The sequence below is a fragment of the Micromonospora wenchangensis genome (genome assembly GCF_002210435.1).
GTDB lineage: Bacteria > Actinomycetota > Actinomycetes > Mycobacteriales > Micromonosporaceae > Micromonospora > Micromonospora wenchangensis.
Window position 1 is genome coordinate 1 of the sequence record NZ_MZMV01000024.1, and the last position, 56,384, is coordinate 56,384.

The 56,384-nt window shown below is 74.2% G+C and carries 52 protein-coding genes (1 of these 52 running past the window's edge); 21 read left to right on the forward strand and 31 right to left on the reverse strand.

All coding sequences use genetic code 11. From position 1 onward, the window contains the following. Positions 1-575: collagen-like triple helix repeat-containing protein (locus B5D80_RS15700; protein ID WP_245854621.1), on the reverse strand; the 575-nt coding region annotated here is incomplete at its 3' end. Between the two features lie 35 nt (positions 576-610). Between B5D80_RS15700 and mptB (B5D80_RS15705) the strand changes: the two genes are divergently transcribed. From mptB (B5D80_RS15705) to B5D80_RS15715, 3 genes are all read left to right on the forward strand, one after another. Next, positions 611-2,053, forward strand: coding sequence for a polyprenol phosphomannose-dependent alpha 1,6 mannosyltransferase MptB (gene mptB / locus B5D80_RS15705; protein ID WP_088644625.1), 1,443 nt, complete (start codon positions 611-613; stop codon positions 2,051-2,053). Continuing rightward, the gene (gene mptB, locus B5D80_RS15710; RefSeq protein WP_169733067.1) at positions 2,037-3,542 is read left to right on the forward strand and encodes a polyprenol phosphomannose-dependent alpha 1,6 mannosyltransferase MptB; all 1,506 of its coding nucleotides are present in this window, start codon (positions 2,037-2,039) and stop codon (positions 3,540-3,542) included. The genes mptB (B5D80_RS15705) and mptB (B5D80_RS15710) overlap by 17 nt, the downstream gene beginning before the upstream one ends. Before the next feature lie 152 nt (positions 3,543-3,694). Further along, positions 3,695-4,165, forward strand: a complete 471-nt coding sequence (locus B5D80_RS15715) for a hemerythrin domain-containing protein (protein WP_088644627.1) — start codon at positions 3,695-3,697, stop codon at positions 4,163-4,165. 93 nt (positions 4,166-4,258) lie between these two features. Here B5D80_RS15715 and glnA read toward each other — a convergent pair whose 3' ends face one another. Further along, the gene (gene glnA, locus B5D80_RS15720) at positions 4,259-5,683 is read right to left on the reverse strand and encodes a type I glutamate--ammonia ligase (protein ID WP_088644628.1); all 1,425 of its coding nucleotides are present in this window, start codon (positions 5,681-5,683) and stop codon (positions 4,259-4,261) included. A gap of 320 nt (positions 5,684-6,003) precedes the next feature. Between glnA and B5D80_RS15725 the strand changes: the two genes are divergently transcribed. Continuing rightward, the gene (locus B5D80_RS15725; protein ID WP_088644629.1) at positions 6,004-6,414 is read left to right on the forward strand and encodes an RDD family protein; all 411 of its coding nucleotides are present in this window, start codon (positions 6,004-6,006) and stop codon (positions 6,412-6,414) included. Between the two features lie 103 nt (positions 6,415-6,517). Here the strand turns inward: B5D80_RS15725 and B5D80_RS15730 are convergent, their stop codons facing one another. From B5D80_RS15730 to lipA, 3 genes are all read right to left on the reverse strand, one after another. Continuing rightward, positions 6,518-7,207 (reverse strand): DUF4191 domain-containing protein, encoded by a 690-nt coding sequence (locus B5D80_RS15730; RefSeq protein WP_088644630.1) that lies wholly within the window; start codon positions 7,205-7,207, stop codon positions 6,518-6,520. 77 nt (positions 7,208-7,284) lie between these two features. Beyond that, complete coding sequence (locus tag B5D80_RS15735; RefSeq protein WP_088644631.1) at positions 7,285-8,805, reverse strand: NAD(P)/FAD-dependent oxidoreductase; 1,521 nt, start codon at positions 8,803-8,805, stop codon at positions 7,285-7,287. 214 nt (positions 8,806-9,019) lie between these two features. Further along, on the reverse strand, positions 9,020-10,069 hold the full coding sequence (lipA, locus tag B5D80_RS15740; protein ID WP_088644632.1) for a lipoyl synthase: 1,050 nt from the start codon (positions 10,067-10,069) through the stop codon (positions 9,020-9,022). A 358-nt stretch (positions 10,070-10,427) separates the two neighbouring features. Between lipA and aspS the strand changes: the two genes are divergently transcribed. Beyond that, a complete protein-coding gene (aspS, locus tag B5D80_RS15745) occupies positions 10,428-11,714 on the forward strand; it encodes an aspartate--tRNA(Asn) ligase (RefSeq protein ID WP_088644633.1) in 1,287 nt (428 codons plus the stop codon). A gap of 600 nt (positions 11,715-12,314) precedes the next feature. Here the strand turns inward: aspS and B5D80_RS15750 are convergent. The 5 genes from B5D80_RS15750 to B5D80_RS15770 all read right to left on the reverse strand — a co-directional run bounded on the left by B5D80_RS15750 (position 12,315) and on the right by B5D80_RS15770 (position 17,414). Further along, positions 12,315-12,707 (reverse strand): VOC family protein, encoded by a 393-nt coding sequence (locus B5D80_RS15750; protein ID WP_088644634.1) that lies wholly within the window; start codon positions 12,705-12,707, stop codon positions 12,315-12,317. Between the two features lie 4 nt (positions 12,708-12,711). Further along, on the reverse strand, positions 12,712-13,350 hold the full coding sequence (lipB, locus tag B5D80_RS15755) for a lipoyl(octanoyl) transferase LipB (protein ID WP_088644635.1): 639 nt from the start codon (positions 13,348-13,350) through the stop codon (positions 12,712-12,714). Positions 13,351-13,437: 87 nt separating this feature from the next. Beyond that, positions 13,438-15,261: a DUF6311 domain-containing protein gene (locus tag B5D80_RS15760; RefSeq protein WP_088644636.1), complete on the reverse strand. Its 1,824-nt coding sequence runs from the start codon at positions 15,259-15,261 to the stop codon at positions 13,438-13,440. 64 nt (positions 15,262-15,325) lie between these two features. Next, on the reverse strand, positions 15,326-16,225 hold the full coding sequence (locus B5D80_RS15765; RefSeq protein WP_088644637.1) for a TIGR01777 family oxidoreductase: 900 nt from the start codon (positions 16,223-16,225) through the stop codon (positions 15,326-15,328). A gap of 175 nt (positions 16,226-16,400) precedes the next feature. Further along, a complete protein-coding gene (locus B5D80_RS15770; RefSeq protein WP_088644638.1) occupies positions 16,401-17,414 on the reverse strand; it encodes an aldo/keto reductase in 1,014 nt (337 codons plus the stop codon). 55 nt (positions 17,415-17,469) lie between these two features. Between B5D80_RS15770 and B5D80_RS15775 the strand changes: the two genes are divergently transcribed. Beyond that, a complete protein-coding gene (locus B5D80_RS15775) occupies positions 17,470-17,841 on the forward strand; it encodes a MerR family transcriptional regulator (RefSeq protein ID WP_088644639.1) in 372 nt (123 codons plus the stop codon). A gap of 17 nt (positions 17,842-17,858) precedes the next feature. Here the strand turns inward: B5D80_RS15775 and B5D80_RS15780 are convergent, their stop codons facing one another. From B5D80_RS15780 to B5D80_RS33910, 3 genes are all read right to left on the reverse strand, one after another. Further along, positions 17,859-18,815 (reverse strand): LLM class flavin-dependent oxidoreductase, encoded by a 957-nt coding sequence (locus tag B5D80_RS15780; protein WP_088644705.1) that lies wholly within the window; start codon positions 18,813-18,815, stop codon positions 17,859-17,861. Positions 18,816-18,923: 108 nt separating this feature from the next. Beyond that, the gene (locus B5D80_RS15785; protein ID WP_088644640.1) at positions 18,924-20,264 is read right to left on the reverse strand and encodes a low temperature requirement protein A; all 1,341 of its coding nucleotides are present in this window, start codon (positions 20,262-20,264) and stop codon (positions 18,924-18,926) included. Positions 20,265-20,326: 62 nt separating this feature from the next. After that, complete coding sequence (locus B5D80_RS33910) at positions 20,327-21,031, reverse strand: TetR/AcrR family transcriptional regulator (RefSeq protein ID WP_245854623.1); 705 nt, start codon at positions 21,029-21,031, stop codon at positions 20,327-20,329. Positions 21,032-21,259: 228 nt separating this feature from the next. Between B5D80_RS33910 and B5D80_RS15795 the strand changes: the two genes are divergently transcribed. Then, positions 21,260-22,204 (forward strand): SDR family NAD(P)-dependent oxidoreductase, encoded by a 945-nt coding sequence (locus tag B5D80_RS15795; protein WP_088644642.1) that lies wholly within the window; start codon positions 21,260-21,262, stop codon positions 22,202-22,204. A 96-nt stretch (positions 22,205-22,300) separates the two neighbouring features. Here B5D80_RS15795 and sucB read toward each other — a convergent pair whose 3' ends face one another. Beyond that, entirely contained in the window at positions 22,301-24,118 is a 1,818-nt protein-coding gene (sucB, locus tag B5D80_RS15800; protein ID WP_088644643.1) for a 2-oxoglutarate dehydrogenase, E2 component, dihydrolipoamide succinyltransferase, read from the reverse strand. A 71-nt stretch (positions 24,119-24,189) separates the two neighbouring features. Next, positions 24,190-25,617, reverse strand: a complete 1,428-nt coding sequence (gene lpdA / locus B5D80_RS15805) for a dihydrolipoyl dehydrogenase (protein ID WP_211291521.1) — start codon at positions 25,615-25,617, stop codon at positions 24,190-24,192. 143 nt (positions 25,618-25,760) lie between these two features. On the opposite strand from lpdA, the gene B5D80_RS15810 reads away from it, so the two are divergent. Further along, positions 25,761-26,090, forward strand: a complete 330-nt coding sequence (locus B5D80_RS15810; protein ID WP_088644706.1) for a hypothetical protein — start codon at positions 25,761-25,763, stop codon at positions 26,088-26,090. A 73-nt stretch (positions 26,091-26,163) separates the two neighbouring features. On the opposite strand, the gene B5D80_RS15815 is transcribed toward B5D80_RS15810, so the two are convergent. After that, the gene (locus tag B5D80_RS15815) at positions 26,164-27,735 is read right to left on the reverse strand and encodes a leucyl aminopeptidase (protein WP_088644645.1); all 1,572 of its coding nucleotides are present in this window, start codon (positions 27,733-27,735) and stop codon (positions 26,164-26,166) included. 161 nt (positions 27,736-27,896) lie between these two features. Here B5D80_RS15815 and gcvT point away from each other — a divergent pair, with 161 nt between their 5' ends. Further along, positions 27,897-29,027: a glycine cleavage system aminomethyltransferase GcvT gene (gene gcvT / locus B5D80_RS15820; RefSeq protein WP_088644646.1), complete on the forward strand. Its 1,131-nt coding sequence runs from the start codon at positions 27,897-27,899 to the stop codon at positions 29,025-29,027. Positions 29,028-29,301: 274 nt separating this feature from the next. On the opposite strand, the gene B5D80_RS15825 is transcribed toward gcvT, so the two are convergent. The 3 genes from B5D80_RS15825 to B5D80_RS15835 form a co-directional block, all read right to left on the reverse strand. Further along, positions 29,302-30,597, reverse strand: a complete 1,296-nt coding sequence (locus B5D80_RS15825) for a DUF2314 domain-containing protein (RefSeq protein ID WP_088644647.1) — start codon at positions 30,595-30,597, stop codon at positions 29,302-29,304. Between the two features lie 65 nt (positions 30,598-30,662). Continuing rightward, positions 30,663-31,436 carry an adenosylcobinamide-GDP ribazoletransferase gene (gene cobS, locus B5D80_RS15830; protein WP_088644648.1) on the reverse strand — a complete coding sequence of 258 codons (774 nt, stop codon included), beginning with the start codon at positions 31,434-31,436 and terminating at the stop codon, positions 30,663-30,665. After that, positions 31,426-33,387 (reverse strand): bifunctional adenosylcobinamide kinase/adenosylcobinamide-phosphate guanylyltransferase, encoded by a 1,962-nt coding sequence (locus B5D80_RS15835; protein ID WP_088644649.1) that lies wholly within the window; start codon positions 33,385-33,387, stop codon positions 31,426-31,428. The genes cobS and B5D80_RS15835 overlap by 11 nt, the downstream gene beginning before the upstream one ends. 168 nt (positions 33,388-33,555) lie before the next feature. Here B5D80_RS15835 and B5D80_RS15840 point away from each other — a divergent pair, with 168 nt between their 5' ends. Both B5D80_RS15840 and B5D80_RS15845 read left to right on the forward strand, forming a co-directional pair. After that, positions 33,556-33,756, forward strand: a complete 201-nt coding sequence (locus B5D80_RS15840; protein ID WP_088644650.1) for a hypothetical protein — start codon at positions 33,556-33,558, stop codon at positions 33,754-33,756. Further along, the gene (locus B5D80_RS15845) at positions 33,756-34,553 is read left to right on the forward strand and encodes a site-2 protease family protein (RefSeq protein ID WP_088644707.1); all 798 of its coding nucleotides are present in this window, start codon (positions 33,756-33,758) and stop codon (positions 34,551-34,553) included. The genes B5D80_RS15840 and B5D80_RS15845 overlap by 1 nt, the downstream gene beginning before the upstream one ends. 49 nt (positions 34,554-34,602) lie before the next feature. Here B5D80_RS15845 and B5D80_RS15850 read toward each other — a convergent pair whose 3' ends face one another. Further along, complete coding sequence (locus tag B5D80_RS15850) at positions 34,603-35,601, reverse strand: aldo/keto reductase family protein (RefSeq protein ID WP_088644651.1); 999 nt, start codon at positions 35,599-35,601, stop codon at positions 34,603-34,605. A gap of 51 nt (positions 35,602-35,652) precedes the next feature. Next, entirely contained in the window at positions 35,653-40,458 is a 4,806-nt protein-coding gene (locus B5D80_RS34345; protein WP_245854625.1) for a WG repeat-containing protein, read from the reverse strand. Positions 40,459-40,619: 161 nt separating this feature from the next. Here B5D80_RS34345 and B5D80_RS15860 point away from each other — a divergent pair, with 161 nt between their 5' ends. From B5D80_RS15860 to B5D80_RS15870, 3 genes are read left to right on the forward strand one after another with little or no spacing between them, the layout of a single operon-like run. After that, entirely contained in the window at positions 40,620-41,468 is an 849-nt protein-coding gene (locus B5D80_RS15860) for an ABC transporter permease (protein WP_088644652.1), read from the forward strand. Then, positions 41,461-42,312 (forward strand): ABC transporter permease, encoded by an 852-nt coding sequence (locus B5D80_RS15865; protein WP_425437212.1) that lies wholly within the window; start codon positions 41,461-41,463, stop codon positions 42,310-42,312. The genes B5D80_RS15860 and B5D80_RS15865 overlap by 8 nt, the downstream gene beginning before the upstream one ends. Continuing rightward, positions 42,309-43,289 (forward strand): ABC transporter ATP-binding protein, encoded by a 981-nt coding sequence (locus tag B5D80_RS15870; protein WP_088644653.1) that lies wholly within the window; start codon positions 42,309-42,311, stop codon positions 43,287-43,289. The genes B5D80_RS15865 and B5D80_RS15870 overlap by 4 nt, the downstream gene beginning before the upstream one ends. A 7-nt stretch (positions 43,290-43,296) precedes the next feature. On the opposite strand, the gene B5D80_RS15875 is transcribed toward B5D80_RS15870, so the two are convergent. From B5D80_RS15875 to nadA, 3 genes are all read right to left on the reverse strand, one after another. Beyond that, entirely contained in the window at positions 43,297-43,902 is a 606-nt protein-coding gene (locus tag B5D80_RS15875) for a DUF3043 domain-containing protein (RefSeq protein ID WP_245854632.1), read from the reverse strand. A gap of 119 nt (positions 43,903-44,021) precedes the next feature. Beyond that, positions 44,022-45,377: a UDP-N-acetylglucosamine 1-carboxyvinyltransferase gene (murA, locus tag B5D80_RS15880; RefSeq protein ID WP_088644655.1), complete on the reverse strand. Its 1,356-nt coding sequence runs from the start codon at positions 45,375-45,377 to the stop codon at positions 44,022-44,024. Between the two features lie 238 nt (positions 45,378-45,615). Continuing rightward, positions 45,616-46,815, reverse strand: coding sequence for a quinolinate synthase NadA (gene nadA / locus B5D80_RS15885; protein ID WP_088644656.1), 1,200 nt, complete (start codon positions 46,813-46,815; stop codon positions 45,616-45,618). Positions 46,816-46,909: 94 nt separating this feature from the next. On the opposite strand from nadA, the gene B5D80_RS15890 reads away from it, so the two are divergent. From B5D80_RS15890 to B5D80_RS15905, 4 genes are all read left to right on the forward strand, one after another. Next, entirely contained in the window at positions 46,910-48,046 is a 1,137-nt protein-coding gene (locus B5D80_RS15890) for a glycerate kinase family protein (protein ID WP_088644657.1), read from the forward strand. 190 nt (positions 48,047-48,236) lie between these two features. Continuing rightward, positions 48,237-48,605 (forward strand): iron-sulfur cluster insertion protein ErpA, encoded by a 369-nt coding sequence (gene erpA / locus B5D80_RS15895; protein WP_088644658.1) that lies wholly within the window; start codon positions 48,237-48,239, stop codon positions 48,603-48,605. Between the two features lie 108 nt (positions 48,606-48,713). After that, complete coding sequence (locus B5D80_RS15900; RefSeq protein WP_088644659.1) at positions 48,714-49,691, forward strand: carbohydrate kinase family protein; 978 nt, start codon at positions 48,714-48,716, stop codon at positions 49,689-49,691. Further along, the gene (locus tag B5D80_RS15905) at positions 49,688-50,188 is read left to right on the forward strand and encodes a P-loop nucleotide/nucleoside kinase family protein (RefSeq protein ID WP_088644660.1); all 501 of its coding nucleotides are present in this window, start codon (positions 49,688-49,690) and stop codon (positions 50,186-50,188) included. Before B5D80_RS15900 ends, B5D80_RS15905 begins: the two co-directional genes overlap by 4 nt. A gap of 128 nt (positions 50,189-50,316) precedes the next feature. On the opposite strand, the gene B5D80_RS15910 is transcribed toward B5D80_RS15905, so the two are convergent. Further along, positions 50,317-50,526, reverse strand: coding sequence for a DUF397 domain-containing protein (locus B5D80_RS15910; protein ID WP_088644661.1), 210 nt, complete (start codon positions 50,524-50,526; stop codon positions 50,317-50,319). An 18-nt stretch (positions 50,527-50,544) separates the two neighbouring features. Continuing rightward, positions 50,545-51,393 carry a helix-turn-helix domain-containing protein gene (locus B5D80_RS15915; RefSeq protein ID WP_088644662.1) on the reverse strand — a complete coding sequence of 283 codons (849 nt, stop codon included), beginning with the start codon at positions 51,391-51,393 and terminating at the stop codon, positions 50,545-50,547. Positions 51,394-51,496: 103 nt separating this feature from the next. On the opposite strand from B5D80_RS15915, the gene B5D80_RS15920 reads away from it, so the two are divergent. After that, positions 51,497-51,826, forward strand: a complete 330-nt coding sequence (locus B5D80_RS15920) for a hypothetical protein (protein WP_211291522.1) — start codon at positions 51,497-51,499, stop codon at positions 51,824-51,826. Positions 51,827-51,890: 64 nt separating this feature from the next. On the opposite strand, the gene B5D80_RS15925 is transcribed toward B5D80_RS15920, so the two are convergent. Both B5D80_RS15925 and B5D80_RS15930 read right to left on the reverse strand, forming a co-directional pair. Beyond that, positions 51,891-52,106 carry a sulfurtransferase TusA family protein gene (locus tag B5D80_RS15925; RefSeq protein ID WP_088644710.1) on the reverse strand — a complete coding sequence of 72 codons (216 nt, stop codon included), beginning with the start codon at positions 52,104-52,106 and terminating at the stop codon, positions 51,891-51,893. A gap of 122 nt (positions 52,107-52,228) precedes the next feature. Beyond that, on the reverse strand, positions 52,229-53,380 hold the full coding sequence (locus B5D80_RS15930; protein WP_088644663.1) for a cysteine desulfurase family protein: 1,152 nt from the start codon (positions 53,378-53,380) through the stop codon (positions 52,229-52,231). 171 nt (positions 53,381-53,551) lie between these two features. Between B5D80_RS15930 and ctaC the strand changes: the two genes are divergently transcribed. Together ctaC and B5D80_RS15940 are read left to right on the forward strand one after the other, a co-directional pair. Further along, positions 53,552-54,523 carry an aa3-type cytochrome oxidase subunit II gene (gene ctaC / locus B5D80_RS15935; protein WP_088644664.1) on the forward strand — a complete coding sequence of 324 codons (972 nt, stop codon included), beginning with the start codon at positions 53,552-53,554 and terminating at the stop codon, positions 54,521-54,523. Positions 54,524-54,533: 10 nt separating this feature from the next. Further along, positions 54,534-54,962, forward strand: a complete 429-nt coding sequence (locus B5D80_RS15940; protein ID WP_088644665.1) for a cytochrome c oxidase subunit 4 — start codon at positions 54,534-54,536, stop codon at positions 54,960-54,962. A 116-nt stretch (positions 54,963-55,078) separates the two neighbouring features. Here the strand turns inward: B5D80_RS15940 and B5D80_RS15945 are convergent, their stop codons facing one another. From B5D80_RS15945 to trpD, 3 genes are all read right to left on the reverse strand, one after another. After that, positions 55,079-55,492 carry a VOC family protein gene (locus B5D80_RS15945; RefSeq protein WP_088644666.1) on the reverse strand — a complete coding sequence of 138 codons (414 nt, stop codon included), beginning with the start codon at positions 55,490-55,492 and terminating at the stop codon, positions 55,079-55,081. Positions 55,493-55,623: 131 nt separating this feature from the next. Next, on the reverse strand, positions 55,624-55,827 hold the full coding sequence (locus B5D80_RS15950) for a hypothetical protein (protein ID WP_088644667.1): 204 nt from the start codon (positions 55,825-55,827) through the stop codon (positions 55,624-55,626). Positions 55,828-56,058: 231 nt separating this feature from the next. Beyond that, positions 56,059-56,384, reverse strand: partial view of an anthranilate phosphoribosyltransferase gene (gene trpD, locus B5D80_RS15955; RefSeq protein ID WP_088644668.1) — the final stretch only. 721 nt of this gene lie beyond the right edge of the window; 326 of the gene's 1,047 nt are visible here — the last part of the coding sequence; its start codon lies off the right edge, out of view — the gene reads right to left on this strand; it ends in the stop codon at positions 56,059-56,061.

A 56,384-nucleotide genomic window follows, 5' to 3' on the forward strand; every position in this document is an offset into this window, starting at 1 on the left:
CGGCTGCCCGGCTCGCCCCGGCTGCCCGGCTCGCCCCGGCTGCCCGGCTCGGCTCGGCTGCCCGGCTCGCCCCGGCGGGCCGGCTCGGCTCGGCCGCCCGGCCTGTCCCGGCTGCCCGGCTCGTCCTCTCGTGCCGGGCCGCGCCGGCCGGCCGGCAGGGTCAGGGCGAGCAGGGCGGCCAGCCCGAACGCCACCCCGAGGGCGTAGGTGACCCGGCCGGAGACCAGGTTGCCGGTGATCGTCAACACCCCCACCAGGCTGCCGAGCAGCGGCCGGGGCACCCGGGTACGCACCAGCAGGGCGGCGAACGCGGCGGCCGAGCCGACCAGCGCCAACGCCCCGGTCGGGCGCACCCCGAGGGTCGCCATCAGCGGCGGCGAGACCAGGCTGTAGCCGAGCGGCTGGATGCCTGCGTACCAGCGCAGGTCGACCAGGGCCCAGCCGTGCCCGGCGAAGAAGTCGGCGCGGGCCACCTGGGCCGACAGGTCCGACCCGAGCGGGGGCAACGCCAGCCACACCCCGGCGAGCACGACGGCGACCACGGTGGCCGACCCCACCACCCTGCTGCCCCGCATGCCCACCTCCGGTCCGCGCCCACGCTACTGGCAGCATGACGGACGTGCCTCACCACCTGTCCCGCTGGCTCGGTCTGTCCGGTTCGGTGCTGCTCGCCATCGCCGCGTACCTCGGGGGCGCGCTGCCGGGGTCGGAGCTGCGACCCACCCCGGTCAGCATCTGGCAGAGCCGGCACGGGCCGCTGATCATCGTCCTCTGGCTGGTCGGCACCGGGCTGCTGGCCTGGGCGTGGTGGACGCTGTGCGACCGGGTGCCGTCGGCCCGCTGGGCCCTGGTCACCGCCGGGCTGTGGGTGCTGCCGCTGCTCGTCGCGCCGCCGCTGGCCAGCCGCGACGTGTACGCGTACTCCTGCCAGGGCGCGAGTTACGCGGCCGGGATCAACCCGTACGAGCAGGGGGTGTCGGCCCTGCCCTGCCCGTGGATCGACACCATCTCCTACATCTGGCGGGACACCCCCGCCCCGTACGGACCGTTGTTCGTGATGATCGCCGGGGCGGTGGTACGGCTCACCGGTGGCCTCGATCCGGACACCGCGCTGACCGTCAACATCGCCCTGTTCCGGCTGCTCGCCGTCGCCGGGGTGGCGCTGACCGCGGCCTGCCTGCCGGCGCTGGCGCGGCGCTGCGGCGTACCGGTGCCCCGGGCGCTGTGGCTGGCGCTGGCCTCGCCGCTGGTCGGCGTGCACCTCGTCTCGGGGGCGCACAACGACGCGCTGATGATCGGCCTGCTGGTCGCCGGACTGGCGGTGGTGGCAACCAATCCGGGCCGGCGCTGGCCGCTGCTGGCCGGCGGGGTGCTGCTCGGGCTGGCCGGCGCGGTGAAGGTGACCGCGCTGGTGGTGGTGCCGTTCGCGGTGCTGGCCGCGCTGGTCGGGCCGTACCGGATCAGGGCGCTGCTGCGCGACGGCCTGCCGGTCGCCGGCGGCGCGCTGGTCGCGGTGGCCGGCGCGACCCTGGCGGCGGGCCTGGACTTCGGGTGGATCGCCGGCCTGGAACAGGGCGGCCTGGTGATCGCCTGGACGTCGCCGCCGACCGCCGTCGGGCAGACCGCCGGCTACGTCGCGGCCCTGTTCGGCGCGGACGTCGACGCGCTGCCGGTGGCCCGGACGATCGGCATGCTGGTGCTGGCGGTGCTGCTGGTCTGGCTGTGGTGGCGGGCCCGCACCCGCGACCCGCTGTGGCACGCCGGCCTGGCGCTGGCCGCGACGGTGGCCCTCGCGCCGCTGTTCCACCCCTGGTACTGGCTGTGGCCGATGGCCGTGCTCGCCGCGACGACCCACCGGTCGACCCGGTGGTTCGCGCTGGTGGCGCTGGTCTCGTCGTTCCTGGTGCTGCCGGACGGCACCGGGCTGCCCCGGTTCACCAAGATGCCCGGCGCCCCGCTGATGACGCTGTTGGTGATCGTGGTGGCCGTCCGGTTGGTACGGTCGGCTCGGGCGGGAAGGCGACCCGCCACCGTGGATGCGCCCGCCGACTGAGGAGAGGTGGCCGGTGACCGAGGCCGGCGCACCGACCGGGCGGGCCCGCGCGGCCCGTCACCTCGGGCTGACCGGAGCGGTGCTGCTCGCCGTGGCCGGTTGGCTGGGCGGGGCGCTGCCCGAGGTGCCGCCGACCGGCCCGTGGCGCGCGCCGCACGGTCCGGCCGCGGTGAGCTGCTGGCTGGTGGGTACGGCGCTGATGGTGGGGGCCTGGTGGGCGTTGCGCGCCGGTGCCCCGTCGACCGGGTGGGCGTACCGCACCGCCGGGCTGTGGTCCCTGCCGCTGCTGCTCACCCCGCCCCTGGCCAGCCGGGACGTCTACTCGTACGCCTGCCAGGGCTGGTCGTACGCGGCCGGGCACGACCCGTACCGGGTGGGGGTGGCGGCGGCCGGCTGTCCGTGGGTGGACGCGGTCGCGCCGATCTGGCGGGACACCCCGGCCCCGTACGGCCCGGCCTTCGTGCTGCTGGCCGGGCTGGCCGCCGTCCTCGGTGGCACCCTGGCCGGCACCCTGGTGGTGCTGCGGCTGTACGCGGTGGCCGGGGTGCTGCTGGCGGCGCTCTGCCTGCCCGGCCTGGCCCGTGCCGCCGGGGTGCCCACCCGCCGGGCGGCCTGGCTGGGGCTGGCCTCGCCGCTGGTCGGGGTGCACCTGGTGGCCGGCGCGCACAACGACGCGGTGATGCTGGGCCTGCTCCTGCCGGGACTGCTGGTGCTGGTGCGGTCGCCCGGCCGGACCCGGGGGCTGCTCGTCGCCGGGGTGCTGCTCGGGCTGGCGGTGGCGGTGAAGGCGACCGCGCTGGTGGTGCTGCCGTTCGCGGCGTTGACGGCGGTGCACGGCCGCTACACCCTGCGGGCCCTGCTCCGCGACGGCGGCCGGCTCGCCGGGGCGGTCCTGGCCACCCTGGCGGTGGTGTCGGCGCTGTCCGGCCTCGGGTTGGGCTGGGTCGCCGGGCTGGCCCGCAGCGGGGACTCGCAGCAGTGGACGTCGCCGCCGACGGCGGTCGGCTTCGTCGTCGACTACGTCGGCGAGTTGGCCGGTCGGCGGCCGGACGCGGTGCCGGTGACCCGGGCGGTGGGCCTGCTGGCGCTGGTGGCGCTGCTCGCGGTGCTGTGGTGGCGGGCGTGGACGGCGCTGCGCCGGCTCAACGACGTCCGGCAGCGGGTGCACCGGCTGGCGGCGGCCCGACCCCGGGTCACGCTGGGTGCGGCGGGTGCGGCGCTGGCCGCGACGGTGCTGCTCGCCCCGGTCCTGCACCCGTGGTACGTGACCTGGCCGCTGCTGCTGCTCGCGGTGTCGGCGACCCGGACGACCTGGTTCGTGGCGCCCGCGGCGGTGGCGGCCTTCCTCACCCTGCCCGACGGCACCACTGTCGCCCGCTACACCAAGGCGCCCGGCGCGATCGCGATGACCGCCCTGATGCTCGCGGGCGCGCTCTGGGCGCTCCGCCGCCGGCACCCGACCCGCCGTGACGTACCCGACCCGCCGTGACGTGCCCGGGTGCGGGGTGGGCGCAGGCCGAGGGTGGGCGGTTTCGAGTAGGGTGACGGCAACGTCGCGTGCCGGTGGCAGACCGTGTCAGGCATGGAGGCGTCGAACCATCGAAGGAGCCGACGTGATGCCGTCGTTCCCTTCGCCCTCGCGTGTCTGAGGGCGAGCAGACCAGGCTGGTCGCCTGGAGTCAGGAAATGCGCACCGTCCACCATCGCCTGCGCGAGGCCCTACGGGTGACCCAAGACGCGGTGCGGGACGGCGCGGACGCCGAGCCGGCGACCCGCGATCTGCTGGTGTTCTGCCACGGGTTCTGTGCCGCGCTGACCGGCCACCACGAGGGCGAGGACGAGCTGCTGTTCCCCGCTGTCGTGGCGGCGTACCCCGAGCTGGGCGACACCCTGCGGTACCTGAGACAGGACCACTCGATGATCGGGCATCTGCTCTCCGGCCTGCGGGCCGCCGTGGAGCGGGCCGCCACCCCCGCCGAGATCAGCCGACATCTGGAGGGGGTGGCCGCGATCATGGAGAGCCACTTCCGGTACGAGGAGCGGCAGCTCCTGTCGGTGCTGGAAACGCTCGCCCTGGACGCGGACCCGCGGGTGGTCTTCGGGCCGCTGTGAGCGCGCCACACCCGCGGGTCGGTCGACACGTCCGCACCTCCACACGGAGCAGGCCCCCGGAGATCCGGGGGCCTGCTCCGTGTGCGTGACCGCTCAGCAGTCGAAGTACATCGCGAACTCGTGCGGGGTCGGGCGCAGGCGCACCGGGTCGACCTCGTTGGCCCGCTTCCACCCGATCCAGGTGGAGATCAGGTCGGGGGTGAACACGCCACCGTCGAGCAGGTAGTCGTGGTCGGCCTCCAGGGCGTCGAGCACCTCCGGCAGCGAGCCCGGCACCTGCTTGACGTCGCCCCACTCCTCCGGCGGGAGGTCGTAGAGGTCCTTGTCGATCGGGGCCGGCGGCTCCATCTTGCTCTTGATGCCGTCCAGGCCGGCCATCATCATCGCCGAGAACGCGAGGTACGGGTTGCTGGACGGGTCCGGCACCCGGAACTCGACCCGCTTGGCCTTGGCGTTGCTGCCGGTGACCGGGATGCGGGTGCAGGCGGAGCGGTTGCGCTGCGAGTAGACCAGGTTGACCGGGGCCTCGTAGCCGGGCACCAGTCGACGGTACGAGTTGACCGTCGGGTTGGTGAACGCCAGCAGCGACGGGGCGTGGTGCAGCAGGCCACCGATGTACCAGCGGGCGGTGTCCGACAGGCCGGCGTAGCCGGTCTCGTCGTAGAACAGCGGCTCGCCGTTGAGCCAGAGGCTCTGGTGGGTGTGCATGCCGGAGCCGTTGTCGCCGAAGAGCGGCTTGGGCATGAAGGTGGCGGTCTTGCCGTTGGCCCAGGCCTCGTTCTTCACGATGTACTTGAAGAGCTGGAGCTGGTCACCGGCGTGCAGCAGGGTGGAGAACTTGTAGTTGATCTCCGACTGGCCGGCGGTGCCGACCTCGTGGTGCGAACGCTCCACGGTGAAACCGCCGTCGACCAGTCGACGCACGATCGAGTCGCGCAGGTCGGCGTAGTGGTCCACCGGCGGCACCGGGAAGTAGCCGCCCTTGTACGCGGTCTTGTAGCCGCGGTTGCCGCCGGCCTCCTCACGCCCCGTGTTCCACGCGCCCTCGACCGAGTCGATGTAGTAGAACGACTGGTGCGCCGAGGTCTCGTGGCGGATCGAGTCGAAGATGTAGAACTCCGCCTCGGCGCCGAAGTACGCGGTGTCGGCGATGCCGCTGGCGGCGAGGTATGCCTCGGCCTTCTTGGCCACGTTGCGCGGGTCCCGGGAGTAGGCCTCACGGGTGAACGGGTCGTGGATGAAGAAGTTGAGCGCGAGGGTCTTCTGCGCGCGGAACGGGTCGATGAAGGCGGTCGCGACGTCCGGGAGCAGGAGCATGTCCGACTCGTGGATCGCCTGGAAACCGCGGATCGACGAACCGTCGAACGCGAGACCGTCGGTGAAGACGCTGTCGTCGAAGGACTCCACCGGCAGATTGAAGTGCTGCATCACGCCGGGCAGGTCACAAAAACGTACGTCGACGAACTTTACGTCCTCGTTCTTGAGGTATCGCAGGAGTTCCTCGGGATTGGCAAACACACGTCCTCCTGGCACGTCCACTCCGGTGGCTGGGCTCTGGCGACGCTATGACCGTGGGGTTGCTCGCCCGTGTCTCCAATGTTTCTGCCGTGTTACGCCGCTCGCGGAGCGTCATCTGCGCCGCTCAGTACCCGCCGGGTTGTCCGTTCGGACGATACCGGCTGAAGCACTGTATCGCTTTTCGGGGTGATAAGACCGAATTTGCACAGACTGCGGGAACGCCCCCGGAGTCCACCTGCTGGTCCGCCCCGGGGCCGCCCCGGTGCCCGGCGGTGGGCTGCGGAGGGGCCCCGAGCCGGTGCTGACTACCCTGGACCACCGTGACGAGTCCGCCCGAAGCGGCCCCGGTGCCGCCCGCCACCGACCCCACCTTCGACCCGCCCGGCCTCGGTCGACGGTTCGGTGCCCTGGTGATCGACTGGGTGCTCTGCCTGCTGGTGTCGAACTTCTTCGCCGACCCGGTCCGCGACGGCTGGGCCCCGGTGCTGGTGCTCATCGTCGAGTACGGCTTCTTCCTCGGCCTCTTCGCCCAGACCCCCGGCATGTGGATCACCAGGCTGCGCTGCCTCGACTGGTCCGACGGCGGGCGGCTCGGGATACCCCGGGCGCTCCTGCGCGGCCTGCTCCTCGCCCTGGTGGTACCGCCCCTGATCATGGACGCTCAGCGGCGTGGCCTGCACGACCGGCTCACCGGAGCGGTCGTCGCCGACGCCCCCCGCCCCGCCCGCTGACCCGCCCCGCCAGCCGCCCAGCTCCGCCCTGCCCGCCGACCCCGGACACGACGCGAGCCGGGCCCGACGGACGGGCCCGGCTCGCGGGGAGTACCAGCAGGGGTCAGCGGCCCCGGGTCTGGCGGAACGCGCGGCCCGGCGGCCGCATGTTCTTGGGAATCGCACCCTTGGGCATCTGGGGGCGGGCGGTGAGCGCCTTGAGCCGCTTGTCGAGGGAGTTGACGTCCTTGCCGTTGAGGGTGCGCGGCAGCCGCATCAGGGTCATCCGCAGCTTGCGGATCGGCAGCTCACCCTCGCCCTGGCCGATCACGTAGTCGTGCAGCGGCGCGGAGCCGATCACCTTGGCCAGCCGGCGCTTCTCCTGGCCCAGCAGGCCCCGGACCCGCTGCGGGTGCCCCTCGGCCAGCAGGATCACGCCGGGCCGGCCGATCACCAGGTGCACCATGTCCATCTGGGTGGTGGAGCTGACCGCCGGGGTGACCCGCCAGTCACCACGCATGCTCTCCATGATCTGCGCCGCCGCGCCGGGCTGCCCCTCGGCGGCGTTCATCATCGCCTTGTTGGACCGCAGGTTGAGCACGATCAGCAGGGCGAGCAGGGCGAACAGGATGCCGATCGGCAGCCAGAGCCAGCCCCAGAGGATCACCGCGACCACGGTCAGCGCGAGCGGGATCAGCACCGCCCCGGCGGCCAGCGGCGCGAACCACCTGTCCTGCTTGGCGGTGAACCGGAACACCATCCCGATCTGCTTCAGCCGTTGGCCGAACGACACCTTCTCCTGGGGCTTTGCCATGCCGCCGAGTCTAGTGGTCGCCGCCAGGACGGATGATCCCCGGCCGGTGGTCGGCCGGGGTCCGTCCGTGGTGGTGGTCAGCCGGTGGGCGAGCGGTCCCCGACCGGCGCGGTACGGGGACGGGGCACCACCGGGGCGGCGCGGCCGGTGCCACCCTCGCCGCGACCGGCATCGGCGCTGCCGGTGCCGCCCTCCTCGTGGTAGTCCTCCTCGACGTTGACCGCCCAGACGTCGTGGTCGGTGCCGTCGAGGATGTTCTCCGCGGCCAGCATCGCGGTGAGCATGGAGTGGTCCTGGTTGTTGTACCGGTGCATGCCGTTGCGACCCACCGGGTGCACGTTCGGCACCGCCTCGGCCAGCCAGCGGCGGATCACCTCGACGGCCTCGGCGTACCCCTCGTCGTAGACCGGGTAGGCCTTCGGCATCCGCACCACGTACCCGGTGGTGACCGAGCCGGGGCGGACCAGGCCGAGCCGCTCCAGCTCGGCGGTGCCGAACGCGACCAGCTCCGGGTCGGGGGTCGACCACAGCTCGTCGCCCTCGTTGACGAAGTACTCCAGGCCCAGGCACGTGCCGCCGGCCCGGACCATCTCCGGTGACCAGGCGCCGTAGTTCTGGATCCGCCCGACCTGCACCCCGGGGGTGTGCACGTAGATCCAGTTGTCGGGGAACCCGGCCTCGGCCGGCACCACCAGCGCCACGGTCAGGAAGTCCCGGTGCCGCAGCGCGTCGGCGGCCTCGCGTACCTCGGTCGGGGCGGGCGGGTCCATCGCCCGGACCAGGGCCGAGATCGGCATGCTGGAGACCACGTGGTCGGCGGCGATCCGCCGCTCACCGGACGGGCCGTCGACGGTCACCGCGACCGCCCGGCCCTCCTCGCGGTGCACGGTGCGTACCGCCGTCTCCAGCTCGACCGTCCCGCCGCCCTTGACCACCAGTTCGGCGCAGCGTTCCCACATCATCCCCGGGCCGAGCCGGGGGTAGCGGAACTCCTCGATCAGGCTGGTCACCTCGGTTCCGCCACGCTGGGGCAGCAGCGCGCCCCGGATCGCCGCGCCGAGGGAGAGGTTGCGGATGCGCTGGGCCGCCCAGTCCGCCTGCAGCTCCGTCGCGGGGATGCCCCAGACCTTCTCGGTGTACGTCTTGAAGAACATCCGGTACAGCCGGGCCCCGAACCGGGCCGACACCCAGCCCTCGAAGTGGCTCTGGTCGGCCGGCGGACGCACCCGCGCCCACAGGTACGACCCGACACACCGGCACGCCTCCCACACGCCGAGGTTGCGCAGCGCGTTGCCGGCCCGCAGCGGGTAGTCGAAGAGCCGGCCCTGGTAGTGGATGCGGCTCATCCGGGGGCGCAGCAGGAAGTCGTCGTCGGAGAGCAACTCGTGCCAGAACGCCTCGACCCGGGACACCTTGGTGAAGAACCGGTGCCCGCCGATGTCGAACCGCCAGCCCTCCCGCTCCACGGTGCGGCTGATCCCGCCCACCACGTCGTCGGCCTCCACCACGTCGACCGGGGCGTGCCGCCGGGTCAACTCGTACGCGGCTGTGAGGCCGGCAGGGCCGGCGCCGATGACAACCGTGTGCGGCTGCGCCATCAAAGACACCACCATCGATGAGTTGCGGGTCAGGGCTGGCGGAATCTAACACGATCCCGGCCTGCCCGGACAGCGCCGTCGAATCGACGCCGAGCTGCGGCCGGACACCTCTTGCGGGTGCCGCCGAGGTCTGGGAAGATCGACACACTCGAATGCCCGGCGGTCGTCGCCGTGGCTGGTGGCCCTCCGTGGGCGTGCCCGGTGGCGTCCCGGGTCAGCCGACGGTGACCGAGGCGTCCCGACGGGCCGTCAGCGCCTGCTGGTAGAGCCGCCCCGCCCGGTACGACGAACGCACCAGCGGCCCGCTCATCACCCCGGCGAAACCGATCTCCTCGGCCTCCTCGCGCAGCTCGACGAACTCCTCCGGCTTGACCCAGCGGGTCACCGGGTGGTGCCGGGGGGTGGGCCGCAGGTACTGGGTGATGGTGATCAGCTCGCAGCCGGCGGAGTGCAGGTCGCGCAGTGCCTGGGAGACCTCGGCCCGCTCCTCGCCCATGCCCAGGATCAGGTTGCTCTTGGTGACCAGCCCGGCGGCGCGGGCCTGCCGGATCACGTCGAGCGAGCGCTCGTAGCGGAACGCCGGACGGATCCGCTTGAAGATCCGCGGCACCGTCTCGACGTTGTGCGCCAGCACCTCGGGCCGGGCCCCGAACACCTCGGCGAGCTGCTCGGGGACGGCGTTGAAGTCGGGGATCAGCAGCTCGACACCGCAGCCGGAGCGCAACGCGTGGATCTGCCGGACCGTCTCGGCGTAGAGCCACGCGCCGCCGTCGGGCAGGTCGTCACGGGCCACGCCGGTGATGGTGGCGTAGCGCAGACCCATCGTGGCCACCGACTCGGCCACCCGACGCGGCTCGTCGGCGTCGAACTCCGCCGGCTTGCCGGTGTCGATCTGGCAGAAGTCGCAGCGCCGGGTGCACTGGTCGCCGCCGATGAGGAAGGTGGCCTCCCGGTCCTCCCAGCACTCGTAGATGTTGGGGCAGCCGGCCTCCTGGCAGACGGTGTGCAACCCCTCGCGCGAGACCAGCCCGCGCAGCTCGGTGTACTCCGGCCCCATCTTGGCCTTGACCTTGATCCACGGCGGTTTGCGCTCGATCGGCGTCTCGGCGTTGCGCGCCTCGATCCGCAGCATCCGTCGCCCCTCGGGGGCGACCGTCGCGGAGCGCGCTGCCTGCTGGGTCGTCGGCGCGGAGTGCTCGATCGTCACAAAACCGAGCCTACGCCCGACGGCGGCGATCGATGCACGTCGGGCGACCGGCGTCACGTCACCGGTCTTGTGACACCGGCCACCCGGCGACCGGAAAAGCCCGTTACAGGCCGCGGGAACGGGTGCTAGCGTGCCGGCAGAGCTGTGACGGAGCCGAGTAACGCCCCGATCCGCCAGTGCAGAGAGCCGCCGGTTGCTGGAAGGCGGTCTGACGCCGGGGCGCGAAGACCCTCCCGAGCCGCGGGAAGAACGGCGCGTCCGCGCGCCCAGTAGAGCCCGCCCGGCTGGCCCCGGTGAAAAGGCGACGAATGAGGCTCCCGCCACGGCGGGGGCGAAGGTGTGGTGGCACCGCGAGGTTCCCGCTCGCCCACACCTCCCGGGGATCGCGTTGCGATTGATCGAGGAGGTAACCGCCGTGCAACGCATCCTTTCCGCCCACCTGCCCACCCGCACCGGCGCGACCGTGCGGATCGCCGGTTGGGTGCACCGCCGCCGGCTGCTCAAGTCGGTGGCCTTCCTGATCGTCCGGGACGCCACCGGCCTGACCCAGGTGGTGGTCACCGACCCGGACGTGCGGGCCGCCGTGACGGCGCTGCCCGAGGAGACGGTGGTCGAGGTGGTCGGCACGGTCACCGCGAACGGCACCGCCCCCGCCGGGGTCGAGCTGACCCACCCGACCGTACGACCGCTCGGCCCGCCCGCCGTACCGCCCCCGTTCGACCTCTACCGGCCGGCGCTCACCGCGACCCTGCCCACCCAGCTCGACCACGCGCCGGTGGCGCTGCGGCACCCGACCCGCGCGGCGGCCCTGCGGATCGCGGCGGCGGCGGTGGCCGGCTTCCGGGCCACCCTGGACGCCCGCGACTTCGTGGAGGTGCACACCCCCAAGGTGGTCGCCACGTCCACCGAGAGCGGGGCGAACGTCTTCGCCCTCGACTGGTTCGGCCGGCCCGCGTACCTGGCCCAGTCGCCGCAGTTCTACAAGCAGCTCATGGTGGGCGTCTTCGAACGGGTCTACGAGGTGGGGCCGGTGTTCCGGGCCGAACCGCACGACACCGTCCGGCACCTGGCCCAGTACACCTCGCTCGACGCCGAGCTGGGCTTCGTCGACGACCACCGGGACGTGATGGCGGTGCTGCGGGACACCCTCGCCGGGATGCTCGCCGAGGTGGCCCGGCGGGCCGGCGGCGCGGTGGCGACCCTGGGCCTGACCCTGCCCGAGGTGCCGGCCGAGATCCCCGCCGTGCACTTCACCGAGGCGCTGCGGATCGCCGGCGCACCCCCCGACGAACCCGACCTGGCCCCCGCCCACGAACGGGCGCTGGGGGAGTGGGCGCGAGCCGCCCACGGGTCGGACTTCCTCTACGTCACCGGGTACCCGATGGCGAAGCGGCCGTTCTACACCCACCCCGACCCGGCCCGGCCCGCGTACTCGAACGGTTTCGACCTGCTGTTCCGGGGTCTGGAGCTGGTCACCGGCGGGCAGCGGCTGCACCGCCACGCCGACTACCTGGCGGCGCTCGCGGCGCGCGGCGAGCCGGTCGAGCCGTACGCCGGGTACGTCGACGCGTTCCGGCACGGGATGCCGCCGCATGGCGGCTTCGCGATCGGCCTGGAGCGGTTCGTGGCCCGGCTGGTCGGCGCGGCCAACGTCCGGGAGGTGACCGCCTTCCCGCGCGACCTGCACCGGCTGACCCCCTGAACCGCCGGGTGTCCGCGCGAACGAGCTGGGCCCGGCGGCCCGTGCCGGGCCGGCCTGGAGGCTGGCGGGGCGGACCGGGCCGGGCGGCCGTGCCGACGATGCTGGCCTGCGGCGGCCGCCTGGTCTGCCCGGCCGTCCGTGGTCGCCCACGGGGCGTGCACTCTGGGTAGTGGCCTCACGAGTGTCGCCCGTTGGTTGCTCTCCGTAATCGGCACGGGGTGAGGGTGAAGCCCGTATCTGTCACGTCTCGGCCCGCACCTCGCTGACCAGGGGTTTCGTCGCCGCCTTTCCCTACCCCACCTACCTGCCTATCCACGCTTTGCTCTGCTGCCATTGACGCGACGGTCACTTTCCGGATGCGGTGCCTCCAGGGCAGCAGAGCAAAGTGGGGGAGAGGGGTAAGTGCTACCCGGTAGCTTTTCTTACGCTGCGTAGCGGCCTGAGCGGCCTGAGCGGCCTGAGCGGCCTGAGTGGCCTGAGCGGTGTTGCGGCGGACGGCGCTGGGCGGCAGCGTGGCGGATACGGTGCCGGTGGATCTGCGGCGGCCCGACGGGGGCAACGGGAAGCGGCGAGGGTGGCGGGTGCAGCGGGGTGGCCGGGTCAGGCCGGGCCGAGCAGGTCCCAGCGGTTGCCGGCGATGTCCCGGAACACGGCCACCCGACCGTACGGTTCGGTGCGCGGCGGCGTCACGAACTCCACGCCGGCGTCGACCATCCGCCGGTGGACGGCGTCGAAGTCGTCGACCCGGAGGAAGAAGCCGACCCGGCCGGCGACCTGGTCACCGACCGCCGCGTCCTGCCGCTCGCCGTCGGCGCGGGCCAGCAGGATGCCGGTCTGCGCGCCGGGCGGACGGACCACCACCCACCGCTTCGGGCGGCCGTCGTTGGTCAGCGAGGGCGCGTCCTCGACCAGCTCGAAGCCGAGAATCCCGGTGAAGAACGCGATGGCCGGGTCGTAGTCGGCGACGACGAGGGTGACGAGGTCGATCCGCACCGGCTCAGCCGAGCAGGGTGGGCAGGTGCCGTTCCACCACGGGCAGCACCTCGGCCACCGTCACCGGGCGGCCCAACTCGGCGGTGAGCGAGGTGGTGCCGGCGTCGGCGATGCCGCAGGGCACGATCCGGTCGTAGTACGACAGGTCGCAGTCGCAGTTGATCGAGAAACCGTGCTGGGTGACGCCCCGGGCGACCCGGATGCCGATGGCGGCCACCTTGCGGGCCGGGCCCCGGTCGTCGTCGGGCACCCAGACGCCGCTGCGTCCCTCGACCCGCCCGGCGGTCAGCCCGAACTCGGCGCAGACGTCGATCAGCAACTGCTCGGTGCGGCGGACGTAGGCGACCACGTCGACCGGGTCGGGCAGCCGGACGATCGGGTAGCCGACGAGCTGCCCCGGGCCGTGCCAGGTGATCTTGCCGCCCCGGTCGACGTCGACGACGGGGGTACCGTCCATCGGCCGGTCCCAGGGCTCGGTGCGCTTACCGGCGGTGTACACGCTCGGGTGCTCCAGCAGCAGCACGGTGTCGCCGCGCTCGCCGGCCACCACCGCCTCGTGCAGCCGCCGCTGCTCGTCCCACGCGGCCGAGTAGTCGACCACACCCGCCCGGACGGCGGTCACCCCGGAAGTCGTCACGCTCACCCCGCCACCCTAGCCCCGCCCACCTCCGCCGCGCCCCGTGAGCCTCGTCGCGCCACCCTGCGTGACCCCCGCAGGCGGCGGACCGGGTCAGCCGGCGGGGACCGTCCAGAGCCACACGTCGTCCACCCGGCGGGGCTCGCCGAGCAGGGCGGTGGCGGTACGGCGCAGGGCGTCCTCGTCGAGGTCGTACTTGGCCCCGTGCACCTCGTCGGGGAGCACGACCGCCTCGACCCCCCAGTACCGCAGGTCCGCCCGGGACAGCCGGATGCTGCCCTCGGTGACGATCGGCACCAGCCCGGTCCGCCCGGCCTGGTCCATCAGCGTGTCGAAGGTGCGCGGCGGCGGCCCGATCCGGCCCCGACCGTCCGGGCCGCCGGGGCCGAGGAAGAAACCGGCGGGCAACCGGAACTCGCCCTGCCGGTGGGACAGGGCGTACGCCTGCCAGCGCTGCCCGTCGGGGGTGACGTCCAGGGTCAGCGGGATCGGGGTGAGCACTCCGCCCGGTGAGACGTACTCCCGCCAGGTGCCGGCGGTGACGAACTCCGGCACCGGCGGGCGGACGCTGGTCAGCAGCGGGGTCGGCAGCAGCGGCAGCAGCGCCGCCACGAACCCCACCCCCCACGCCCGGGCCGCCGTGCGGCCCGGCGGCGTCGCCCGCAGCCGGTCGACGGTGTACGCCAGCAGCACCCCGATCACCGGGGCCACCACCAGGGCCAGCCGGGACGGCAGGGCGGCGTTGACCACCGGTAGGTTGTCCAGCACCCCGAAGGGCAGCAGTTGACCGGTACGCCGTCCGTTCCACTTCGCCAGCGGCCCCCAGGACAGCACCGCGAAGACCACGGCGGTCACCCCGAGCGCGGTCAGCGTGGCCCGCCGGCCGGGGTCGGCCCGACGCCACAGCCAGCCGAAGCAGACCACGGTGAGCAGCAACAGCGGCAGCCCGAAGAAGCTGTTCTCCTCGGTCGGGTTGGGTGCCAGCGTGGTGTCCCAGCCCAGCGCCCCGGCCAGCGACCGGCTCGGGTACGCCCCGAACGCGGCGATGTCCTCGGCGTGGATGACCGGGTCGAAGCCGGTGCCGTGGAACCGCTGCGGCCCGGCGAAGTGCAACCACAGCGGGTACGCCAGCAGCACCCCGGCGACCAGCGCGGTTACCGCCAACCCGCGTAGGAAGTCCGGCAGCGCGGCGCGGGCCTGCGCCCGGCGGGCCGGGTGCAGCGCCCAGACGGCGAGGAAGACGGCGACCGCCAGCGCGGTGAAGAACAACCCCTCGGCGGCGATCGAGAAGGCCACCGCGACCAGCACCCCGAGCACCAGCCCGCCCCGCAACCAGCGGCCCGGCCGGCGCAGCGCGAACACCCCGGCCACCAGCAGCGGCACCAACCAGCCGGCGGTCCAGTTCAGGTGGGCGTTGGCGTGCGCGACCATGCCGGGGGAGAAGGCGACGAACAGCGCCCCGACACCCGCCGCGAGCCGACTGCCGACCAGGTGCCGGGAGAGCAGCCAGTACCAGGCCAGCGCGGTGGCGGCGAGGTTGAGGGTGAGGATCACCAGGAACGTGGCCGGCGGCCCGATCAGGTACGTCAACGGCGCGAAGACCACCGCGTACACGGTGATCGAGGTGTTGACGGCGAGGTTCACCCCGTCCGGCACGTTGAGCAGGTGGGTGAAGAGCGGGTTCTCCCCGTGCGTGACCGCGTACCCGCCGAAGGCCAGTAGCCACTCGAAGAGCGCCTGGTCGCTGGAGTTCACGGTGATCGCCCGCTGGTTCGGGTCGCGCCACAGCCCGCTGGTCACCCAGACCGCCAGCGCCACCGCGACGACCAGCACGGTCAGGTCGGCCCGCCGACCCCGGGCGGCGTCCGGGGCGGCGGTGGGCGGCGGGTCGGCGGCCAGGGTCGGGGAAGTCGGCACGGAGCGGACGTTACCAACCGGAACTGGACCGACCGGTCGGACCCGCGACCCCGACCCCGGCGGGTCAGTCGTGCAGGGCGGCGTGCAGGGCGGCGGGCAGCCCGGGGTGGGTCCAGGTGAAACCGGCCCGGGTGAGCACGGCGGGCAGGACCCGGGTGCTGGTCAGCGCCTCCTGGGCGAAGCCGCCGAGGGCGACCTTCAGGGCGACCGCGGGGATCGGGACGATCGCCGGCCGGTGCAGTTGGCGGGCGAGCTCCCGGGTGAACTCGGCGTTGGTGACCGGGTTCGGGCCGACCACGTTGACCGCGCCGGCGACCTCCCCGGCGGTCAGCAGGAACACCGTCGCGTCCAGCCAGTCGCGCAGTGAGATCCACGGCAGCCACTGCCGTCCGCTGCCGAGCCGGCCGGCGATGCCCAGCCTGAACGGCAGCAACTGCGGCTTGAGCAGTCCCCCGTCGCGGTGCAGTGGCAGCCCCGTCCGCAGCCGCACCACCCGGACCCCGGCGTCCTCGGCGGGTCGGGTCGCCGCCTCCCAGACCCGGCACACGTCGGCGAGGAAGCCCTCACCCGCCGGGGCGTCCTCCTCGACCACCCGGTCGCCGGTGTTGCCGTACCAGCCGACCGCCGAGGAGTTGAGCAGCACCGGGGGCCGGTCCGCCGCCGGCATCCCGGCGATCGTGACGGCCAGCGTGGTGGTGGTGTCCACCCGGCTGGACCGGATCACCCGGCGGTAGTCGTCGGTCCACCGCTTGTCGCCCACCCCGGCCCCGGCCAGGTTGACCACCGCGTCGGCCCCGGCCACCACGGCCGGGTCGAGCTGCCCGGCGGTCGGGTCCCACCGCTGCTCGTCGGGGGTACGCGGCGACCGCCGGACCAGCCGGGTGACCTGGTGCCCGTCGTCGGTGAGGCGGTCGACCAGCCGGGTGCCGAGGAAGCCGGACACGCCGGCCATCAGGATCCGCATACCCCCATCTTCGGGTACGCGCCCCCGATCGGATGCGCCGACCGCCGACCGCCTCGCCGCCCGACCACCGACCGCCTCGCCCCGGTGATCAAGAGGTTCGCGTCAAGGTCGATCTTCAACGTGCCCTGAACCTCTTGATCACCGGGACGATCGGCGACCAGCCGGGGAGGCGGGCCTACCGGGTGCCCGCGTTGCCGGCCGGGGCCGGGCGCAGGTCGGCCAGGAGGCGCTCCACCTCGGCGAACGCGTCCGCCGGGAGCGGGCCGAGGGTGAGGGCGGCGAAGTTCTCCCGGGCCTGCGCCACCGTCCGGCACCCGGGGATCGGCAGCGTACGGGGGCTACGGGCCAGCAGCCAGCCCAGCGCCCCCTGGGCGAGGGTCCGGCCGTCCGCGGTCAACGCCGTCCGGATCGCCGCCACCCGGGCCGACCACTCGGGGGTGGGCCGGCCGTCGCGGAACCAGACCAGCCACTCCGGGGCCCGGCCCCGCACGTCGTCCGCGCCCAGCGTGCGGGTGGCCCCGGTGAGCAGGCCCATCGCCAGCGGCCCCCGGTTGAGGCTGGCCAGGTCGAAGGCGTCGCAGACGGCGAGCATTTCCGGGTTGTCGCTCAGCACCGACTCGTCGTGTTCGACGGCGATGCAGTTCGGCCCCGCCCCGGCGAACGCCCGCGCCGAGTCCGGGTTGTCGGTGCTCCAGCCGTACCCCCGGATCTTGCCCTGGGTGACCAGGCCCTCCAGGGTGTCGACCAGGTCGAGCGCGGCGGACGCCGGCAGGTCGTTGAGGTGCAGCAGGTAGAGGTCCACGTGGTCGGTGCCGAGCCGGCGCAGGGACTCCTCCAGGCTGGCCACCGCGTACGCCGGGCCGGCGTCCACGCCCAGCGCCAGCCGGGTCGCCTCGTCGCTGCGGTTGCCGAACTTGGTGACGATCACCGCCCGGTCCCGCCGGCCGGCGAGCGCCCGGCCGAGCACCCGCTCGCTGTGCCCGGCCCCGTAGTTGCTGGCCGTGTCGAAGAGGGTGACGCCCAGGTCGAGGGCCTGGTGGATGGTGGCGACCGACTCGTCGTCGTCCACCTCACCCCAGCCGTACGGCTGACCGTCGTCGCCCCACAGCGGGCCGCCGATCGCCCAGCACCCCATGCCGATCGCGCTGACCTCGATTCCGCTGTGGCCCAGAGTCCGTGTCGTCGTCATGCCGACCAGTTTTCAACCTGGAGTGCGCTCCAGGTCAAGCGGTAACATCCGGCCCATGTACCCGCCCTCGGAGGCCGCCCGGCGCAGTGGGTTCAGCCTCGACACCCTCCGCTACTACGAGAAGATCGGCCTGCTCAGCGGCGTCGGCCGCACCTCGGGTGGCCGTCGGGTCTTCACCGACGACGACCTGAGCTGGCTGGTGGTCTTCCGCTGCCTGCGCGACACCGGCATGCCGATCGCCGAGATGTGCCGCTACGCCGAGCTGTCCCGCGAGGGGGAGCACACCGTCGCCGCCCGGCAGGAGCTGCTGGAGCAGCACGCCGCCCGGGTCGAGGAACAGTTGACCCTGCTCCAGCGCCAGTACGCCCACCTGCGCGAGAAGATCCGCTTCTACCAGGGCATCACCGGGGCGACCCCCGTCCCCTGAGCGCCCGGCGCCGCCGGTCACGGTCGGGTGGACCCCGACCCGTCCGGGGCCGGTGGGGCACCGGGCAGCCGGGCCAGCACCGGGACGAGCGGTTCGAGGGCGTCCCGGCGTACCACGAAGCGGGTGACACCCCAGCGACGCCGGTGGGCCGCGACCGCCGCGACGATCTCGTCCACCGTGCCGATCAACACGAACGGGGTGGCCAGCAGTTCGGTGGCGGTCAACCCGACCCGCTCGGCCTGCTCGGCGGCGACGGCCCCGGCGTCGTCGGTGACCACCACCGTCTGCACCAGCGCCTCCAGCGCGGGCGGGGTGTCCCGGCCGGCCGCGCCCGCGGCCACGTGCGCGAGCTGCGCCTCGATCTGGTCGACCCGCCAACGTGCCTCGTGCCGGTGGCCGTCGGCGAGGGTACGCCCGAAACCGGTCAACCCGACCACGTCGGCGTGCGCGCCGGCCCAGCGCAGCAGCGTCGAGTTGGCGGTACCCATGGTCAACGGGATGCGCTCCCGCACCGGCCGGGGCGAGGTCAGCCGGGCCTCCCGCGCCACCAGGTCGGGGGAGTCGACCGTCACCGGGTAGCCGTCGAGCAGGGCACGGACCGCCTCGGCGACGGCCATGCAGCGGCGTACCCGGCCGGCCACGTCGGGGCGTACCCGGCCGACGGCGGCCCACTCGGCGGGGGTGTGGCCGGCGCCGACACCGAGCCGGGCCCGCCCGCCGGAGACCAGGTCGAGGGTGGCCACGTCGGCGGCGAGCAGGATCGGTTCCCGCACCCCCAGGTTCGACACGTACGAGCCGAGACCGATCGTGGTGGTCACCGATGCGGCGGCGGCGAGGGCGACGAACGGGGACGCCACGGCACCCGGGTGGTCGGCGGCGAGCAGGGCGGCGTACCCGGCCGACTCCGCCCGGCGGGCGAGGCCGACCCAACTCGCCGCGTCGGTCGGGGTGGCCTGGAGTGAGAAGACGGTCACCAGGTCAGCTTCGCCGTCGTGGACCGTCCCGGCCATCCCGCAGGCCCGGATTCTGCCAACCGGAGAATCCCGGCACGCGCCGCCGGCCGGGAGGCTGCTCCCGCCGGGCTACGGCGGGTCCGGCCTGCCCTCCGCCGGGTTCGCCTCGTGCCAGCGGGCCCGCCAGGCGGCCTCGTGCGCCTCGTGGTCGGCCCGCTCGTCGTGTACGGCCCGACGCAGGGCCCGCCGGGAGCCGCTCATGATCACCACCTCTGTCGTGACCAACCCGACGCAGATGGCGGTCAGCAGCGCGAGCGCGCCCAGCGCCGAGAGTCCCGCCGCGACCGGCACGGCGGCGGCGAGCACCACCAGCGCGCCGAGCCGGGTCCAACTCAGCGTGTGCAGGGTGCGCAGTTGGAACAGCATGTTGCTGGCCAGATAGCAGATCACCCCGCCGAAGAACAGCGGCACGGCCGGCCCGTGGGCCTGCTCGCCGAGCCCGCCGGCCGGGTCGGTGACCGCGCGGACCAGTTCCTCGCTGCCGATCGCGAACAGGATGATGCCCGCGATCATCGGCAGGTAGAGGTAGGCGTAGGCGTCCCGGGCCATGGTCGTGCGGCGGCGGCCGGTCGCCGCGTGCAGGGCGATCCGGGCAGCCGGGCCGATCAGGTCGAAGTGTGCCCACCACAGGGCGGCGGTGAAGACGATGCCGAGCGCGGAGGCGATGACCCCGGGCCAGGTCACCGGCTTGCCGAGGACGTTGCCGCCGACGCCGACCGAGATGATCGACTCGCCGAGCGCGATGATCAGGATGAGGTCGTACCGCTCGGTCCAGTGCTCGGCGGAGGTCACCGCCCAACTCCAGGTGTCGGCGATCAGCCCGGTGCCGTACTGGACCAGCACCACCAGGATCCAGAGCACGTCGCGGACGAGGCCGGCCCGGTCGGAGTCGCCGATCGCCACCGGCACCAGGGCCGCCGCCAGCAGCAGCACGGTGCTGGTGAGCAGTTCGGGCAGGAAGTGGAACAGGGGCCGCCGGTCGGTCCGGTCGTCCTGCGCGGTGAGCAGGAACAGCACCACGTGTACGCCCCGCACCACCACGTAGCTGACCGCCACCACCAGCGGCCCGGCGAGCTCCCCCTGCGGCGGGCTGAACGCCTGCGGCAGGGCCAGCGCGAACGCGAACAGGGAGGCCATCGCCGCCACCATCAGCACCGGGACGAAACCCTCACCGAGCCGTAGCCGGGTCGCGGCCATGCTGTGCACCACCCAGCACCACCAGAGCACGGCGAGCACCAGGCCGGCGTGCAGCAGTTGCCGGCCGCTGATCTCGGCGGCGGTGGCCCGGGTGATGATGAAGAACGAGACGACGAACACCAGGTCGAAGAAGACCTCGAACTTGTCGACCCGGGCGCCGGGTGCGACGGCCACCGCCGGGCCGAGCCCGCCGCGCCGTCGTTCACCGTCCACCGGTCCACTCTGGCAGCGCGGCGTGGGGCCGGGGCGGGAATCCGGTAGCCGCTCCCCCGTCGTCAGTGCCGGCTCAGCCCGGCCATGAGCAGGTCGAGCAGGCGGCCGGCGAGGTCCCGTTGCTCCGGCCCCTGCGCCGCCAGCGACATCCCGCCCAGCCCGGCCAGCACGTCACCCGGGTCGACGTCCGGGCGGATCGTGCCGGCGGCGACACCGGCCGCCAGCAGCCGGGTCAGCGCGGCGACCAGCAGGTCACGGCTCTGCGCGTACGGGTTGGTGCCGGCGGCGATCACCAGGCGCAGGGCGTCGGCCATGCCCTGTTTGGTGGCGAGGTAGTCGACGAAGCGGTCCATCCAGGCCCGGGTGGCCTCGGCGGGCGGCAGCCGGGCCAGCAGGTCGTCGGCGGCGGCGCAGAGCTTGGCCAGCTCGCTGCGGTAGGCGGCCTCCACCAGCGCCTCCCGGGTGGGAAAGTGCCGGTAGAGGGTGCCGATGCCGACCCCGGCGTCCCGGGCGATCGACTCCAGGGTCACCTCCGGCCCCTGCCGGGAGAACGCCCGGACGGCGGTGTCGAGCAGCCGCTGACGGTTGCGCAGCGCGTCGGCGCGCAGCGGCCGGGGGTTGGCCGGCGGTGCGCCGCCGCTCGGGCCGGTCGGCCCCGGGTCGTGGTCCGGGCGGGTCGGCCGCGCGTCGCGGTCCGGGCCGGTCTGCGGGGCATCGCCGTCCGGGCCGGTGGGCGGCACGTCGCCTCCTGGGCTGGTGGGCGGCACGTCGCCTCCTGGTGTCCGGTGCGGTGGCGTCACCGCACGGGTGCGTGTCGGTGGTCCCCGGCGGGCCGGTCGGGGGGTGACGACGGCCACCCGGACCGGCCCGGCGCGGCGACCGGTTGGCAAACGGAGGAACCTCCGGTTAGTCTCGGAAGTCGTAACGGAGGGCCCTCCACTTCTCATCGTACCGGCCGGGCCACCCGGCCCACGCCGCACCGACAAGGACGGATCATGACCACCGACACCCCGGTCCACACCCCCTTCGACGCCCGCACCACCGCCCTGGAGGTGGTCCGCGACATCGATCTCACCGGCCGCCGCGCCGTGGTCACCGGCGGCGCCTCCGGCATCGGCGTGGAGACCGCCCGCGCCCTCGCCGCCGCCGGAGCGGACGTCACCCTGGCCGTACGCGACCTCGACGCCGGTCGACGTGCCGCGAGGGACATCATCGACAGCACCGGCAACGACCGGCTGCTGGTCGCCCCGCTCGACCTCGCCGACCAGGCGTCGGTGGCCGCCTTCGTGGCCGCCTGGGACGGGCCGCTGCACGTGCTGGTGAACAACGCCGGCATCATGGCCTCGCCCGAACGGCGTACCCCCGAGGGCTGGGAGCTGCAGTTCGCCACCAACCACCTCGGGCACTTCGCCCTCGCCACCGGGCTGCACCGCGCCCTCGCCGCCGCCGAGGGGGCCCGCATCGTCGCGGTCAGCTCCGCGGCGCACCTGCGCTCCCCGGTGGTCTTCGACGACATCCACTTCCGGCAGCGCCCGTACGACCCGTGGGAGGCGTACGGGCAGTCGAAGACCGCGAACGTGCTGTTCGCCGTCGAGGCGACCCGGCGCTGGGCCGACGACGGCATCGTCAGCAACGCGCTGATGCCCGGCGCGATCCCGACCAACCTCCAGCGGTACGTCAGCGCCGAGGAACTGGAGCGGATGCGGGCCGCCAGCGGGGGCGGCGCGGCCACCTGGAAGACCGTCGAGCAGGGTGCCGCCACCTCGGTGCTGGTCGCCACCTCGCCGCTGCTCGACGGGATCGGCGGCCGGTACTTCGAGGACTGCCAGCAGGCCGCCCCGCACCAGCCCGGCACCCGCACCGGCGTCGCCGCGTACGCCCTCGACCCGGCCGCCGCCGAGCGGCTCTGGACGGTCTCCGAGCAGACCCTGCGCGGCTGACCCGCCGGGACGTGCCGTGCCGGCGTGCCCGGCGACCCCGTGACGACGAAGGGCGCCCCGGTCGACCGACCGGGGCGCCCTCGCGCAGGCGGGGTGTTACAGGCCCAGCTCGGCCTCGAAGTTGCCGCCCTCCAGCCGCTCCTTCACCGCGACCAGGAACCGGGCCGCGTCGGCGCCGTCGATCAGCCGGTGGTCGTAGGACAGGGCCAGGTAGACCATCGACCGGACCGCGACGACCTCGCCCAGGTCCGGGTCGTTGACCACGACCGGACGCTTCACCACGGCACCCGTGCCGAGCATCGCCGACTGGGGCGACGGCACGATCGGGGTGTCGAACAGCGCGCCCCGGCTGCCGGTGTTGGTCAGCGTGAAGGTCGCCCCGGCGATCTCGTCCGGGCTGATCTTGTTGGTCCGGGTGCGCTCGGCCAGGTCGGCGACGCGCTTGGCGATGCCGCCCAGGTTGAGGTCACCGGCGTTGTGGATGACCGGCGTCAGCAGGCCCCGCTCGGTGTCCACCGCGATGCCGAGGTTCTCGGCGTCGGGGTAGGTGATGGTGCCCGCGTCGAGATCCATCCGGGCGTTCACGATCGGGTACGTCTGCAGGGCCTCGATGGCGGCCAGCGCGAAGAACGGCAGGAACGACAGCTTCACGCCGTGCCGCTGCTGGAACGAGTCCTTCGCCTGCGCCCGCAGCTTGGCGATCCGGGTGACGTCCACCTCGATCACCGTGGTGAGCTGCGCCATCTCGTGCAGCGACTCCTGCAGGCGGTTGGCGATGGCCTTGCGGATGCGGGTCAGCTTCTCGGTGGTGCCCCGCTTGCCGCTCGGCTGCGGCTTCGCCGCCGGTGCGGCCGGGGTCGCCGCGGCGGCCGGCTGCGCGGCGGGGGTCGGAGCCGCCTTGGCCGCCTTCGCCTTCTCCGCCGCCTCCAGCACGTCCTGCTTGCGGATCCGGCCCCCCACGCCGGTGCCGTTGACCGAGGCCAGGTCGACACCGTGCTCGCCGGCCAGCTTGCGCACCAGCGGGGTCACGTAACCGGGGGCGTCGCCGCCACCCTGGGCGGGCGCGGCCGGTGCCGCCGGGGCGGCCGGCTGGGCGGCCCGCTCGGCCTGCACCGGCTGGGCCGCCGACTCGGTCTCGGCGGCCGGCTCGCTGTAGCCCGCGCCCGGGGTCGGCTCGCTGACCTCCGGCTCCGGCTTCGCCTCGGCCTTGGGCTGCTCCGCCTTCGGGGCCTCCGCCTTCGGCTCCGGCTCCGGCTCCGCCTCGGCCGGGGCCGCGCCCGCGGCACCGATGATCGCCAGGTCCGCGCCGACGGCGGCGGTCTCGTCCTCGGGAACCTTGATCTCCAGGACGGTGCCCGCGACGGGCGACGGGATCTCGGTGTCGACCTTGTCGGTGGAGACCTCCAGCAGCGGCTCGTCGACCTCGACGGTCTCGCCCACCTGCTTGAGCCAGCGGGTGACCGTACCCTCGGTGACGCTCTCGCCCAGGGCCGGCATCTTCACCGGGGTGCCCTCACCCGACGACGCCGGGGCGGCCTGCGCCGCCGGCTGCTCCCGGGCCGGCTTCTCCTGCTCCGGCTCCGGGCCGGTGCCCTCGGCGGCGGCCGTCGGCTCGGGGGCCGGCGCGGCCTGCTCCTGCCCGTCGGCCTGCGCGGCGTCCCCGCCGGCCGACTCGCCCTCACCCGAGATGACGGCCAGCTCGCTGCCCACCTCGGCGGTCTCGTCCTCGCCGACCACGATCCGGCTCAGCACCCCCGCGGCGGGGGAGGGGATCTCGGTGTCGACCTTGTCGGTGGAGACCTCCAGCAGCGGCTCGTCGACCTCGACGGTCTCGCCCTCCTGCTTGAGCCAGCGGGTGACGGTGCCCTCGGTGACGCTCTCGCCGAGCCGAGGCATGGTGACCGATACCGGCATGTTCTGAAACTCCTTCGTGGCCTGGTGCGATCCTCGCCCGCTTGCCGCCGGCGTCGCGGAATGAGTGTGGGTCAGGCGTGCGCGTGCAGCGGCTTGCCGGCCAGGGCCAGGTGCGCCTCGCCCAGTGCCTCGTTCTGGGTCGGGTGGGCGTGCACGAGCTGCGCCACCTCCGCCGGGTAGGCCTCCCAGTTGTAGATGAGCTGCGCCTCGCCGATCAGCTCACCGACCCGGGCACCGACCATGTGGACACCGACCACCGGGCCGTCCTCGACCCGGACCAGCTTCACGAAACCGGCGGTCTTGAGGATCTGGCTCTTGCCGTTGCCGCCGAGGTTGTAGTTGTAGACCTTGACCTTGTCGCCGTACTGCTCCTTGGCCTTCGCCTCGGTCAGGCCCACCGACGCGAGCTCCGGGTCGGAGTAGGTGACGCGCGGGATGCCTGCCTCGTCGATCACGGCCGGGTTCAGGCCGGCGATCTCCTCGGCGACGAAGATGCCCTGGGCGAAGCCCCGGTGGGCGAGCTGGAGGCCGGGCACGATGTCGCCGACCGCGTAGACGTTCGGCACGCCGGTGCGCAGCCGCTCGTCGGTCAGCACGTACCCCCGGTCGAGCTTGACGCCCTGCTCCTCGTAACCGAGGTCGGCGGTGTTCGGGCCCCGGCCGACGGCGACCAGCAGCAGCTCGGCCTCGACGGTCTCGCCGCCGGCGATGGTCAGCTTGACGCCGTTCTCGGTCTTCTCGACCTTCTCGAACGGCTTGCCGACCTTGAAGTTGATCTTCCGCTTGCGGAACGCCCGCTCCAGCGCCTTCGACGACTCCTCGTCCTCGGCGGCCACCAGCCGGGGCAGCGCCTCGACGATGGTCACGTCCACCCCGAAGGACTTCCACACGCTGGCGAACTCGACGCCGATCACGCCGCCACCCAGCACGATCACCGACGCCGGCACCCGGTCCAGGGTCAGCGCGTGGTCACTGGTGATGATCCGCTCGCCGTCGACCTCCAGGCCGGGCAGGCTCTTCGCGTACGAGCCGGAGGCCAGGATCACGTTGCGGCCGGTGTAGCGCTTGCCGTCCACCTCGACGACGTTCCGGCCGACCAGCTTGCCGGCGCCCGCCACGAAGGTGATGTTCTTGTTGCCGCCGACCAGCCCCTGCAGGCCCTTGTAGAGGCGGGAGATCACCCCGTCCTTGTACGAGTTGACCCCGGCCATGTCGATGCCGACCAGCTCGGCCTTGACCCCGAACTGCGCGGACTCCCGGGTCTGGTCGGCGATCTCCGCCGCGTGCAGCAGCGCCTTGGTCGGGATGCAGCCGTTGTGCAGGCAGGTGCCGCCGAGCTTGCCCTTCTCGACCAGCGCGACGGAGAGATCAAGCTGGGCGGCACGCAGCGCCGCCGCGTAGCCGCCGCTGCCACCTCCGAGAATGACGATGTCGAAGGTTGCGTCGTTCGGCTCGCTCACGTCCAACTCCCTGGTCGCTTCGCTGCATCGGGGGGTCACGGTGGGGCGTCACGGGCAGACCCCACCTCGGTCATCTTGTCACTTGCCCGTCCGGAGCGCGTACCGAGGTGCCCAACGACACGTCCCCGACACGTACTCTTGGCACCGTTCCCGACGACGGACGGGGGAGAGGAGTGGCACCGGTGGCGCTGTTCCGGCGACGCAAACCGCCGACCCCGGCCAACCGTGACCGGCCGGCCGACCGGGCCGACCTGGATCACCTGGCCAACTTCGCCCGCACCCGCCGGGGGGTCGAGGCGTACGTCGAACCCCGGACCACGATGACCGACACCACCGTCATCATGATCGCCGACGACGGCGAGTGGACCCGGCGGCGCATCGACGGCCCGGACGCCGCCCGCCGCTTCGCGCACGCCCTGGGCATCCCGATCTACGACGTCCGGCTGATGGGCTACCCACAGCGGATGCGCGACTACAACGAACGCCGCAAGCGCCGCCCCGAGCGGTACTGACGGCCACCCGGCCGACGACCCGGGAAACGCGGACGGGACGCCCGGAGGCGTCCCGTCGTCGTGTCGCGGATCGTCAGCCGTTGGCGGCGACGTCCTCGACCAGCTGCACCAGGGTACGCACCGGCACGCCGGTGCCACCCTTGGTCCAGTAGCCGGTCGGCTCACCCGAGTGGTAGCCGGGACCGGCGATGTCGATGTGCGCCCAGGCCACGTCGTCGGTGACGAACTCGCGCAGGAACACCCCGCCCTGGAGCATGTGGCCGGCCCGGTCCATGCCCGCGTTGACCTGCGAGATGTCCGCGACGTCCGAGTCCATGCCCTTGCGGACGTCGTCCGGCAGCGGCATCGGCCAGGCCGGCTCGCCGACTGTGTCACCTGCCACCTTCACCCGCTCGCACAGCTCCGGGGTGCCCATCACGCCGGAGATCCGCTTGCCCAGCGCGATCACCTGCCCGCCGGTGAGGGTGGACGTCTCGAACAGGTAGTCGGTGCCGTCGGCGCAGGCGCGGGCCATCGCGTCGCCGAGGATCATCCGGCCCTCGGCGTCGGTGTTGAGCACCTCGACCCGCTTGCCGTTGAACATGGTGACCACGTCACCCGGCCGGTAGCTGGTGCCCGACGGCATGTTCTCCGCCATCGGCAGGTAACCGGTCACCGTCACGGCCGGCTTGAGCGCCGCGATCGCCAGCATCGCCGCGCCGACCGCCGCCGCGCCGGCCATGTCGGACTTCATCTCCCACATGCCCTGGGCCGGCTTGATCGAGATGCCGCCGGTGTCGAACGTGATGCCCTTGCCGACCAGCGCCACCCGCTTGCCGTTCGTCCCGCCCCGCGGGGTCCAGGTCAGCTTGACCAGCCGCGGCGGGGCATCCGAGCCCTGCCCGACGGCGGTGATGCCGCCGTACCCGCCGGCCCGTAGCTGCTCCTCGTCGAGCACCTCGACGTCGAGCCCGGCGGCCCGGGCGGCGGTGGCGACGGCCTCGGCGAAGGCCGGCGGGCGCAGCTCGTTCGGCGCGGTGTTGACCCAGTCGCGGCTGGTGCGCACCGCGCCGGCCACGGCGGTGGCCCGGTCGACCTCGGCCCGCGCGGTCGCGTCGGCGGCATCCGGCACGGCGATCAGCACCTCGGCCACCGGCTCCCGCCGGGACGGCTGCGGCTTGGTCTTGTACCCGGCGAACCGGTAGCCGCCGAGCAGCGCCCCCTCGGCGACCGCGCGCAGCGCGGCCGGGGCGTCGGCGTCGTCGGGCAGCGGCAGGCTCAGCGCCACCCGGGGCGCCCCGGCCAGCGCCCGGACCGCCGCGCCGGCGGCCCGGCGCAGGGTCTCCGGGGCGGGGGCGGCACCGGTCGGCTCCGGACCCAACCCGACCGCCACGACCAGCGGGGCGGTGACCGTGCCCAGCGTGGCCAGCTTGATCACCTCACCGGGGCCGCCGGTCGCGCCGAGCAGGGCCAGCGTCGCGGTCAGCTTGCCGTCGAAGGCGGCGGCGATGCTCTCCGCGCCGTCGGCGAGCAGCAGGGTGCCGGCCGGACCGCTCGTGGCGTCCGGGCCGGTGGTCTGGCTGTGCACGCCGATCACGATCGCGTCGACCGCGAGTTCGGCGGGGTCGGTGTCGACCAGGCTGAGGGTGGTGCTGGACGATGTCACTGAAGCTACTCCGGGCGGGCCGGGCCGGCCGCTGCGTCGCGTACCGGCGGTGATGGTCTCCGGCGGCAACCTACCCGCCGGAGCGCGGGTGCGTCCCGCCGAAGTGCCGACGGGTCCCGCCGATGCTAACCAGCGGGACACCCGGCGGTAAGTTGCCACCCATGACGGACGTGACCTCCGACGCCGCCGCGACCCGGCTGCGCCGTTCCCCGCTGCACGCGCGACACACCGCGCTCGGTGCCAAGTTCGCCCCCTTCGGGGGATGGGAGATGCCCCTGGAGTACGCCGGTGGCGGTGTGCTCAGGGAACACGCGGCGGTCCGTACGGCGGTCGGCGTCTTCGACGTCTCGCACCTGGGCAAGGCGCGGGTCACCGGCCCCGGCGCGGCCCGGTTCGTCAACTCCTGCCTGACCAACGACCTGGACCGGATCGGCGCGGGCCGGGCGCAGTACACGCTGTGCTGCGACGACGCCACCGGCGGCGTGGTCGACGACATCATCGCCTACCGGTACGCCGACGACCACGTCTTCCTCATCCCCAACGCGGCGAACACCGCCGAGGTGGTCCGCCGGCTGCGCGCCGCCGCGCCGGCCGACGTCGAGGTCACCGACGAGCACGAGCGGTACGCCGTGCTGGCCGTGCAGGGCCCCCGCTCGGCCGAGCTGCTCGACGCGCTGGGCCTGCCCACCGGACACGACTACATGAGCTTCTCCCCGGCGACGCTGGCCGGGGCCGAGCTGACCGTCTGCCGCACCGGCTACACCGGCGAGCTGGGCTACGAGCTGGTGGTGCCGGCCGACGACGCCGTCGCCGTCTGGGACGCGCTGTTCGCCGCCGGGGAGCAGGTCGAGCTGCGGGCCTGCGGGCTGGGCGCCCGGGACACCCTGCGCACCGAGATGGGCTACCCGCTGCACGGGCAGGACCTCTCCCTGGACATCACCCCCGTGCAGGGGCGCTCCGGCTGGGCCGTGGGCTGGGACAAGCCGGCCTTCTGGGGCCGCGACGCGCTGCGCGCCGAGAAGGCCGCCGGCCCCCGCCGTACGCTGCGCGGCCTGGAGGCCGTCAACCGGGCCATCCCGCGCGCCGGGATGACCGTGTACGCCGGTGACGCCCCGGTCGGCACGGTCACCAGCGGCACCTTCAGCCCCACCCGCAAGCAGGGCATCGCCCTCGCCCTGCTGGACACCACCCCGAAACTCGTCGACGGTGACCTCGTCGAGGTCGACATCCGGGGCCGCCGCGCCCAGATGCGGGTCACCCGACCCCCCTTCGTCACCCCCTCCGTCCGCTGACCCCGCCCGGTTCACCCCCCGGCCCCGGTTCACCCCGGCTCCGGTTCGCCCCGGTGATCAAGAGGTTTGCGTCACCCCGCCCCCACCGGTTGGCTTTTTCCTCTTGATCACCGCCTCGGCCACCCCGCCAGCGTCGGTGATCAAGAGGTTTGCGTCATCCCGCAGCGGATTTCTGACGCGAATCTCTTGATCACCATGGCGAACCGGGGCGGGGAGGGCGAGCCGGGCGCGGGAGCGAGCGCAGGGGAGTGCTGGGGGTGGGAGAGGGGCCGGGTCAGTGGGTGGGGTGGGGGCGTTCCCCGGCGTCGAGGACGGCCTGGGTCCAGCCGCCCTCGATGACGCCGGTGCCGTCCAGGACCGCCCAGTCGACGACCTCGGCGACCGCCACCACGACCGGGGAGCCGATCCGCACGCTGGGGTCGGTGTTGGCGTCGCTGGCGCTGGCCCCGACGATCCGCTCCGGGGCGTCCCACGAGCTGACCCCGGCCCACACGTACTCGGGGCCGTCGTCGCCGGGCAGACCGTACTTGACCACCAGCTGCGCCTCCGGCGGCAGCCCGTCGGCGAGGAACCGGGCCCGGATGTCGTCCAGCCCGGCACGGGCGGTGGCGACGGCCCGGCTCATCGCGTCGCCGGAACGGGCGTACCGGACGTCCGGCTCGATGCCGGAGAAGAGGGTCGCGCAGGCCGCCGCGTAGTAGCGGCCGTCCGGCCCGGGGTGACCGGGCGGCGGGCGCAGGCTCAGGAACGAGTCGGCGTCCGGGTCGGTCGCCGGGTCCAGCTCCAGCCGCAGCAGCACCGGGGCCGTCGCGCCGTGCTGCTCCGGATTGCCGTACGCCACCGCGATGTCGTGCCCGGTCACCGTGGCCAGCACCGGTAGCTGCACGAACGCCGGCACCTCCTCGCCGGCCAGCCCGTCGGTCCAGTCCCGCAGCAGCCGGCGGGCGGCACCGGTCAGCACCGCCCCCCAGGCCCGGGTGAGATGGTCGGGCACCCCCTGGGTCTGCAACTCCAGCAGCCCGAAGCGGCGCAGCCCCTTGGTGGTGAACCACAGCCCCTCGGTGTCCGAGGAGTACGGCACGAGCACCCAGTCGACCAGCCGGATGCGGCCCTGCGCGTCGGGCAGCGACTTCAACGCCGTCGCCGGGTCGAGGAACTGCAACCCGAACACGTCCACCACGTCACCGCCGACGGACTCGGCCACCGCGGCGGCCACCGCGCGGGCCGCCCACTCGTGCGCCGGCGGCCAGCCCGGCCGGTACTCGGCCTGCACCACGACCAGGTGACTGGCGGCGGCGAGCCGGCCCAGCTGGGCCTCGGTGGCGCCGAACGCGGTGAGCAGGTCCGGCGGCAACTGCGGGAACTCGTCGATCGACCGGGTGTCCACCGACATCAGCGGGCTGTCCAGCATCTGCGTGGCCAGGCCGTACACCGGGTCGGCGAGGCGGCCGGCGAGACCCCGTACCGCCGTCTTCGGGCTCACCGGTGGCAACCCCGCCACCGGCACCAGGTAGGTCGCGCTGAGCGACTCCGGGACCGGTACGGGCAGGAAGTCGTCCGTGATGAGCAAGTCGTCCCCCGGAAGGCCGTGCCGGTGCTGTCGGGGCAAACGCTACCCGGCGCGCCGCGTCGTCCTCAGCCGGACAGCACCAAGCCCAGGTAGACCAGCGTGGTCACCACCTCCACGACGGCCCCCAGCACGTCGCCGGTGATGCCGCCGAGCCGGCGTACCAGATGGCGGAGCAGGCCGGTGGCGACGGCGAGGGCGGCCAGCACGGCCAGCGGCCCCTGCCACGGGCGGCCCGGCACGGCCGGCACCGCCACCAGCGCGACGGCGACCGTGCCGACGACCGGCGCGACCGGCCCGACCGTCCCGGCGACCAGCGCGCCCAGCCCGTCGGGGCGGGCCGCCGGCACCCCCCGGCGGCAGGCCAGGGTCACCCCGAGCCGGCCGGCGGCGGTGCCGGCCAGCACCGCCGCGAGCACCGCCGGCCAGGGCCGACCGACCAACTCGGCCAGCGTCGCCGTCTGCAACAGCAGGACGACCACCAACGCGACCACGCCGAACGGGCCGACGTCCGGCTTCTTCATGATCTCCAGCGCCGCCGTGCCCCGCCGGTAGGAACCCAACGCGTCCACGGTGTCGGCCAGCCCGTCCAGGTGCAGGCCCCGGGTGAGCAGGGCCGCCGCCGCGACGGTCACCCCGGCGGCGACCAGGGGCGGGGCGAGTGCGGCCAGGCCGAGCAGCACCGCACCCAGCACCGCCCCGAGCAGCAGCCCGACCAGGGGCGCGAGCGCCATCGCGGTGCCCGCCGTCGCCCGGTCGATCCGCCCGGCCCGGACCGGGACGGTGGTGAGGGTGGTCAGCGCCAGCCGGAGCCCGTCGCCGCGCCCCGACTCAGCCGGCACGCCGGCCGGACGGGTCGGGCTCCGGCCCGGCGTCGGCGGGGGCGGTGGTGGTCGGACCCGGACCGGCCGGCGTCGGCTCGGCGAACTCCGGGGTGACGTCCGGCTGCCCTGCCCCGTCCCCGGCGGCCACCGGCGCGGCGGTCTCCGGCTCGGCGTCGGGGACGGTCGCGGCGGCGTCGGCCGGCAGGTCGGAGTCCCCGTCGTCGTCGGGGCCGCCGTGCTGCGGGTGCGCCGGCAGCGACCCGGCCAGCGCCAGCACCGAGCGCAGCAGCGGCAGGGCGGCCAGCGCGTTCGCCCCCTCACCCAGGTCGAGCCGCAGGTCCAGCAGCGGGGTCAGGCCGAGCACGTCGGCGGCGAGCCGCACCGCCGGGTGACCGCCGTGGTCGACCAGCAGGCACCAGTGCCGGGCCTGGCCGGCCAGATCCCGGGCGACCATGCCGGCGGCCAGCCCGACCGGCCCGTCGAGCAGCACCGGCACCCGGCGGGCGGTCGCCCCGAGCAGCACCCCGCAGGCCACCGCCACGTCACCGCCACCCAGCTCGGCCAGGATGTCCTTGGCGTCGCGGGGGGAGCGGCGGGTGCGGTGCAGCGCGTCGCGGACCGTCGCGCACCGCACCATCCAGGCCGCGTCGTCGATCTCGCCGTCGGCGGTGTGCACCCGGCCGAGCACCGTCGGGGCCTCCGCGCCGGCCGTCGCGACCAGCACCGCCGCGGCGGCGGCCTCCGCGCCCGCGCCGCACGCCCCCAGCACCAGCAGCCGTACGCCCGCCTCGGCGGCCTCCTCGGCCAGCCGCCAGCCGTAGCGCAGCGCCGACTCGACGGTGTCGGCGTCCAGCGCCGGCCCGTGCTCGATCGGCGCGGCCGGCGGGGCGTCCACCACCTGCAGACCGGCCCCGTTCTCGGCGGCCAGCCGGGCCAGCGCCCCCCGGCCGGCGCGGGCCTGCCGGGCCAGCCGGGTCGACTCGCCGACCGGTGCCCCGGCCGCCACGCCACCGGTGTGGTCGCCGTGCAGCAGCAGCACCCGGACGTCCGTCCACGGCGTCGGGGTGGGGGTGCCCTGGGTGGCGGCGGCGAACTCGACCACCCGTTCCAGCACGCCCAGCCCGGCCCTCGGCAGGTCCAGGGTGCCGAGCCGCTGCACCGCCTGCGGGCCGGCGTACTCGTCGGGCATCGGCAGTTCCATGCCGGGCTGGATGACCAGGCCGGTGGCGACCACCGGCAGCGCCATGGTCGGCGTGGTCCAGGTCGTGCCGGCCGGGGTCCGCGGGGCCGGCGGCACGGTGGGGGTGAGCACCTCCGGCAGCGGCCCGTCGGCCGGGACCGTCGCGGCGGCGGCCGGGACGGCACCGTCCGTCCCGTCGGCCGGGGCGGCCCGGGTGGGTACGTCGACCGGCGGGAGCGGCGCGGACGGCTTCAGCCAGGCCGGCTGGCCGGCGACCACCAGCGCGACCGCGTCGCAGGCGTCCGCGACGGCCCGGTTGGCGGCGCCCAGCGCGTCGGCGAACGCCCGCCCCAGCGGGGTGGTCGGCACCAGCGACAGCCCCACCTCCGGGCTGACCAGGACGATCCGCGCCTCGCTGGCGCGTACCGCGTCGGCCAGTTCGGTGATGGTGGCGACGTCGTCGGCCGGCTGGTGGGCCGGGTCGAGCAGCACGGTCACCCAACCGCCCAGGTCGTCCACGAGCAGCGTCTCGTTCGGGCCGGCTGAGGCGAGCACGTCGGCCAGCCGGCGCGGGTCGTCGGCGGTCTCCTCGGTGGTCCAGCTCCCCGGCCGGCGGGCCCGGTGGGCGGCCAGCCGGGTGGCCCACTCGGTGTCGTCCGGGTCGGCGGCGGCCGAGGTCGCCACGTAGCGCACCGTGGGCGCGTCGGCCACCAGGGACTCGGCGAACTCCGACTTGCCCGAACGGATACCGCCGAGCACCAGGACCGTGTTCCACCCCTCAACCGACATGCCCGTACCTTAAGGCCGCCCGACCCGGCCCCGCCCGCCGGCCCGGACCCGTCACGCTGGGCGGAACCCGGGTGCGGGGGCGTGCGTGCGGTGCGCGGCGGTGCCGGCCGACTACGCTTGCGGGGATCCGTCCCCCGGGGACGGTTGAGCGGCGAGGGGAGACGCGGCATGGCGTGGAGCTGGCGGTACGAGGGCACGGACGGCGCAGCGGTCGACGGGCCGGCGGAGACGTTCAGCAGCCAGGCGGACGCCGAGTCCTGGATCGGCCAGACCTGGCGGGAGCTCGCCTCGTCCGGCGTCACCGCGGTCACGCTCGTCGAGGACGACCGGGTCGACTACCGGATGAGCCTGCTGCCGACGGCGGAGTGATGGCGGGCGACCGCCCGGGGGGCGAGCCGCTGGTGCTCGGTGTGCCCCGGGCGGCGTTCCGGCCCAGCCCGGTCTTCCTGGCCCTGGTCGCGCTCTTCGTGACCAGCGGCGTGCTCACCTGGAACGGGGTCGGCAACGTCCGGTTCGACGTGTTCCTCTTCGTCGTCTCCGGCTGGCTGGTCTCGCTGTGCCTGCACGAGTACGCGCACGCCGTGGTCGCCTACCGGGCCGGCGACCGGGACATCGCCCACCGGGGCTACCTGACCTTGAACCCGCTGAAGTACACCCACCCGCTGCTGTCGATCGTGCTGCCGGTGGTGGTGGTGCTGCTCGGCGGCATCGGCCTGCCCGGCGGGGCGGTCTGGGTGGACCGGCACGCCATCCCGGGCCGGCTGCGGCACACCCTGGTCAGCCTCGCCGGCCCGGCCACCAACGTGCTGTTCACCCTGCTGCTGGTGGTGGTGCTGCGGGTGGGCATCGACGCGGGCGGCCCGGTCGAGTTCTGGGCCGGGGTGGCGCTGCTGGCGTTCCTCCAGCTCACCGCGAGCGTGCTGAACCTGCTGCCGGTGCCCGGCCTGGACGGCGGCAACATGATCCAGCCGTGGCTCAGCCCGCAGTACCGCCGGATGTACGACCTCTTCGCGCCGTTCGGGTTCATCCTGCTGTTCGCGCTGCTGTGGAACCCGCGCATCGGCGGCTGGTTCTTCAGCGCCGTGTTCTGGCTCAGCGACCTGCTGGGGCTGCCGCCGTGGCTCTACGGCACCGCGCTGTCCCTGATCCGGTTCTGGCAGAACTGACCGCACCCCACCCCGCGACGATCCCGGGGTGGGGTGCGGCCGGAGCCGGTCAGGGCCGCTTGGCCGGGCTCTCCGTCTTGGCCGGGTCGCGCTCGGTGACCGGGGCGACGATGTCGTCGATGGCCTTGAGCAGGTCGGCCTCCAGGGTCACCCCGGCGGCCTTGACGTTGTCGTGCACCTGCTCCGGGCGGGACGCGCCGATGATCGCCGAGGCGACGTTGGGGTTCTGCAACACCCAGGCGACGGCGAGCTGCGGCATGGTCAGCCCGGCCTGCTCGGCGAGCGGCTTGAGCTGCTGCACCCGGGTCAGCACCTCGTCGTTGAGCCACTGCGCGATGAAGTTCGCGCCGGACTTCTCGTCGGTGGCCCGGGAACCGGCGGGCGGCGGCTGACCCGGCAGGTACTTGCCGGACAGCACCCCCTGCGCCATCGGCGACCAGACGATCTGGGAGATGCCCAGCTCCTCGCTGGCCGGCACCACCTCGGCCTCGATGACCCGCCACAGCATCGAGTACTGCGGCTGGTTGGACACCAGCGGGATGCGCAGCTCCCGGGCGAGGGCGTGCGCCTCGCGCAGCTGCGACGCCTTCCACTCCGAGACGCCGATGTAGTGCGCCTTGCCGGCGTGCACGACGTCGGCGAACGCCTCCATCGTCTCCTCCAGCGGCGTGCTGTAGTCGTACCGGTGGGCCTGGTAGAGGTCCACGTGGTCGGTCTGGAGCCGACGCAGCGAGCCGTCGATCGACTCCATGATGTGCTTGCGGGACAGGCCACGGTCGTTGCGGCCGGGACCGGTCGGCCAGTAGACCTTCGTGAAGATCTCCAGCCCCTCCCGGCGCTCCCCGGCCAGCGCCTTGCCGAGGACCGTCTCGGCCCGCGTACCGGCATAGACGTCGGCGGTGTCGAAGGTGGTGATGCCGGTGTCCAGGGCGGCCCGGACACACGCCAGCGCCGCCTCCTCCTCGACCTGCGAACCGTGGGTGATCCAGTTGCCGTACGAGATCTCACTGACCATGAGGCCCGAGCGGCCAAGGTGTCGGAATTCCATGCTCCGACCCTAGCCCCGTCCGGTGCCGGGCACCCGTCGGCGCAACCGGCGTCAGAGCACCGGGTGGGTGTCGGCGAGCAGCCTGTCGATCTCCGATACCACCGTGTCCCAGTCCGGGTGGACCGGCGGGATCAGCGGCTCACCCCGCCGGTCCAGCGCCCCCCAGTGGTTCATCCCGTCGCCGACCAGGAACGCCACCGGGTGCACCACCAGCGCCGGGTGCACCGGCCGGACCAGCACGGTGCCGGTGCGGTCGAGCACCCCCCGCCGGCCGGCCAACTCCACCACGGCCAGCCCCTCGTCGGTGAACCCGTCGAGACGGCGGCCGTCGGACAGCGTCGTGTCGATCCCGTGGTAGCGCGGCGGGACGACCAACCGACCGTGCCGGTCCACCGCCCCCCAGCCGCCCCGGCGTACCGCCGCCACCCCGGCCCGGAACGGCCTGACCTCCTCGAAGCCCGCCGGCACCACCACCGTCCCGTCCGGTTCGATCGCCGACCAGTCGGCGTCGCCGCCCTGCGACACCCAGGCCAGGCCGTCGGAGAAGGCCAGCACCCGGGCGTACGCGGGACCGAGCAGGACGCCGCCGGTCTCGTCGATCAGCTCCCACCCGGCCTGGTCGGGGCGGCGTACCCAGGCCATCCGCTCGTGGAACGGCTGCGCCTCGACGTACCGGTAGTCGACGACGAGTTCACCGTCGGTGTCGGCGTACCCCCAGCGACCCTGGCCGTCGTGCGTGGGGCGCGGGGACCGGCGGCCGTGCCGCACCTCGTCCCGACTACGCGGGTACGGCCCGAAGCCGCCCCGGCCCGCCGCGCGGGCGTGCACCGCGTCCAGGCACACCGCGATCCGGTCGGTCAGCTCCGCGTCCTCGGCCCGGTACAGGTCCAGGGCCCGTTCGAAGTGTCCACACGCCTCGATCAACCGGCCCTGGTCGTAGCAGGACCGGCCGGCGTGCTCGTGCAGCGCCGAGCGCAGCCGGTCCGGCAGTTCCGTCGAGTTGGCCTCGGTGAACAGCCGGTCGGCCTCGGCGAACTCACCCTTCCACCGCAGCGCCTCGGCCAGCCGCGCCCGGGCCAGTGCGGTACGCCGCAGCTCACCTGTCGCCTCCGCGTAGGTCAACGCGAGCCGGCCGTCGGCCACCGCGTCGTCCAGGTCGTCGACCAGCCGGGACAGCACCGCCCGCAGGCTGAGCAGCCGGGCACGGGCCCGGTTGTCCAGGGCCGAGGCGAGCTTCTCGGTCAACCGACGGCGGACGATCCGTAGCTCCGCCGGATCGTCGACCACCTCGCGCAGGGTCTCCGGGTCCAACCGCCACCGGTAGCCGGCGAGCACCTGTTCCGGATCGGTCGGCCGGGCCGCCGTCGCGGCGTCCCCGGGTGCGGCCGGGACGCCCACGGTCGGGCCCGCAGCGGCGGCCCGGTCTTCGGTGACCCGGTCTCCGGTGGCCCCCCGCTGCGTGGTGCGGGCCCGGTCCGTGTCCGTCTGTGGGTCCGTGTCCGCCGGCCGGTCGGTGCCTGCCGGCCGGTCCGGGATGGTGGCCCGGTCGTCGGGCTCAGCCCGGTCCGGGGCGGCGGTCCGGTCGGTGCCTGCCGGCCGGTCCGTGGTGCCGGCCCGGTCCTCGGTCGCCACCGGAGCGGTGGCGGTGGGTCGGTCCGGGGGTGCCGCCCGGTCCGCAGTCGCGCGGGGGTCCACCGGGACGGTCCGGTCCGGCGAGGGCGGTCCGTGCTGCTCGCCGACAGTCACCGTGGCTGCCGGACCGCCACCGCCCGTCCCGCCACCGCCCGTCCCGGTGCCGTCGGTCACGGTGCCGTCGGTCAGGGTGCTGCCCGGTCCGGTGCCGTCGGTCACGGCGCTGCCCGGTCCGGTGCCGTCGGTCAGGGCACTGGCCGGTCCGGTGCCGTCGGGTTCGGTCCGGGTGGGGGTGGTGCGGGACGGCTCGTCGTCTCCGGTGCCGGTGCCGGCCGGACCGGTGCCGGTCGATGCGGTGTCGCCCGGATCGGTGCGGGCCGCTCCGTCGTCCTCCGTGGTGGTGCCGGCCGGTCCGGGGTCCGTCGGCCGGGTGCCGGCGGGACCGGTACGGGCCGGGTCGTCGCGTCCCACCGCGGTGCCGACCGGGCCGGCCCCGGCCGTGGCGGTGCCGGCCGGTGGGGCCGTGGCGGTACCGGGCCGCGCACCGCCGGGCAGGGCGCTGCCGGGCAGGCCGATGTCGGCCAGGGCGGACTCGGGCAGGCCGGTGTCGGGCCGGGCGGTCCCGGGCAGGTCGGTGACGGTGCTGCCGGTGACGGGGGCGGGGGAGACCGGGACGGTGCGGTCGGGGACGGCCGCCGGGACGGCGTGGTCGCCGGCCGGGTCGGTACCGGTGGGGGCGACCGGGGTGAACCTCTGCGTCGGGCCGGCGTCGGCGTCCACCGTGTCGGACCGGTTCTGCGGGCTCGTCCCGGCCGGAACGTCCGGCGGCGTGACCGGGTCCGGCGTCGCGGGCGGACCACTCCCGGCGGTGCCGAGGGTCGCGCCGAACGGATCGGGGGCGTCGAGCAGGGCGTCGGGGGTCGCCGGTACGGAACGCCCGGCACGGGGTGGCCCGGCTGCGGCTCCGACGTCGGCCGGGCCGTCCACGGTGTGCGGCTCGGCCCCGGCGGCGACGGCGGGCCGCCCACCGGGGTCGGCGGGGTCGCCGGCCGGGATGGTCGACCGGCCCGGGTCGCCGGTGGTGCCCGATGGGACCGGACCCGGGTCGGTGGGGTGCGACGGGGGTGCCGGCGAGCGGGGCACGGGTACCTCCGCGCCACCGGTCGGCGTCCCGTCGGGCGCGGCCGGGCGGCCGGCCGTGGCCGGGTCCGGCGCGGTGCCGTCCGCCGTGGTGCGGTCCGTCGGGGTGGCCGGGGTGGGGGTCGACCGGCCGGGCCGGAACCAGGCCGCCGAACCTTCCGACGGGGGCCGGGTGGCGCTGCCGGGACGGTCGGTGCCGCCGGTCACCGGTGCCGGTGGAACGTACCGGCGGGGCCGGTCGGGGGTGATCTCCAGGGCCGGCCGGTCGGTGGCGGGTGCCGCCGGGGGCCGGCCGCCGGTGCCCGGCTCGGTGGGCCGGTCGGTCCCGGTGGCGGGTGCGACCGGGGGACGTCCGGTGGGCCGGTCGACCGGTGGCGTGCTCTCCGGCGGCCGGCGGAACTCGATGTGCAACCGGGCGGCCGGCGGCGCGGAGACCGGGGTGGGCTGGTCCGGGGCGGGGACGGGCGGCCGGCCGGCGGCGTGGCGCTTGCGGGTGGGCAGCTCGGCGGGGGACGCGGGGGCGTCCGGCGGCAGGGGGGTCCGCCGGCCGGCCGCCGGGGCCGGCGCGTCGGAGCCACCCGGCCGGGTGCCGGCCGGCGGTGGGGGAGGACCGGGGCGGGGACCCCACGGACCGGTCGCGGGCGGGCCCGCCGCAGTCGAGCCGGGGGGCGACGACACCGGGGCCGGTGACACCGGCAGCCCGGAGACCGGCGCCCCGGACACCGGGCGGCCGGACGGTGGGTCGAGGGGCGGCGTACCGACGCCGGGACGTCCCGGGGCCGCGCCGGGACGACGGTCGCCGGGCTGCCCCGGGCCGGTCCAGGCCGCCGGACGGTCCTCGTGGCGGGTGGGCGGCTCGGCCGGGTGCCGTGGGGGGTACGCCGGCCGGCCGTCGCGGCCGTGGTCCGGTTCCCGTGCCGGGCGGGGCCCGGTGCCGGTACGACCCCACGGCTCGCGGTACGGCTCGTCCTGCGGACGCAGGTCGGGGTACGCCACGTGGCGGGCCGCCGGTTCGTACGGCTGCGCGGGCCGGCGCTCGTCGTGGCCACGCGGGTGCTGCCACCGCTCCTCGGGGATGGCCGGCGTCGTCGACCGGCCGTCGTGGCGCGGCGGAGGGCCGGGCGGGGTGTCGTCGCGCGGGCGGACCGGCGGCTCGTCGTGGAGCGGGCGCTGCCACCGGTCCGGGTGCCCGTGGGCGGCGGGCCGCCGGTCGGTGTCCCGGCGGGGCGGGTCGTCCTCCCGGAACCGGGTGGGCAGGTCACCGCCCCGTGCCGGTCCGGCCGGGTACGGGTCGTACCGGTCGGCGGCGCGGTGGTGCGGCTCGTCGTCGACCCGGTGACCGGGTGCGGCGGTGGGGCGTTCGCTGGTGGTGCGTCGCCGGGGCGGGCCCTCGTCGGGTTCGCGCCGCCAGTCCGGTTCGGTGAACCGGTCGGGGCGGTCGCGGGGCGGCTCGTGGCGGGGCGCGGGGGACACGGGCGGGCGGCCGGGGGAGACCGGCGTGATCCCGGGGGCGCTGCGCTCCTGCCGGGGCGGGCTGTCGTACCGGTCGGTGTCGGCCCGGTCGCGGTGCCAACCGGTCGGTGCCGGTTCGCCGCCGCCCCGGCGACGGTCCGACCAACTGACCCGGTCGGTCCGCCGGTCGACGTCGGGTCGGTCGTCGTGCCGCCCGGGTGCGGGCTGCCGGCGTTCCCGTTGCCAGATCGGCTCGTCCGACGGCCGCCGGTACGCCTCGTCGGTGGGTGCCCGGTACGTCTCGTCCGTGGGTGCCCGGTACGTCTCGTCGGCCAGCCGGCGGTACGGGTCGTGGTCGCCGTGCCGCTCGTCGCGGGGGTCGTCCCGGCGGGGCGGCCCGTCGTCCAGGTCGGACCAGGACCGGCCGAGGTACGTGCCGTCGGAGCGGGTCGGGGCGAGCGGGGGCACCTCGGCGCGGCCGGAGGCGGTGACCCGTCCCCGGGGGTCGGCGTACTGCGAGCCGAGGTCGCCGGGATAGCGCTGGCCGGGGAACTGCGGGTGCCACTCGCTGGTCGGCTCGATCACCCAGGACGGTTCCGCGGGGGCGTCCCATCGGTCGGACCAGCCCGTCACCGGGGGGCTCCGGGTCCACGCGTGCGGCGCGGCCCGATGCCCGGCTCGCGTCGCTCGCTCACGGCGGTGTCACCTCGTTGCAAATTGTCGTGCAGGGCGCCCCGGGATGCCGGTAGAGTCCCCCGTCCGGCATGGCGGGGCTGCGGAAGGAGGGTAACGGCGTGGGCTCGGTCACCGCCACTGCGGCACCGTCCACGAGCGCAAACGTTACCCGATGGTTCCGGACATTCGGGGCCATATCCCGGGCCGGCTTCCGTCGCTACTCAACGTACCGCCAGGCGGCCCTGGCCGGGGCCGTGACCAACACCGTGTTCGGCTTCCTGCACTGCGCGGTGCTGCTGGCCGCGGCCGGTTCCGGGACCGTCGGCGGGTACGACCGGCCCCGGCTCGCCACGTTCGTCTGGATGGGTCAGGGGCTACTCGCCGTCGTGCTGCTCTGGGGCTGGACGGACCTGGCGGACCGGATCCGTACCGGCGACGTGGCCGCCGACCTGCTCCGCCCGGTGCACCCGGTGACCAGCTACCTCGCCACCGACCTGGGTCGGGCCGGGTACGCGGCACTGGCCCGGCTGCTGCCGCCGGTCCTGGTGGGGCCGTTGTTCTTCGACGTCTACCTGCCGTCCCGGTGGCCCACCGTCGGGCTGTTCGTGGTTTCCGTGGTGACCGCCGTGGTGCTCTGCTTCGGCTGCCGGTTCCTGGTCAACGCCGCCGCCTACTGGTGGCAGGACGCGCGGGGCCCGGTGCTGCTGTGGACCCTCGGTTCGGGGGTGCTGGCCGGGCTCTACTTCCCGCTGCGGTTCCTGCCCGACTGGCTGCAACTGGTGCTGTGGTTCGGCACCCCGTTCCCGAGCCTGATGCAGACCCCGCTCGACGTGCTGGTGGAGCGGGACCCGCCGGCGGTCCAGGTGGGCCTGGTCGCGCTCCAGCTCGGCTGGGCGGTGCTGGTGCTGGCCGCCTGCCGGCTGGTGCAGCGGCGGGCCGAACGTCGCCTGGTGGTGCAGGGTGGTTGAGCACCGGACGGCGGTGACCGCGGCGGACCGTCCCGCCCGGCCGGGTGGGACGTTCGGGGCGTACCGGGCGTTGCTCGGGGCGCAGGCCCGCGCGCAGACCACCTACCGGGCGTCGTTCCTGCTGGACCTGGTGGGCAACGTCGGGGCCACCGTGTTCGACGTGGTCACCGTCCTGGTGATCTACGGGGTGACCCGGGAGCTGGGCGGGTTCACGCTGCGCGAGACGCTGGTGATGGTGGGGCTGTCGTCGAGCGCCTTCGCCGTGGCGGACCTGCTGGTCGGCAACATCGAGCGGCTGCCCACCCACGTGCGGACCGGCCTGTTCGACGCGGTGCTGCTGCGCCCGCTCGGCGCGCTGCCCCAACTGCTGCTGATGAACCTGCCGCTGCGCAAGGTGTCCCGGGGCCTGTTCGGGGTGGGCGTGCTGGTGGTGGCGCTGACCTCGGCCGGGATCGACTGGACGCCGGCCCGGGTGGCGTTGGCGGTGGTCGCCCCGCTGGCCGGGGTGGTGTTCTTCGGGTCGCTCTTCGTGGCCACCGCCACCGTCTCGTTCTGGTGGGTCGACTCCGGCGAGCTGGCCAACTCGGTCACCTACGGCGGGCGGGACTTCACCACGTACCCGGCGACCGTCTTCGACGGCTGGTTCCGGGCCGCGTTCGCGTACGGCCTGGGGTTCGCCTTCGTCAGTTACCAGCCGGCGCTGGCGCTGCTGGGCCGCGCCGACCCGCTGGGCCTGCCGTCGTGGGCCGGCTGGGCCGCGCCGGGGGTGGCGCTGGTCGCCGTCGCGGTCGCGGCGGCGGCCTGGCGCACCGGCATCCGCCACTACCGGAGTACGGGGTCATGAGCGTCATCGAGCTGGACGGGCTGCGCAAGGAGTTCACGGTACGGGTGAAGGCGGGCCGGCTGCGGCGGGAGAAACGGACCGTCACCGCCGTGGACGGCATCGACCTGCGGGTGGAGCGCGGCGAGCTGCTCGGCTACATCGGCCCGAACGGGGCGGGCAAGTCGACCACCCTGAAGATGCTCACCGGGGTGCTGACCCCGTCGGCGGGGCGGGCCCGGGTGTGCGGGCTGCGCCCGGTCGCCGACCGGACCCGGCTGGCGCTGCGGATCGGGGTGGTCTTCGGCCAGCGTTCCCAGCTCTGGTGGGACCTGCCGCTGGCCGACTCGTTCGACCTGTTGCGGCACCTCTACCGGGTGCCGGCCGCCGCGCACGCCGCCCGGCTGCGCCGCTGCCGTGACCTGCTCGACCTGGACGACTTCCTGGCCACCCCGGTCCGTCAGCTCTCGCTGGGGCAGCGGATGCGGGGCGAGTTGACCGCCGCGCTGCTGCACGACCCGCAGGTGCTCTTCCTCGACGAGCCGACCATCGGGCTGGACGTGGTGAGCCGGCAGGCCGTCCGGGGGTTCCTCGCCGAGCTGGGCCGCACCGGCGACACCACGCTGGTGCTCACCACCCACGACCTGGCCGACATCGAGCGGCTCTGCGCCCGGCTGGTGGTGGTGGACCACGGCCGGGTGGTGCACGACGGGACGATCGCCGCCCTGCACGCCCGGTACGGCTCCCGCCGGCTCGTCGTCGCCGACCTGGACGCCCCGCTGGCGGTCCCGCCGCGACCGGCGGGGGCGGCGCTGCACCGGGTCGAGGCGGACGGCCACCGGCTGGTCTACGCGTTGGAGTCGGCGGGGGTGGCGGAGGTGGTCTCCGCGCTGGCCGGGTTGGCCGCGCTGCGTGACCTCTCGATCGTCGAACCGGACATCGAGGACGTGGTGGCCCGGCTCTACCGGAGCCCGGCCCCCGACCCGCGCCGCCCGTCCTGACCGCCTGTCAGATCGGGTCGCCGATGTTCACCCGGGGGGCCGGGGCGCGCATCCGGCGGAAGGTGATCGACCGCATGATCGCGTAGAGGTAGAGCGACCCCATCCGCTCGCCGCTGTTGGGGTGGCGTTCCCGCACCAGCTTCTTGATCCGCCGGGAGATCAGCACCGAGTCGATCACCACGCCGAGCGCGAGCGCACCCCACACCACGTTGGAGGCGAGCCGGATCACCTGCGGCATCGCCGCGTTCGACCCGATCAGCACGATCAACGCGCCGCCGAAGAACCAGGTGCCGACGGTCCGCCGGGAGTCGACCACGTTGCGGGCGAGCAGCCGTTCCGGCCCCCGGTCCCGGGGGCCGCCCTCGCGGCGGAACTCGGCGGCGGCCTCGGTGCGCGCCTTGCGACGCTGCTCCCGGGCCTCCTCCTTGGTCAGCGGTCGGGTCGGGCCGGCCGGCCGGCGGCCGGCGACCGGCCGCTTCGGGGTCTCGACGCCCAGTTCCTTCTTGCTCGGGGTGTAGCCCCGGGGGCGCGCGGCGGGTGGCTCCTCGGTCACCACCGGGGCGGTGGCGGAGGAGTCGGAGTCGGCGGACTTGCGGCGAAACAGCGACGGCACGAGGTGAAGGGTAGCCATACGACGGCGCCCGGTGCACATCACGGGTGCACCGGGCGCTCGCTGGAGCGGGTCGGCCGGGCCGACGGCGGCGGTCGGGGCCGGTCGGGGGACGCGGCTGGTTACGGCCGCTCGACGTGCGCGCCGAGGCTGGCCAGCTTCGCCTCGAAGTCCTCGTAGCCCCGGTTGATCAGGTCGACGCCGTACACCCGGGAGGTGCCCTCGGCGGCGAGCGCCGCGATCAGGTGGCTGAACCCGGCCCGCAGGTCCGGGATGACCAGGTCGGCGGCGTGCAGCTTGCTCGGCCCGGCGATCACCGCGGAGTGCTTGAAGTTGCGCCTGCCGAACCGGCACGGGGTGCCGCCGAGGCAGTCCCGGTAGACCTGGATGTTGGCGCCCATGGTGTTCAGCGCCTCGGTGTAGCCCAGGCGCTGCTCGTAGACCGTCTCGTGGACGATCGACAGCCCCCGGGCCTGGGTCAGCGCGACCACGAGGGGCTGCTGCCAGTCGGTCATGAAACCGGGGTGCACGTCGGTCTCCAGCGCCACCGCGTTCAGCTCGCCGCCCGGGTGCCAGAACCGGATGCCGCCCTCCTGGCCCGGGTCGCCGAGCTTCGGCGGGCGGGCGTCGGTGACCTCGTACTCGCCGCCGACGGAGCGGAAGATGTTCAGGAAGGTCATCATGTCGGCCTGCTGCGCGCCGAGCACCTCGACGTGGCCCCGGGTGGCCAGCGCCGCCGCCGCCCAGCTCGCCGCCTCGATCCGGTCGGGGATCGGCCGGTGGGTGTAGCCGTGCAGCTTCTTGACGCCCTGGATCTCGATCACCCGGTCGGTGTGCACCTTGATGATCGCGCCCATCTTCTGCAGGATGCAGATCAGGTCGATGATCTCGGGCTCGACGGCGGCGTTGCGCAGCTCGGTGACGCCCTCGGCCATCACCGCGGTCAGCAGCACCTGCTCGGTCGCGCCGACGCTCGGGTACGGCAGGGCGAACTTGGTGCCGTGCAGCCCGTTCGGCGCGGACAGGTGCAGACCCTCGGGGGTCTTGTCGACGGTCGCGCCGAACTCGCGCAGCGCCTGGAGGTGGAAGTCGATCGGGCGCGGGCCGATGTGGCAGCCGCCCAGGTCGGGGATGAAGGCGTGGCCGAGGCGGTGCAGCAGCGGGCCGCAGAACAGGATCGGGATCCGGCTGGAACCGGCGTGCACGTTGATCTGGTCGGTGCTGGCGCTCTCGACGTTGGACGGGTCGAAGACCAGCTCGCCGTCCTCGGTGCCGTCGGTCACCTTCACGCCGTGCAGGCCGAGCAGCCCGCGGACCACCTCGACGTCACGGATCTTGGGGACGTCGAACAGCCGGCTGGGCGAGTCGCCCAACAGGGCCGCGACCATCGCCTTGGAGACCAGGTTCTTCGCGCCGCGCACGCGGATCCGCCCTTCGAGCGGGGTACCTCCGTGTACGACCAGGACGTCGTCCGTCAACGCAAACCTCCAGCGCGCGTCGGGTGGTGCGGGGTGAGTCGATGATGGGGCATGCTGTCCAGCTGTCCGGTACGAGCTGTCCAGCTACCCGGAACGGGGCCGGCTCAAAACGGTCCCCGTGGTACGTCGCCCCGGCAGCATAGCCCTCCGTGACGAAATGGGAATCGGTCACCGCACCGGTACGGGAACGAACCGGGAATCCGGTACGATTCCGCACCTCGGTGGTGACTTCGGGTGATCAGGTCGTGGCGGGGGGCGGGGTGTCGACGCCCGGCAGCGCGAGCATCTGGTCCAGCGCCACCCGGGCGTGGTGCGCGGTGTCCGCGTCGACCGTGATCTGGTTGACCACCCGGCCGGCGACCAGCTCCTCCAACGCCCAGACCAGGTGCGGCAGGTCGATCCGGTTCATCGTGGAGCAGTAGCAGACCGCCTTGTCCAGGAACATGATCTGCTTGTCCGGGTGGGCCAGCGCCAGCCGGCGCACCAGGTTCAGCTCGGTGCCGACCGCCCACGCCGAGCCGGCCGGGGCCGCCTCGATCGCCTTGATGATGTACTCCGTCGAACCGACCTGGTCGGCGGCCGTGACCACCTCGTGCCGGCACTCCGGGTGCACCAGCACGGTGACCCCGGGCACCCGGGCCCGGACGTCCTGCACGCTGTCCAGGGTGAACCGGCCGTGCACCGAGCAGTGCCCCCGCCACAGGATCATCTTCGCGTCGCGCACCTGCTCGGCGGTGAGCCCACCGTTCGGCTTGTGCGGGTCGTAGAGCACGCAGTCGTCGAGCGAGTAGCCCAGCTCCAGCACGGCGGTGTTGCGGCCGAGGTGCTGGTCGGGCAGGAACAGCACCTTCGAACCCTGCGCGTACGCCCAGTCCAGCGCCCGCCTGGCGTTCGACGAGGTGCAGACCACGCCGCCGTTACGGCCGACGAAACCCTTGATGTCGGCCGAGGAGTTCATGTACGTCACCGGGACGGTGTCCGCCGCGACACCCAGGTCGGTCAGCACCTCCCAGGCCCGCTCGACCTGCGACAGCACCGCCATGTCCGCCATCGAACAGCCGGCCGCCAGGTCGGGCAGGATCACCCGCTGCGCGTCGGTGGTGAGGATGTCGGCGCTCTCGGCCATGAAGTGCACGCCGCAGAAGACGATGTACTCCGCGTCGGGCCGGGCCGCGGCCTCCCGGGCCAGCTTGAACGAGTCGCCGGTGACGTCGGCGAACTGGATCACCTCGTCGCGCTGGTAGTGGTGGCCGAGGACGAACACCTTCGTGCCCAGCGCGGCCTTCGCCGCCGTCGCCCGGGCCACCAGGTCCGGGTCGCTCGGCGCCGGCAGGTCTCCCGGACACTCCACGCCACGCTCGGTGGCGGGGTCGCTGCCGCGGCCGAGGAGCAGCAGCGCGGTCGCCGTGTTGGAGGGTTCCACCCAGGTCGAAGTCACATCCTCATGGTCCCACAACGGGACGTTCGCACGACCGCTGCCGGTGTGGGCTGCCACACTGCCCCGCGCCGATGTGTCCTGCCACACTCGGGGCATGCGCGTGCTGCTCTGCCCGGACAAGTTCGCCGGCACCCTTGAGGCCCCGGAGGTGGCGGCCGCCGTCGCCGCCGGGTGGCGCGAGGTCGACGCCGCCGGCGAGCTGCTCATCCGTCCCCTCGCCGACGGTGGGCCGGGCTTCGTCACGGTGCTCGCGGGCGCGCTCGACGGCCGCCGGGTGGCGGTGCCGACCGTCGACCCGCTGGGCCGGCCCGTCACCGGTGAGATCCTGCTCACCGCCGACGGCGTCGGCTACCTGGAGAGCGCCCAGGCGTGCGGGCTGCACCTGCTGTCCGCCACCGAACGCGACCCGAAGGCCACCACCTCCTACGGCCTCGGCGCGCTGGTCGCCGCCGCCGTCGAGCACGGGGCCCGGACGGTGGTGGTCGGGCTGGGCGGCTCCGGCACCAACGACGGCGGGGCCGGCCTGTTCGCCGCGCTCGGCGCGACCCCGCTCGACGACGCCGGCCGGGCCCTGCCGTACGGCGGGGCGGCGCTGAGGGCCGTCGCGGCCCTCGACGGGACGCCCCGGCTGCGCGACGCCACCCTGGTCGCCGCCACCGACGTGGACAACCCGCTGCTCGGCCTGCACGGCGCGAGCAGCGTCTACGGGCCGCAGAAGGGTGCCGACCGGGCCGACGTGCTGCTGCTCGACGCTGCGCTGGAACGCTGGGCGGCGGTGCTGGAACGGGACCTGCCCGGCTGCCCGCCCGGCCTGGGCACGCTGCCCGGGGGTGGCGCGGCCGGCGGCCTCGGCGCGGCGATCCTCGCCCTCGGTGGGCGCTGCGAATCCGGCATCGACCTGGTGGGCCGGGCGATCGGGCTGGAGGCCGCGCTGGACGACTGCGACCTGGTGATCACCGGGGAGGGCTCGTTCGACCACCAGTCGCTGCGCGGCAAGGTGGTCGCCGGGGTGGCCGGGGCGGCCCGCGACCGGGGGGTGCCCTGCGTGGTGCTGGCCGGGCGGGTGAGCACCGGCCGGCGGGAGGCCGCCTCCGCCGGGGTGACCGAGGCGTACAGCCTGGTGGAGCACTTCGGCGGGGAGGAACGCGGCGGGGTGGCGGCGGCGATGGGCCGGCCCGCCGAGGGACTGCGGGCGCTGGGGGCGCGGCTGGCCCGGCAGTGGAGCCGCTGAGCTGCCGGGCCGGGTCCGCCGGTGAGCCGGTGGCCGGGCCACCGGGAGCGGGCGGCGGCGACGATCGCGCCGGCCGGGTGGGCTCCGCCGGGGCGGCGTACCATCGGAGGTGGACCACACCGGGAATCACTGGCCGCGACGTGCTGTTGGCCAAGATGTCCGGACCCATACCGCGCAGGGAGATTTCCACGTGACCACGCCAGCGCAGACCGACCCGACCGAGGCCCAGGCCCCCACTTCCGTCGTCCTCACCGACGTCGCGGCGCAGAAGGTCAAGGCCCTGATCGAGCAGGAGGGCCGCGACGACCTGCGGCTGCGGGTCGCGGTGCAGCCGGGTGGCTGCTCCGGCCTGCGATACCAGCTCTTCTTCGACGAGCGTTCGCTCGACGGTGACGTCGTCACCGACTTCGGCGGGGTCGAGGTCGTCGTCGACCGGATGAGCGCCCCCTACCTGACCGGGGCGACCATCGATTTCGCCGACCGGATCGACGCCCAGGGCTTCACCATCGACAACCCGAACGCGGGCAGCTCCTGCGCCTGCGGCGACTCGTTCAGCTGAGAGTCCAGGTCCGTCCGAGGGGGCCGTCCCGCGCCGGGACGGCCCCCTCGTCGTCCCGCCCGGACCGGTAGGCTGACCCGCGCCGTGCTCCCGACCCCGAGGGTTGACATGAAGATCGCCGTGACCGGCTCGATCGCGACCGACCACCTGATGAGCTTCCCGGGTCGCTTCGCCGACCAGCTCATCGCCGACCAGCTGCACAAGGTGTCGCTCTCCTTCCTGGTGGACGACCTGGTGCTGCGCCGGGGCGGGGTGGCCGCCAACATCGCCTTCGGCATGGGGCAGCTCGGGCTGCGTCCGATCCTGCTCGGCGCGGTCGGCGCCGACTTCGCCGACTACCGTTCCTGGCTGGAGCGGCACGGTGTGGACTGCGACTCGGTGCACGTCAGTGAGGTGGCGCACACCGCCCGCTTCGTCTGCACCACCGACACCGACATGTGCCAGATCGCCTCGTTCTACGCGGGTGCGATGAGCGAGGCCCGCAACATCGAGCTGGGCCCCGTCGCGGACCGGCTCGGTGGCCTCGACCTGGTCCTGGTCAGCGCGAACGACCCGGAGGCGATGATCCGGCACTCGGCCGAGTGCCGGGACCGGGGCTACGCCTTCGTCGCCGACCCGTCCCAGCAGCTCGCCCGGATGGACGGCGCGGACGTGGTCTCGCTGATCGACGGCGCCGAGTACCTGATGACCAACGACTACGAGAAGTCGTTGCTGCAGAGCAAGGCCGGCCTGACCGACGCCCAGCTCCTGGAGCGGGTGAAGGTCCGGGTCACCACCCTCGGCAAGGACGGCGTCGAGATCGCCACCCGGGACGCGGAGCCGTTCCGGGTACCGATCGCCCGGGAGATCCGGGCCGTCGACCCGACCGGGGTCGGCGACGGCTTCCGGGCCGGCTTCTTCGCCGCTCTGTCCTGGGGCCTCGGCCTGGAACGCGCCGCCCAGGTCGGCTCGCTGCTGGCCACCCTGGTGCTGGAGACGGTCGGCACCCAGGAGTACGACGTGCGCCGCGACCTGTTCGTCAAGCGGCTGGCCGAGTCGTACGGTGACGCCGCCGCCGAGGACGTTCGGCCGCACCTGGTGCCATGACGCAGCTCCTGGTCGTGTTCGCCGGCCTGCCGGGGGTGGGCAAGAGCACCCTCGCCCGGCAGGTCGGCGTGGCGTTGGGCGCGGCGGTGCTGGCGGTCGACCCGGTCGAGCGGGCGCTGGCCCGGCACGGGCTGACCGGCCCCGGGCCGGGCCAGGCCGGCTACGACGCGCTGGCCGGGCTGGCCGAGGTGCAGTTGGGGCTGGGCACCAGCGTGGTGGTCGACGCGGCCAACCCGGCGGCCGGCACCCGGGGGCTCTGGTTCGAGCTGTCCGAACGCGCCGGGGTGCCGCTGCGGCTGATCGAGGTGTACTGCGGCGACGAGGCGGAACTGCGCCGCCGGGTCGAGGCCCGGCACACGGCCGACCCGCTCGCCCCGACCTGGGAGCAGACCCGGCAACGTGGCACGGGGTACGAGCCGCTGATCGGCCCCCGCCTGGTGGTCGACACCACCATCCCGATCGACCCGCTCCCGGCGATCCTGCGGTACCTCACCTGATCCCGGCCCGACTGGCTGTCCCGGTCCGGGCACCTGGCTGTCCCGGTCCCGGTCCGGGCACCTGGCGTGCGGCCGGTTCGGCTGGCGGCTGAATTTCGGGGAAGGCCGCCGACTCGCGTCGGGCGAGGTCAGCCGGCCTGACCGGGGGAGCGGGCCGGGGTGGCGGCGACGAACGCCGCCCACTGACGGGCGGGGAAGACCAGCACCGGGCCGGACCGGTCCTTGCTGTCCCGCACCGCCACCCCGTCGGGCAGGACGGCACACTCGACGCAGTCGCCGTTGTTGGTGCTGCGGCTGCTGGTGAACCAGCGGGCGGTGGTGGGGTCGGGGGTGCGCACGGTGGCCTCCGGGGGGCGCTAGGCCGCGCCGGCCAACTCCCTGATCAACGCGCGCGACTCGGCGGGTGAGAGGGCGACCTGGCGCAGGTTGTCTGCCACCATGCTATAGGTGCGGACACCGTCCGGGTCCTGCACGTAGATCGCCCCGTCGAGCACCTCGGTGTAGGCGATCGGGCGCACGTTGGCGAAGTCCAGCAGGACGAATTTGCCGATCGCGCCGGCGGCGTGTGGGCCGTCCTCGGGGCGGAGCACCTGCACGGTGACGTTCGGCAGCTCGGACATGGTGGCCAGGTGGGCGAGCTGCGCCCGTCGGGTCTCGTCGCCGTTGACCCGTAGCCGCAGCGCCGCCTCGCCGATCACCGCGTGCAGGGTGAGCGGGTCGTCGTCGGTGAGCCGCCGGGCCCGGGTCTGCCGGAACGACACGAAACGCTCGGCGTGGTCGGGGCGGACGAACCCGGTGCCCAGGGTCAGCGCCTGGGCGTACTCCTCGGTCTGGAGCAGACCGGGGATGACCATCGACTCGAACACGAACGCCCCGTCGGCCAGCCCTTCCAGCCCGACGTACGTCTTGAACCAGTCCGGCATCACTGCGGCCCAGGGTGCCCACCAGGTCTTGGCGTCGGAGCGGCCGGCCAGCGTGGTGAGCCGGTCGATCGCAGGCTGGTCGGCCCCGCAGGCGCGGAGCACGGCCGCGATGTCCTCGGGAAACTGCTGGTAACGGCCGGTCTCCATGTGGCCGAGCTTCGGCTTGCCGATGCCGGTGCTGGCCGACAGTTCGGTCAGCGTCATCGGTGCTTCGCGGCGATACCGACCCAGCTCGGCACCGATCAGCCAGCGCAGCGCCGAAGGATCTGTTCGCCTGCCCATGTATCGCCTCCACCACGTGTACCGACGAGAACATCATGCCGTCGAGTCTTCCGACGAGCAAGGATCAGGGCTATACGTATAGCAACGACTCTTGGAGGTGCTCATGCCTGACCCCGCGCCGCTCGGCACGCCCGAGGAGTTCCACCTGATGCTCGTCGAACTCGCGAACGAGTTCGCCCCACGCCGGTTCGCGCTCTGCGAGGAGTACGGCGACCGCCTCGACGGCGCGGTCTTCGCCTGGGGCCTGGCCTTCCCCGACAGCGCCCTGCTGCGCCACGACGGGAGAACGTCGACCGGGCACTTCGCCACCGCCGAGAGCGCGTTGCGCCTCTTCGCCCGCACCGGTCGCCGCCTCCGCCTGATCTGGATCGACACCCCCACCCCCACCGCCCCTGTCGATCATGGAGTTGTGGTGCCTTCGAAGCGGCAGTAATGCCGCAGATCGGCCACCACAACTCCATGATCGACAGGGGCGGTGGAGGGGGTAGAGGGGTGGGTTAGTGGGTGCGGCGTACTTCGTAGCCTGGGCCGTCGGGGGTGGTGGTGACGAACTCCTGGGCGCGCATCCGGCACCAGGCGGGGATGTCCACGGCCGCGGCCGGGTCGTCGGCGAGGACCCGCAGGACCGTGCCGACGGGCAGCTCCGGCAGCCGGCGGGCCAGCGCGATCACCGGCAGTGGGCAGCGCTGCCCTCGACAGTCCAGCACCTCCACCGGCCCGGACCCGTCGCTGCTGGCCCCGGCTGGGCGGCCCACCGGCCCGGCCCCGTCGTCGGCCGGCCTGCCGTCGTCCGGCCCGTCGCCGGCCGGTCCGGTGGGGAGGTCGTCCGGCCCGGTCACAGGCCCACCACGCCGGCGTCGGCGCGTAGCTCGGCGACGATCCCGGGCAGCTCGGCGAGGAACCGTTCCACGTCCGTCCCGGTGGTCTCCCGGTGCAGCGAGACCCGGACGTTGCCGTGCGACAGCACCCCCATCGCCTCCAGCACGTGCGACGGGCGCAGCGTGGAGGAGGTGCAGGAGGAACCGGAGGAGACGGCGAAGCCGCGCCGGTCCAGCGCGTGCAGCAGCACCTCGCCGTCGACGTACAGGCAGGAGAACGTCACCAGGTGGGGGAGCCGGTCCACCGGGTCGCCGACCACCTCCACGTCCGGCACCTCGGCGGCGACCCGGGACCGGATCAGGTCCACCAGGGGCGTCAGCCGGGCCGCCTCGGCCGCCGCGTCGGCCGCCGCCGCGCGCAGGCTCGCCGCCGCCGCCACCACCGCCGGCAGGTTCACCACCCCGGGGGTACGCCCGAACTCCCGCTCGTCGGCCGGCCACGGCGACTCCCACCGGGTGCCCTTGCGGACCACGAGCAGCCCGACCCCGGGTGGACCGCCCCACTTGTGCGCGCTGGCGGTCAGCACCGACCAGCCGGCGGGCACCGGCATCCGGCCGACGAGCTGGGCCGCGTCGACGTACAGCGGCACCCCGACGGCGGCGCAGGCGTCGGCCGCCCCGGTGACCGGCTGCACGGTGCCCACCTCGTGACTGGCCCCGATCAGCGTCGCCAGCGCCACCCCGGGGGAGCGCACCGCCGCCGACCAGGCGGCCAGGTCGAGGCGTCCGAGCCGGTCCACCGGTACGGACGTGGCGACCCCACCGGCCGCCACGTGCCGCTGCGCGGCGTGCAGCACCGCCGAGTGTTCGATCGCCGAGTGCACCAGCGTCGCCCCGGCCCGCTGCCGGCCGAGCAGGCCACCGAGCACGGCGGAGTGCGCGGCGTGCGTACCGCTGGGGGTGAAGGAGACCTCGTCGGGGCGGACGCCGAGGGTGTCGGCGGTGGCCTCGCGGGCGGCGTCGAGGAGCTGCCCGGCGCGGCGGGCCCGGGTGTAGAGGCGGGCGGGGTCGGCCCAGCCGTCGTCGAGGGCGGCCAGCAGCGCCTGCCGGGCCACCGGGTGCAGCGGCGCGGCGGTGGCCGCGTCCAGGTAGACCGGGTGGGCACTCACGACCGCAGACGCTATCGCGTCGGATGCGGACGGCACCCCCCGATGGGGGCGGACACTGACCCCAAGACCGTCGAGCCCGCCATGGTCGAGTAATCTGCGACCGTCGGTGACGCCTTTGCCGTCGGTGCTGATGGAATACCCCACCGCGGCGCGCTAGGGAGGCAGGACCAGGTGGTCGCAAGGAGTTCGGAGGTACGGCCGTCGGCCGTACGGCACGGTGCTTCCCCCGGAGCCGGTGTGCGTCGGCGGCGTGGTGCTGGCCGGCTCGCCGGGCTCGGTCTCGGCGGAGCTGCGCTGCTGGTTCTGCTCACCGGGTGTGACGTCGGCCGCTCGGTCGACGGCTTCGGCTGGCCGCAGGGTGGCATCACCCCCGAGTCGCACCGGATGTACGACCTGTGGATCGCCTCCTGCATCGCCGCCCTGGCGGTCGGTGTCTTCGTCTGGGGCCTGATCTTCTGGTGCGTCGTGCGCTACCGCAAGCGCGGCAACGAACTGCCGGTGCAGACCCGCTACAACCTGCCGATGGAGTTCCTCTACACCATCGCGCCGATCCTGATCGTCTCCGTGCTGTTCTACTACACGGCGGTGGTCCAGACCGACGTGGTGCGTACGACGAAGAACCCCGACGTCACCGTCGAGGTCGTCGCGTTCAAGTGGAACTGGCAGTTCAACTACCGCGACGGTCAGGGCACCGAGGCGAACACGGTGGCGTCGGTGCTGGGCACCAGCGAGGTCATTCCGGTGCTGGTGCTGCCGACCAACCGGTCCATCCGGTTCGAGGAGACCAGCCGCGACGTCATCCACTCGTTCTGGGTGCCGGAGCTGCTGTTCAAGCGTGACGTGATGCCCGGCAAGATCCGTAACGTGTTCGAGGTCTCCAAGCTGGAGTCCGAGGGCGCGTACGTGGGCCGCTGCGCCGAGCTGTGCGGCAGCTACCACGCCTTCATGAACTTCGAGCTGCGGGTGGTCTCCCCGGAGGCGTACGACCAGTTCCTCGCGGCCAAGCGGGATGGCAAGTCGACGCAGGAGGCGCTGACCGCCATCGGCCAGGATCCGTACGCGAAGACCACGCAGCCCTTCGACACCCGTCGTACGAAGGACAACTTCAACCCGGACGACGCGTCCGCGAGCGCGGGAAACTGAGGTATCCGGCATGAAGACCGAGTGGCGTATCTTCCTGATCATCGCCGTGTTCCTGCTCGGCGCGACGGCCCTCTACGGCGCGTGGACGTACGGCGACTCCGGCGGCCACGTCGAGTGGGTCGGCACGGTGGCCCTGCTGCTGTCCTTCCTGCTCTGCGCGATGTGCGGCGGCTTCTTCTGGTTCGTCTCCCGCCGTATCGACCTGCGCCCGGAGGACCGGCCGGACGGGGAGATCGCCGACGGCGCGGGCGAGATCGGCTTCTTCAGCCCCGGCAGCTACTGGCCGTTCGGGCTGGCGCTGGCCGCCGCGATCGCCGGCCTCGGCCTGGTGTTCTGGCAGTTCTGGCTGCTCGGCCTGGGCCTGGTGCTGGTCATCTTCGCCGCCTGCGGCCTGCTCTTCGAGTACTACTCCGGCACCCGGCGCACCGCCGAGCACTGATCCGACGACGACGGGCCCGCCTCTCCCTACCCGGGAGGCGGGCCCGTCGTCGTCGGATGACCGACTCCGGGGGCCGAGGTGGCGGTGTCCCCGCGACCTGATACCGCTGTCTCGGCTCAGTCGAGCCGGTCGGGCCAGACGGGACCCTGGTCGGTCCAGGTGACACCCTTGTTGCGGCAGAGGCAGAAGGGGTGGCCGACGGGGTCGGTGTAGACCCGCCATCCGTAGCCTTCGGGGCCGACGAAATCCTGCTTCAGGGTCGCGCCGAGGGTCAGGACGCGGCGCTGTTCGGCCTCGATGTCGTCGACCTCGAAGTCGAGGTGGAACTGCTTGGGGTGCTCGCCGTCGGGCCACTGCGGGGCGCGGTACCCCGCCACCCGGATGAAGGCCAGCTCGACCTCGCCGAACCGGATGCCGGCCCACTCCTCGTCACTGCCCTGCTTGACCGGGCGACCCGTCACCGCGGCGTAGAAGGCCGCCAGCTTCATCGGGTCCGGGCAGTCGATGATGAAATCCGTGAGTCGGAGCATCAGGTGATCCTGTCATGCCGCTCAGCAGGCCGGGGCCCGCGACGGGACCCGGGCCCGGCGGTACCGCCGCAGGGGGCGGGCCACGCGGCTCACCAGGCTGGAGCCGGGAGCCGGCGGTGCCCCCACAGGGGTCAGGCCGCGTGACGACCGGCTGACGGCCGGCGGCGGTCGGCCAGGCGGGCGGGCCGGAAGGTGAAGGTGGCGATCAGCACGGCCGCGCCGCAGCCGGTGCAGAGCAGCTCGGGGCAGTCGACGCCGTGGCCGTCGGCGCACGGCGGCGTCTCGAACGGCTGAACGCCCCCGCAGGTGTCGCAGTAGAGCTCGCGGTCCGACACGGGCGTCTCCTCTCGCTCCGGAACCCGCCGATGGGCATCGCCGCCATCGCCGGAAACGGAAGAACTACTCCCGTGTAGTTTCCCACGCCCCTCCGACAACTACCCGCCAGCCCCACCGGCGCGGCCGGGGCGCACCGGCTCCGAGCGGCCGCCACCGGTCAGGCCCCCGACGCACCGCCCCGCCTGGCCCCGGGGGAGCGGGGGCCAGGGACGGTCGGGCGCAACAGCGGGTCAGAGGGAGCGGGCGACGTCGACCCAGCGTTCCAGGACGGCCGCCGCCGCCCCCGAGTCGATCGACTCGGCGGCCCGGGCCATGCCGGCACGGACCGCCTCGGTGAGGTCACCGTGAAGCGGGGTCTGGGTGGCCAGCGCGACGGCCGCGTTGACCAGGACGGCGTCACGCACCGGACCGGTCTCGCCGGCCAGCAGCCGCCGGGCCACGGCGGCGTTGTGGGCCGCGTCGCCGCCCCGCAGGTCGGCCAGGGTGGACCGGGGTACCCCGAGGTCGACCGCGTCCAGCAGGGCCTCCCGTACGGTGCCCTGCTGGGCCACCCAGA

Excerpts from the sequence above, each read along its gene's own strand:
- mptB (WP_088644625.1), top strand. The coding sequence starts at position 611 with ATGACGGACGTGCCTCACCACCTGTCCCGCTGGCTCGGTCTGTCCGGT.
- mptB (WP_169733067.1), top strand. The coding sequence starts at position 2,037 with ATGCGCCCGCCGACTGAGGAGAGGTGGCCGGTGACCGAGGCCGGCGCA.
- B5D80_RS15730 (WP_088644630.1), bottom strand. The coding sequence starts at position 7,207 with ATGGCAAAGCCCCAGGAGAAGGTGTCGTTCGGCCAACGGCTGAAGCAG.
- B5D80_RS15735 (WP_088644631.1), bottom strand. The coding sequence starts at position 8,805 with ATGGCGCAGCCGCACACGGTTGTCATCGGCGCCGGCCCTGCCGGCCTC.
- B5D80_RS15765 (WP_088644637.1), bottom strand. The coding sequence starts at position 16,225 with ATGCGGATCCTGATGGCCGGCGTGTCCGGCTTCCTCGGCACCCGGCTG.
- B5D80_RS15770 (WP_088644638.1), bottom strand. The coding sequence starts at position 17,414 with ATGACGACGACACGGACTCTGGGCCACAGCGGAATCGAGGTCAGCGCG.
- B5D80_RS15775 (WP_088644639.1), top strand. The coding sequence starts at position 17,470 with ATGTACCCGCCCTCGGAGGCCGCCCGGCGCAGTGGGTTCAGCCTCGAC.
- B5D80_RS15795 (WP_088644642.1), top strand. The coding sequence starts at position 21,260 with ATGACCACCGACACCCCGGTCCACACCCCCTTCGACGCCCGCACCACC.
- sucB (WP_088644643.1), bottom strand. The coding sequence starts at position 24,118 with ATGCCGGTATCGGTCACCATGCCTCGGCTCGGCGAGAGCGTCACCGAG.
- gcvT (WP_088644646.1), top strand. The coding sequence starts at position 27,897 with ATGACGGACGTGACCTCCGACGCCGCCGCGACCCGGCTGCGCCGTTCC.
- B5D80_RS15835 (WP_088644649.1), bottom strand. The coding sequence starts at position 33,387 with ATGTCGGTTGAGGGGTGGAACACGGTCCTGGTGCTCGGCGGTATCCGT.
- B5D80_RS15840 (WP_088644650.1), top strand. The coding sequence starts at position 33,556 with ATGGCGTGGAGCTGGCGGTACGAGGGCACGGACGGCGCAGCGGTCGAC.
- B5D80_RS15845 (WP_088644707.1), top strand. The coding sequence starts at position 33,756 with ATGGCGGGCGACCGCCCGGGGGGCGAGCCGCTGGTGCTCGGTGTGCCC.
- B5D80_RS15850 (WP_088644651.1), bottom strand. The coding sequence starts at position 35,601 with ATGGAATTCCGACACCTTGGCCGCTCGGGCCTCATGGTCAGTGAGATC.
- B5D80_RS15870 (WP_088644653.1), top strand. The coding sequence starts at position 42,309 with ATGAGCGTCATCGAGCTGGACGGGCTGCGCAAGGAGTTCACGGTACGG.
- B5D80_RS15890 (WP_088644657.1), top strand. The coding sequence starts at position 46,910 with ATGCGCGTGCTGCTCTGCCCGGACAAGTTCGCCGGCACCCTTGAGGCC.
- B5D80_RS15900 (WP_088644659.1), top strand. The coding sequence starts at position 48,714 with ATGAAGATCGCCGTGACCGGCTCGATCGCGACCGACCACCTGATGAGC.
- B5D80_RS15905 (WP_088644660.1), top strand. The coding sequence starts at position 49,688 with ATGACGCAGCTCCTGGTCGTGTTCGCCGGCCTGCCGGGGGTGGGCAAG.
- B5D80_RS15915 (WP_088644662.1), bottom strand. The coding sequence starts at position 51,393 with ATGGGCAGGCGAACAGATCCTTCGGCGCTGCGCTGGCTGATCGGTGCC.
- B5D80_RS15920 (WP_211291522.1), top strand. The coding sequence starts at position 51,497 with ATGCCTGACCCCGCGCCGCTCGGCACGCCCGAGGAGTTCCACCTGATG.
- B5D80_RS15940 (WP_088644665.1), top strand. The coding sequence starts at position 54,534 with ATGAAGACCGAGTGGCGTATCTTCCTGATCATCGCCGTGTTCCTGCTC.
- B5D80_RS15945 (WP_088644666.1), bottom strand. The coding sequence starts at position 55,492 with ATGCTCCGACTCACGGATTTCATCATCGACTGCCCGGACCCGATGAAG.